Here is a 52,064-nt window from a genome sequence, read left to right on the forward strand (position 1 = left end):
CCTCGCGCCCCCCCCTCCCCCCCCCCCCCCTCCCCCCCCCCCCCCCCCCCCCCCCCCCCCCCCCCCCCCCCCCCGCCCCCGGCGCGGCCTTCCGGCCGCGTTCAGACGATTCCCTCGGCGATCTCCGCCTCCTCGCGGGCCGTTCCGTACGTCGTGGGCGTGCCGTAGGAGCGGCGGGCGACGTACCACCAGACGCTGGCCAGGACGAGGACGACGGCGAGCGCGATGACGGCGTAGTTCATCGTGTCGACGGTGACCGGGGACTTCTGGGGCAGGCAGAAGAGGACGGTGACGACGGCGACCCAGACGACGGCGGTCCATCCGACGGGCTTGCTCCAGCGGCCCAGGCTCCAGGGGCCGGGGACGAAGCGGTCGCCGGCGCGCAGGCGGAGGTAGATCGGGATGGCGTAGGCGGGCGTGATGCCGATGACGTTGATCGCGGTCACGGCGCCGTACGCGGTGGCGGAGTAGAGCGAGGGGACGGCCAGGACCGCGGCGACGGCGACGGCGAGCCACACCGCGGGGACGGGCGTCTGGGTGCGGCCGCTGACCTTGCGCCAGATCGCGGAGCCCGGCAGGGCGTTGTCGCGGCTGAAGGCGAAGACCATGCGGCTGGCGGCGGCGACCTCGGCGTTGCCGCAGAAGAGCTGGGCGACGATGACGACGAGCAGCAGGGCGGTGGCGCCGCCGGAGCCGAGGGCGTCGAGGAAGATCTGGGCGGGCGGGACGCCGGTGGCGCTGTTCTGGGTGGCGGCGTAGTCCTGGATGGCGAAGGTCAGTCCGGCGAGGAGGGCGAAGCCGGCGATCCAGGAGACCCAGATGGCCCGCACGATGCCCCTGGCGGCGGTGACGGAGGCGTTGGAGGTCTCCTCGGACAGGTGGGCCGAGGCGTCGTAGCCGGAGAAGGTGTACTGCGCGAGGAGCAGGCCGACGGCGGCGACGTAGAACGGGTTGGCCCAGCCGGTGTCGTTGACGAACTCGGTGAAGACGAAGTGTGCGGACTGGTGGTGGTCGGGGACGAGGGCGAGGGCGCCGACGATGACCGCCACGCCGGCCAGGTGCCACCAGACGCTGATCGAGTTGAGGACGCTGACGAGGCGGACGCCGTAGAGGTTGAGCACGGCGTGCAGCAGCAGGATCGCGAGGAAGATGAGGAAGGTGGAGCCGGGTGTGGGGACGAAGCCCCACTGGAGGTTGAGGAAGGCTCCGGTGAAGAGGGCGGCGCCGTAGTCGATGCCGGCGATGGCCCCGAGGAGACCGAGCAGGTTCAGCCAGCCGGTGTACCAGCCCCAGCGGCGTCCGCCGAGCCGGTCCGCCATGTAGTACAGGGCGCCGGAGGTCGGGTAGGCGCTGGTCACCTCGGCGAGGGCGAGGCCCACGCAGAGGACGAAGAGGCCGACGCCGGCCCAGCCCCAGAGCATGACGGCCGGGCCGCCGGTGCCCAGCCCGAAGCCGTAGAGGGTCATGCAGCCGGAGAGGACGGAGATGACCGAGAAGCTGATGGCGAAGTTGCCGAAGCCGCCCATGCGGCGGGCGAGGACGGGCTGGTAGCCGAGCTCTCTCAGCCGGGCCTCCTCGTCCTGGACCGGTGGTGGCTTGCGTATCGCGTCGCTGGGGGCTTCGGTGCGGGACATGGGTACCTCCGGGGGGGGGACGGGCGGGGAGCGGGGGCGTGCGGTGGGGCGAGGGCCTCAGTCGCCGAGACAGCGGGCGCGGGCCCGCAGGAAGACCTCTTCGGCGAGGGCGCGGTCGTCCGGGCGCTCGGTGCGGTAGGCCCAGGGCAGCGTGGTGTAGTACGGGCCGAGGGCCTCGAAGACCCGGGCCGCGTCGGGGAAGCGGAGGGCGCCGAAGAGGGCGTGCGCCAGGTGGTTGAGGTCGAGCAGGGACGCCTCGTCGGTGGCGCAGAAGAGGAACCAGTCGTCGAGCGCGCGTCGGGCGTCGCGGACGGCGTCCTCGGCGACCCAGTGGAGGTCGAGGGCGCGCTCGTGGCCGCGCTCGCGGCGGTAGCGCTCGACGCGCACGTAGAGCGGCAGCGCGTGGAGGGCCGAGCCGACGGGGGCGGCGGAGGCGGCCCAGTGGGAGTAGTTGACGGCCTCGGAGAGCGGGCCGGAGCGGCGGGCGTAGACGAACTGCAGCATCCGGTGGTGGGCCTCGCGGTTGTACGGGTCGCGCTTCTCGGCCTCGGCGAGCAGGCCCCAGGGGCCCGGGGGCAGCATCGGGGCCGGCGGGGTGAGGCGGTGCTCGGCCATGCGCTGGCGCTCGTCGAGGGCGGCGAGGGCGATCAGTCCCACCCAGGGCACGGGGTCGGCGGGGGACCGCTCGGAGGCGTCCCGGCAGGCGGTCCACGCCTCCTGCCAGAGCTCCCGGGTGCGGGCGTGTCCGGCGCGGTGGGCGCGGACGGCGCGTTCGACGGTGACGCGGCTGTGCATCACCGCGGCGGCGGGGCTGTCGGGCTGTTCGGTCCGCCAGGTGTGGACGACGTCGGTGCCGGCGGCGACGGCGGCGAGGACCTGGGTGCGGCGGGTCCAGCCGTCCCAGCCCGTGGTCTCGTCGAGCAGCCGGGCCATGGCCACCCAGCGGCCGGTGCGTAAGTCCTGGACGGCGTTGCGCAGGGCGTGGTCGTGGCCCGCGGGGTGGTAGACGGGCCGGAAGCCGTGTGCGGCCATCAGGGGGCGGGCCAAGGTGTGGTCGACATGGGTCCTCGGTGGGTGGAGAGGGTGGCCTGTCCCCCGGCGGGTGTCACCGGCCGTTGATCGGCGATCACTATAGAGGGCGATGGATGCGACCGGTCCACTTTCTTTTGTGACAGTAACTATCAGGCCAACGACCAAATTTGACTGTGCGTCAGTTGTGTCGGCGGACCTGACGGGATCGTCCGCCGCGGCTTGACGCGGGGCCGCGCCGACGGCACCCTGACCCCTTTCGGTGATCGGACGATCACCGTCCGGTCCAGGGACGGGAGCAGCACGATGACAGGCGGCCCGGTACTCGCCGTCGACCAGGGGACCTCGGGCACCAAGGCCCTCGTCCTCTGCCCCGAGCGCGGCGTCCTCGGCAGCGGCACGGCCCCCGTCCGGCCCCGCTACCTGCCGGGCGGCCTCGTCGAGGTCGACCCGCGTGAGCTGTACGACTCCGTCGTCGCGGCCGGACGCGCGGCGCTCGCCGAGGCCCGCACCCCGGTGGGGGCGGTGGGACTCGCCAACCAGGGCGAGACGGTGCTCGCCTGGGACCCGGAGACCGGCGAACCGCTCACCGACGCCCTCGTGTGGCAGGACCGCAGGGCCGCCGACGTCTGCGCCGGTCTCGACGCCCACGCCGAGCGGCTGCGCCGTCTGACGGGCCTCCCCGTGGACCCTTACTTCGCGGCGCCGAAGATGGCCTGGATCCGCCGCCACGCCACCGGCGCGGGCGTCGTCACCACGAGCGACTCCTGGCTCGTCCACCGGCTGACGGGCGCGTTCGTGACCGACGCATCGACCGCCGGGCGGACCGGGCTCGTCGACCCGGACACGGTCTCCTGGTCGGAGACCGCCCTCGACCTGTACGGACTCGGCGGCGAACGGCTGCCCCGGGTGGTGGACTGCGACACCCCGGTCGGCACCACCACCGCGTTCGGGCCGCCGCTGCCGCTCACCGGCCTCCTCGTCGACCAGCAGGCGGCGCTGCTGGCGCAGAGCGCCGACGACCCGGCCGCCGTCAAGTGCACCTACGGGACCGGGGCCTTCCTCCTGGCGCAGACCGGCGCCGCGCCGCGGCGGACCGGCTCCGGGCTGGTGAGCTGTGTCGCCTGGCGGCTGGACGGACGCGTGACCCACTGCCTGGACGGCCAGGTGTACACGGTCGCCTCGGCCGTCCGCTGGCTCACCGACCTCGGTGTGATCGCCGGGGCCGAGGAGCTCGACGCCGTCGGCGGGGCCGTCCCGGACAGCGGCGGGGTGACCTTCGTGCCCGCCTTCGCCGGGCTCGCCGCGCCCTGGTGGCGGGGGGACGTGCGCGGTTCGCTCACCTGCCTCGGACTCGACACCGGCCCCGGCCAGCTGGTCCGGGCCCTCTGCGAGGGGATCGCCGCCCAGGTCGTGGAACTGGCCTCGGCTGCCGCGACGGAGCGGGGCGCGCCGGCGTCCGCCCTGCGCGCCGACGGGGGCCTGACCCGGTCCGCCCTGCTGATGCAGACCCAGGCCGACCTGCTCCAGCTGCCCGTCGAGGTCTCCGCGTCCCCCGACGCCACGGCGCTCGGCGTGGGCGCCGCGGCCGCGCTCGGGCACCACCCGGGGCTCTCGGTGCGCGAGGCCGTGCCGGGGTGGAAGCCCTCGGCCGTGTACGAGCCGCGGATCTCGGGCGACGAGGCGGCCGCGCGGCTCGCACGGTTCCGCGCCGAGGTGACGGCCCTGGTCGGGCGGGCCGGCGCGGCGGACGCGGCGGGGGCCGGCGGATGAGCGTCACGCGGAGCGGCCCGCTGCCGTCCGGCGCCGGCTCCGCGTACGACGTGGTGGTCGTCGGCGCGGGGGTGGTGGGCTCCGCGATCGCCCGCGCGCTCGCCCGGCATCCGCTGCGGATCGCGCTGGTGGAGGCGGCGGACGACGTCGGCGACGGCACCTCGAAGGCCAACACCGCGATCCTGCACACCGGTTTCGACGCGACCCCCGGCACCCTGGAGGCGGGGCTCGTCCGCACCGGCCACCGGCTGCTCGGCGCGTACGCGCGGGAGGCCGGCATCCCCGTGGAGCCGCTCGGCGCGCTCCTCGTCGCCTGGGACGAGGAGCAGCGCGCCGCCCTCCCCCGGCTCGCGGAGAAGGCCGGGCGCAACGGCCACCGGACGACGCGGATCCTGACGGCCGCGGAACTGGCCTCGCGGGAGCCGCACCTGGGGCCCGGGGCGCTCGCGGCGCTCGAAGTGCCCGGCGAGTCGGTCGTCTGCCCGTGGACGACGACCCTCGCGTACGCGACACAGGCGGTGCGCTCCGGAGCCGACCTGCACCTGGGCTGCCGGGTGGTGAAGGTGCGTCCGGGCGCTCCGCACCACCGGCTCGTCACCCCGCGCGGGGTGCTCCGGGCCCGGTACGTCGTCAACGCCTGCGGCCTCCACGCCGACGGCTTCGACGCGCTGGTCGGCCGGGAGGACTTCACCGTCACCCCGCGCCGGGGGCAGCTGCTCGTCTTCGACAAGTTCGCCCGCGATCTGGTCCGCCACATCCTGCTCCCCGTCCCCGGGCCGCTCGGCAAGGGCGTACTCGTCGCGCCGACCGTGTACGGGAACGTGATGCTCGGGCCGACCGCCGAGGACCTGGACGACAAGACCGCCACCGGTACGACCGCCGAAGGGCTCGCCGGGCTGCGGGAGCAGGGCGGGCGCATCCTGCCGGCGCTGCTCGACGAGGAGGTCACGGCGGTCTACGCGGGGCTGCGGGCCGCCACCGGGCAGGAGGACTACCGGATCGCCGCCCATCCCGGGCTGCGGTACGTGACGGTGGGCGGGATCCGCTCCACCGGGCTCACCGCGTCCCTGGCCATCGCCGACCACGTGCTGGGCCTCCTCGCCGACTGCGGACTCGACCCGGGCCCCGAACGACCCCTCGTCCCGGTCCGCATGCCGAACCTCGGCGAGGCCTTCCCCCGGCCCCACCGGGACGCCCGCCTCGTCGCCGCCGATCCCGCGTACGGCGCGATCGTCTGCCACTGCGAGCGGGTGACCCGCGGCGAGGTGCGGGACGCCTTCGCCTCCACGATCCCCCCGGCGGGTCCGGACGGGCTGCGGCGCAGGACGCGGGCCCGGGCCGGACGCTGCCAGGGCACCTTCTGCGGTGCGGAGCTGCGGGCGCTGAGCGAGGCGTACGGGAGGGGGAACCGGTGATCCGTTCGGTCGACGTGCTCGTGGTGGGCGCGGGTCCCGCCGGGCTCGCCGCGGCGGCCGGCGCGGCCGCGGGCGGCGGGCGGGTGGAGGTCCTGGAACGGGAGGCGACCGCCGGCGGGGTCCCGCTGCACTGCGCCCGGCCCGGCTTCGGCGTGGACCCGCGGGGCCGGTCACTGGACGGGCCGGCGTACGCCCGGCGCGCGGTGCGGGCGGCGGTCCGGGCCGGCGCCACCGTCCGCACCGGCGTCTCGGCGACCGGCTGGGCGGGGCCGCTGACCCTGGAGGTCACCGCGCCGACCGGGCTGGAGCGGATCAGGGCCCGCGCGGTCGTCCTGGCGACCGGGGCCCGCGAGCGGCCGCGCAGCGCCCGGCTCGTCCCGGGGACCCGGCCGGCCGGGGTGCTGACCACCGGCGAACTCCAGCGGACGGTGGCCCGGTTCGGGGTGCGGCACGCGCGCCTCGGACGGCGGGCGGTGGTCGTCGGCGGCGACCCGGTGGCCCGCGCAGCCGTCCGGACGCTGCGGGAGGCGGGTGTGGCGGTGGCCGCGGTCGTCACCGAACTGCCCCGGGCGGCGACGGTGTCGGGCACCGTGCCCGTGCTCACCGGAACGGAAGTCACGGAACTCCTCGGCCGCGGACGGCTCACCGGGGTCGCGGTCCGCGGGGCGGACGGCCGCACGGGCGTGCTGCGGTGCGACACCGTGGTGTTCACCGGCGACTGGATCCCCGACCACGAGCTGGTCAGGTCCCGCGGTCTGCCGCTCGCGGCGGGCACACGGGGACCGGTGACCGACGGGGGCTTCCGGACCGCCGGGGAGGGCGTGTTCGCCGTCGGCGACCTGCTGCACGGCGGGGAGCCCGCCCTGCGGGCCGCCGCCGAGGGACGCGCGGTGGCCGGCGCGGTCCTGGCCTGGCTCGCGGGCGCGCCCTGGCCGGCCGGTGGGGTGCCGGTGGTGGCGGCGGGGTCACTGCGGTGGGTGGCACCGGGGCTCCTCGGCACGGGGGCGGTCCCCCTCCTCGTCCGCGCGGAGCACGGTCTGGTCCGGCCGCTGCTGACCGTCCGCCAGGACGGGGCGGTCCTCAGCTCCGGACGGCTGCGCGGCGCGGTGGCCCCGTGGCGCGCGGTGCGGCTCGGCTCCCGGTGGACCGAGGGGGTCGACCCGGCGGGCGGCCCGGTGGTGGTCGACGCCGGGGAGTGAACGGCCGGGGGACGGGCCGGAACGGGTGTTCGGGGCTGCGGTGCGGGGGCCGGTCGGCCAGACTGGGGCGCATGCCGGACAAACGCAGCGCGGGTCTCCTGGTCTTCCGCCGCAGGGCGGGCGAGGGCGTCGAGGTGCTCATCGGTCACATGGGCGGGCCCTTCTGGGAGTCCCGCGAGGAGGAGTCCTGGTCCATCCCCAAGGGCGAGTACACGCCGGACGAGGCGGCGGAGGACGCGGCCCGGCGGGAGTTCGAGGAGGAGCTGGGGCTGCCGGCGCCCGAGGGCGCGTGGTGGCCGCTCGGGGAGTCCCGGCAGCGGAACGGAAAGATCGTCACCGTCTGGGCCGTCGAGGGCGATCTCGACCCGGAGCGCGTGGTGCCGGGGACGTTCACCATGGAATGGCCGCCCCGGTCGGGCGTCCTGGCGGAGTTCCCGGAGATCGACCGGGTGGGCTGGTTCGCGCCCGAGGCCGCCGCTCCGCTGCTGGTGACGGGCCAGCGGGTCTTCCTCGACAGGCTCCGCGACCGGCTCGACGGGCGGGCCTGACCCCGATTGTCAGACCCGTACGAGAGGGTGGTGAGCGCCGAACTGTCGAGAGGGAGCCCGACATGACCACGTTCACCGCAAACGAGCGCGCCGCCGCCCAGGCGTACCTGCGGCTGCTGGAGTCCACCCAGGCCGTGCTGACCGACCCGCAGCTCGCCCCGTACGCGGGGGTGATGCTCACGCATCCGATGGCCGAGGCGGACGAGGCGCTCCGCGCCGCGGGCCTCTCGGGGAACGAGGCCCGGCTGCTGAGGCTCGTCTCCTCGCTGCGGACCTCCCCGGCGACCGTCTGGGGGCGCACCGGCTGAGCCGGTGCGCCCGCCGGGCCGGCCGGCCGCGGGCGTCAGACGCCGGGGCGGACCGGGAGCGCGCGGACGCTGTTGCCGACGAAGCCGGCGTGGCGGGTCAGCTCCCGCTCGGGGAGGGCGAGGTCGAGGTCGGGGAAGCGGGTGAAGAGCGACTCCAGCGCGATCTCGGCCTCCATCCGGGCGAGCGGGGCGCCGAGGCAGTAGTGGGGGCCGTGGCCGAGCGAGAGGTGCTTGGCCGTCCGCGTGCGGGTGAGGTCGAAGCGGTCGGCGTCCGGACCGTGCGCCTTGGTGTCGCGGCCGGCCGCCGAGTACCCGGCGAGGACGGGGGTGCCGCGCGGGATGAGGGTGCCGTCGACGGTGAGGTCGCGGGTGGGGTAGCGGAACGGGAAGTAGCTGACCGGGCTGTCCCAGCGGAGGGTCTCCTCGACGACGTCCGCCCAGCCGGCCCGGCCCTCCCGGACGAGGGCGAGCTGGTCCCGGTGGGTGCACAGGGCGCGGACGGCGTTGGTGACCAGGTTCAGCGTGGTCTCGTGGCCCGCGATGATCATCAGGACCAGGGTGCCGAGCAGTTCGGCCTGGCTGAGCCGGTCGCCGCCCTCGTCGCGGGCGGCGATGAGCGCGCTGATGAGGTCGTCGCCGGGGGCGGCGGCCTTGGCGGCGGCGACGGAGGCAAGCAGGTCGACGAGTTCGCGGTTGACGGCGACGGCCTGCGCGGGCGCGGTGTCGGTGGCGACGACCTGGCTGGAGAGGTGGTGCAGCCGGTCCTGGTGCGCCGGGTCGACGCCGAGGAGTTCGCAGATGACGCCGAGGGGCAGCGGCAGGGCGAAGTGACGGCGGAGGTCGGCCACGCCGTCGCCGGTGCGCGCGGCCTCGGCGAGTGCGTCGAGGAGGCCGGCGGTGACGGTCTCGACGCGCGGGCGGAGCTCCTCGACCCGGCGTGCGGTGAAGGCGGTGCTGACCAGGGTCCGCAGCCGGCGGTGGTCGGCCCCGTCGGCGGTGGTCATGCCGGGCACGGTCGCGAAGGTCAGCAGGGGCCAGCCCTCGGGTATCCGGCCGTCGGCCAGCGCGGTGAAGTGCTGCGGGGACTTGGCGACGTCGGGATGGGTGAGGAAGTCCCGCAGGGCGTCGTGGCCGAGGACCGCCATTCCCTCGATCTCGCCGGGCAGGATCACCGGGGTCACGGCGCCCTGGGCGAGCATCCGGGCGTTCGCCGCGTGCGGGCAGCCGCCCGCCGGGTCCATGCGGTGGGAGGGCCGGCCGGAGTCGGCGCTGTGCGGTGTGTTCAAGGAAGGAACTCCTGACTGCGGATGCGGACCGGTACGGCGGGCGAGCGGTCAGATCCTACGGTCAACCCAGGCCGTTCCGTACGGAGTTGTCCGCCGCGTCGGCGTCGTCCGCCGGGCTGCGCCGGGTGCCCCGGCCGAGGAGTTCGGCCAGCCCTCGGCGGGTGGCGGCCACGACGACCCGGTCGCCCGGCAGGAGGACCCGGTCCGGGTGCAGGCGCCAGCCCCCGTCGTGGTCCGCGTCGCCCTGGCCCGGGGCGGTGGCGGCGCCGTCCAGGGCGATGACCCGCCAGGCACCGGGGACGAAGGCGTCGGCGACCGTGCGGCCGTCCAGGAGCGGATGGGAGGCGACGTCCACGGCGGCGAAGAGGAGCACCCGTCGCTCGACGGGCACGGCGCCCAGGACCTCGCGGCCCATCATCGCACCGGCGAAGGCCGGCGCGGCGAGGTGGGAGACGCTGCGGCTACGGGTGAGGGCCGTGGGGTGGGCGGTGCGCAGGGTGCGGAAGACGGCGGTCGCGAAGTCGTCGTCGTACAGGCGCAGGACGACGCGCAGGCCGGGGCTGACGGTCCTGGCGGAGAGCGCCGCCTCCAGGTTGGTGATGTCGACGCTGGTCAGGGCGAGGAGGGCGTGGGCGCGGTGGATGCGGGCGGCCTCCAGGACGCCGTCCTCGGTGACGTCGCCGACGACGGTGGGGACGCGCAGCCGGCGGGCGACGGCGATACCGCGGGCCTCGGGATCGGACTCGACGCAGACGACCGGGATGCCGAGGCCGCGGAGCCTGGCGAGGACGCGGGTGCCGACCTTGCCCAGGCCGAGGAGGACCACGTGGCCGGAGAGTCCGCGCGGCGGCCGGCGCAGGGTGGTCGCCGTGCGGAAGGTGCCGAGCCCTTCGAGGAGGGCGGCGACGATCACCGGCAGCAGGAGCAGGCCGACGAAGCCGGCGAGGATCTGGAGCAGCTGACGGCTGGTGGACTCGCCGACTGCGGGGTCGCCGATGGCGAAGATGTCGAGCAGCGTCAGATAGGCGGCGTGCAGGGGGTGGTCGCCGGTGGTGACGGTGGAGGCGAGGGCCAGCGCGACGACGGCCCCCACCGCCCCGGCGAGCGACCAGCGCAGGCGTCGGGAGAAGAGCGAGGCGACGGGGAGGGCGGAGGAGGTGAGCCGGCCGGCCGGGAGGGCCGGTCCCGCCGGGGTGACGGCTTCGAGGGTGACGGCGGCGCGGCCGGTGGCCGCGGCCACCGTGCGGGCGTCGGGCAGCAGGCGGGGGCCGTCGTCACCGCTGCGTTCGGAGCCCTCGCACCCCGCCGGGTCGCCGGCCGTGGCGGAGAGCAGGGCGAGGGTGCAGAGTCCGGGGTCGGGGGCCCGGCCGGCCGCGGGCGGGCGTTCGACCGCGTGCAGCAGCAGTCCGCCGGCCTGCACGACCTTGCTGGTGTTCGTGACGGCGGCCGCGGCGAGGCCGGGCGCCGCGGTGTCGACGTCGGAGAGGACGGTGGTGGCGGCGTCGAGCTTCTCGGGGTCCAGGCCGGGTTCGGCGACGGCGGCGGCCTGGTCGAGGAGGGTCTCCAGGTGCTGCCCCAGCTTGCGGTTGTAGAGCCGGATGACCAGGCGCAGGCGGGGGTTGAGGCGGCGGGCGGTGAGCGCGGCCCGGATGTTGGTCTCGTCGTCCTCGTGGACCAGGGCCAGCGCGGCCGCGCGCTCCGCACCGGCTTCCGTCAGGGCCCGGTCGTCGGCCTCGGCGGATTCGACGACCCGCAGGGCGCCGCCGGGCGCCTCGCCGTCCGCGGGCGGGCCGGCCGGGGTGCCGGAGCCGCCGGTCCTGATGACGGCGGCGGTGACCCGGCCGAACAGCGCCAGGGCGCGGCCGGTGCGGGCGGCGGGGGCGCGGGGCGCGTCGGGCGGCGTCGGCACCAGGAGGGTCACCCGTTCGCCGTACACCTCGTGGAGCTCGCGGGCGAGGCGGTGGGCGAGGGCGTCGTCGCCGCAGACGATCATGTGCCCGGCGGGAGCGGTCCGGTGGGGGCGGTCCGTCCGGGAGGCGGGAGCACCGAGGGGCGCGCCGGGGGCCCGGGCGGGCCCGGGAAGGGGCCGTGCGGCCGGGCCGGCCGGGGGTGCTCCGACGCTCTCGGGCGGAACGGGGCTGCTCTGGTTCGGGTATGAGGGCACGTCACCAGCATGCCGTGCGCCGCCGACAGCCGGCCCGGGCGGCCGCGCACCACCCGGGCGGCGGCACGACGCGCCGCCGTCCGGCACGGTCGCTACGCCGGTCGGCGCACTTCGTCCTGCGCGTTCCGGACACCGTTCCTACGGTGACTGAATGATCGTCATGTCAGCTGTCCGTCATGTTGCCGCCGGTTCCGCGGCGCTGCTGTTCGTACTGCCGGTCCCGGCGGCCATGGCCTCCCCGGCCTCCTCGCTCGGGGAGCCCACACCGCCGGTGCGGCAGTACGTCGACCCCGCCCGGCTGGACCGGCAGGGCACGCAGGTGCAGCCGCTGCCGGGCGCGCCGGAGCTGCCCTCGGTGTCCGCGCTCTCCTGGGTGGTGGCGGACGCGTCCTCGGGCGAGGTGCTCGCCGCGCGGAACGCGCACCGGAGACTGCCCCCGGCCAGCACCCTGAAGACGCTGTTCGCCCTCACCGCCCTCCCCCACCACGAACCCGACGAGCAGCACACCGTGGCCGATTCCGAGCTGACCGGGATCGGTGCGGGCAGCAGCCTGGTCGGGGTGAAGGAGGGGTACACGTACAAGGTCTCGGACCTGTGGAACGGCGTCTTCCTCAGCTCGGGGAACGACGCGGTGCACGTGCTCGCCGCCATGAACGGCGGCTGGGACGCGATGGCCGAGAAGATGCAGGACAAGGCGCGGTCCCTCGGGGCGCGGGACACCCACGTCGTCTCCCCGGACGGCTACGACGCCCCCGGTCAGGTCTCCTCGGCCTACGACCTGGCGCTGTTCGGCCGGACCGGTCTGCAGGACCCCGCCTTCCGGCGGTACTGCTCCACGCGGTACGCGGACTTCCCGGCGGGCACCTGGTCGTACGGCATCGCCAACACCAACCGGCTCCTGACGGGCGCGGACGGGGTGTCCCGCTATCCGGGGCTGCTGGGGATCAAGAACGGCTACACGACCAACGCCGGCAACACCCTGGTCTCCGCGGCCCGGCGGGGCGACCGGACGCTGGTCGTCTCGGTGATGAACCCGCAGGGCGGCGGCGGGCTCGCCGTGTACGAGGAGGCGCGGGACCTGCTCGACTGGGGCTTCGACGCCGCCGGCGAGGTCCGTCCGGTGGGCTCGCTGCTGGCCGGACGGGCGGAGGAGACGGAGCGGGCGGAGGCGGCGGACACCCGCGCCGTCGCGGTCGCCGGACGGGGCGGCCGGCCTCCGGCGGCCGCCGCGGCCCACGGCGCCGCGCCCGTGGCGGCGCCCGGGAGGGACGGCTCCGGGGAGGACTCCTCCTCGGGTCCGTCGGCGGGTCTGCCGCTGACGCTGGTGGCCTCGGCGTGCGCGGCCGCGCTCCTGCTCTGGGGGCGACGGCTCAGGGCCGCGCGCAAGGACTGATCCCGGGCCGCCGGACGGGTGACGCCGGGCGGTCGCGCGGCCCCGCCCCCTCGGCTCCGGGGCCCGCGACGACGGCCGGGCGGGGGGCGCACGGTGCGGCTCCTGGTCCGCGGTGACGCCGACCGGGAGGCCCGGGAGACGGCGCCCCGAGCGCGAGACCGCCCGGCTGGACGCGCCCGGCCCGTACGCGTGCGGGGCGCCGTCTGCCGCTCAGGCGCCCACGTACTGCGCGAGGTGCTCGCCGGTGAGGGTGGAGCGGGCGGCGACGAGGTCGGCGGGGGTGCCCTCGAAGACGACCCGGCCGCCGTCGTGGCCGGCGCCGGGGCCGAGGTCGATGATCCAGTCGGCGTGGGCCATCACCGCGGGGTGGTGCTCGACGACGATCACCGACTTGCCGGCGTCGACGAGTCGGTCGAGGAGGCCGAGGAGCTGTTCGACGTCGGCGAGGTGGAGGCCGGTGGTGGGCTCGTCGAGCACGTAGACCCCGCCCTTCTCGGCCATGTGGGTGGCCAGCTTGAGCCGCTGGCGCTCGCCGCCGGACAACGTCGTGAGGGGCTGGCCGAGGGAGACGTAGCCGAGACCGACGTCGGAGAGCCGCTCCAGGACGCGCTGCGCCGCCGGGGTGCGTGCCTCGCCGGCGCCGAAGAACTCCCCGGCCTCGTCGACCGGCATGGCGAGGACCTCGCTGATGTCACGGCCGCCGAGTCGGTAGTCGAGCACCGACGCCTGGAACCGCTTGCCCTCGCAGTCCTCGCAGGTGCTCGCGACGCCCGCCATCATCGCCAGGTCGGTGTAGATGACGCCGGCGCCGTTGCAGGTGGGGCAGGCGCCTTCGGAGTTGGCGCTGAACAGCGCGGGCTTCACGCCGTTGGCCTTGGCGAACGCCTTGCGGATCGGGTCGAGCAGTCCGGTGTACGTGGCCGGGTTGCTGCGCCGCGAGCCGCGGATGGCGCTCTGGTCGACGGCGACCACGTCCTCGCCGGCCGGGAGGGAGCCGTGGACGAGCGAGCTCTTGCCGGACCCGGCGACCCCGGTGACCACGCACAGGACGCCGAGCGGGATGTCGACGTCGACCTTCCGCAGGTTGTGCGCCGTCGCCCCCCTGATCCCCAGCGCGCCGGTGGCCTCGCGGACGGTCTCCTTGAGCGCGGCGCGGTCGCCGAAGTGGCGGCCGGTGACCGTGTCCCCGTCCCGCAGGCCGTCCACGGTCCCCTCGAAGCAGACGGTGCCGCCCGCGGTGCCCGCGCCCGGCCCCAGGTCGACGACGTGGTCGGCGATCGCGATCGTCTGTGGCTTGTGCTCGACCACCAGGACCGTGTTGCCCTTGTCGCGCAGCCGCAGCAGCAGGTCGTTCATGCGGTTGATGTCGTGCGGGTGCAGACCGGTGGTGGGCTCGTCGAAGACGTAGGTGACGTCGGTGAGCGAGGAGCCGAGGTGGCGGATCATCTTCACGCGCTGCGCCTCGCCGCCCGAGAGCGTGCCCGACGGGCGGTCGAGCGAGAGGTAGCCCAGGCCGATCTCGACGAACGAGTCGAGGGTCTCCCGGAGCGCGGTGAGGAGCGGCGCCACGGACGGCTCGTCGAGGCCGCGCACCCACTCCGCCAGGTCGCTGATCTGCATCGCGCAGACGTCGGCGATGCTCTTGCGCCTGATCTTCGACGACCGGGCGCCCTCGGCGAGGCGGGTGCCGTCGCACTCGGGGCAGGTGGTGAAGGTGACGGCCCGCTCCACGAAGGCCCGGATGTGCGGCTGCATCCCCTCCTTGTCCTTGGCCAGGAAGGACTTCTGGATCCGCGGGACGAGGCCCTCGTACGTCATGTTGATGCCCGCGATCTTCATCCTCTCCGGTTCGTGGTGGAGGAAGTCGTGGAGCTCCCGCTTGGTGTACCGGCGGATCGGCTTGTCCGGGTCGACGAAGCCGGACTCGGCGTAGAGGCGGTGGTTCCAGCCGCCGGCCGTGTAGCCGGGGATGGTCAGGGCGCCGTCGGCGAGCGACTTGGAGGCGTCGTAGAGCTGGTCGAGGTCGATGTCGGAGACGGTGCCCCGGCCCTCGCAGCGCGGGCACATGCCGCCGGTGCGGCTGAAGGTCGCCTTGACGGCCTTCTTGGCGCCGCGCTCGACGGTGATGGCGCCGCTGGCCTTGACCGAGGGGACGTTGAAGGCGTACGCGCCGGGCGGGCCGATGTGGGGCCTGCCGAGCCGGCTGAAGAGGATGCGGAGCATCGCGTTGGCGTCGGTGGCGGTGCCGACCGTCGAGCGCGGGTCGGCGCCCAGGCGCTGCTGGTCGACGATGATGGCGGTGGTCAGGCCCTCCAGGACGTCGACCTCGGGGCGCGCCAGGGTCGGCATGAACCCCTGGACGAAGGCGCTGTACGTCTCGTTGATCAGCCGCTGGGACTCGGCGGCGATCGTGTCGAACACCAGCGAGCTCTTGCCCGAGCCGGAGACGCCGGTGAAGACGGTGAGCCGGCGCTTGGGGATCTCGATGCTGACGTCCTTGAGGTTGTTCACCCGAGCCCCGTGCACCCGGATCAGGTTCTGCCGGTCGGCGGCGTGCGGCGCGGCCGGTCCTCCGGCGGTGCCGGGGGCGGCCGTCCTGCGGGCCTTGGTCATCGCGTCTCCATCCGCCGGGCGGGGCCGAAGCGTGCGCCGGCGCGTCCCGCCGCGGCGGGCGGGAGGTGGCGCGCGACGCCACCCCGTCACGCTAACCGCGGCCCGGCGGGCGCGCTTGTCGGCGGCGGACCGTCGTCGCCACCCGGTCGGCCAGGGCGGTCGGCGCGGGCCGGGCCCCGGTGACGTACCGCTCGGCGGCGTGCACGGCCTCGTGGGCGGTGCGCACTCCCATGAGCACGCACAGGGTGTAGACGGTGTCTTCGAAGCGACGGCGCGCCGTCGGGTCGCACGGGCTGTCCAGGACGGTCCGTTCCTGGGCGCGGTAGTGCCGGAGCAACCGGTCGACCGTGTTCCGGTCGGGCAGCAGCATGGGCGTTCTCCTGTCTCCTGCGTCGCTCCATAGTCCGGTCCCGCGGCCACACCCGCGACCGGCACGGGCACCCTGCGTGACGGGGGCCGTCCGGCGGGTGCTCCGGGTGCGGCCGCGCCGCGGATGGCGGAGGGTCGGAGGCATGAACCCCAGCACGCTTCAGCGAGTGGTCGTCACCGGTGCCACCGGCAACGTGGGAACGAGTCTGGTGCGGGCGCTGGCCGCCGAGCCGAGGATCGGTTCGGTCCTCGGTCTCGCCCGCCGCCGGCCCGCCCTCGAACTGCCCGGGGTGGAGTGGGCCGAGGTGGACCTGGCGCGGGAGGGGGACGGGCCCCGGCTCGCGCAGTACGTGGCGGACGCGGACGCGGTCGTCCACCTGGCGTGGCGGTTCGGGCCGACGCACGACCCGGTGGAGACCTGGCGGACGAACGTGCTCGGCGCGGTGCGCGTCTTCGACGCCGTCGCCGCGGCGCGGGTGCCGGTGCTGGTGCACGCCTCCTCGGTGGGGGCGTACTCCCCCGGGCCGCACGGCGGCGCCCCGGTCTCCGAGGCGTGGCCCACGCACGGCTGGCCGGGGGCCGCGTACACCCGGGAGAAGGCGTACCTGGAGCGGGTCCTCGACACCTTCGAGCGGGACCACCCGCAGATCCGGGTGGTCCGGATGCGTCCGGCGTTCCTCTTCAAGGAGGAGTCGGCGAGCGGGCAGCGGCGGATCTTCGCGGGACGCTTCTTCCCGGGACAGCTGATGCGGCCCGATCTGCTGCCGCTGCTGCCGGAGTTCGACGGGCTGCGGTTCCAGGTCCTGCACACGGACGACGCGGCGGACGCGTACCGCCGGGCGCTGCTGCGGGACGTGCGCGGCGCGTTCAACCTGGCCGCCGAACCGCCGCTCGACGCGGCGACGCTGGGCCGTCTCCTGAACGCCCGTCCGGTGAAGGTGCCGGCCGGCGCGGTGCGGGGCGCGCTGTCGGCGGCCTGGCGGCTGCGGCTGGTGCCGGCCTCGCCCGGTCTGTTCGAGGCGCTGCGGCATCTGCCGCTGCTCTCCACGGAGCGGGCGCGGCGGGAGCTGGAGTGGGAGCCGGCGACGAGCGCGGAGGACGCGCTCGCCGCCTTCCTGAAGGGTGTCCGGGAAGGCACGGGCGACGAGACCGCCCCGCTGGCCGGTCACCGGATCGGCTGATCCAGGGTCCCGGGCGGTACGCGCTCCGCGAGGACGGGCCGGGACGGAGGGCCCACATCTCCGCGCGGACCGGTCGGGGGACGGTCCGGCGGTCCGGTCGGGGCGCCGTCAGCTCGGTCCCGCCGACCAGTCGACGAGGCGGATCCCGGCTCCCGCCGCCTCGCGGCCGCGACAGTGGGCGCGGTGCCGGCGCAGGACGGCGTCGATGTCGAGACGGCGGGCGAACTCGGGCCGTGCGGCGAGGCGTTGGGCGTAGGCCCAGAGGGCGGGGTGTCCGGCGACGCGCTCCATGGCGGCGGCGTCCAGGTGCCAGCGGTGGACGGTGTCGAGCTGGACGAGGGTGACCCAGACGTGGACGTCGGCGGCGGTCGGCTCGTCGCCGAGCACGTAGGGGTGGTGGGTGAGGCGCCGCTCCAGGCGGCCGAGCGCCGCGAAGAGGACGGTGAGCGGGTCGCGGTGGGCGGCCTCGCCGTCGAGGCCGAGTTCGCCCGCCCGCTGGGCGGCCCGGTTCACGCTCCGCTCGCACAGGTCGGCGATCGCGTCGATGTCGCGGCGCCGCGCGGGCGGGATCAGGTCGGGGCCGTCGCCGCGGAAGCGCAGGGCGAGGTCGCGCAGGATGTCGGGGACGTGGGTGCTGACGATGCGTCCGGTCCAGCCGTCGCTGAGGACGGGGGCGGCGGCCGGCCCGTCGTAGAGGTGGGCGCTGGCCTCGTACAGCGGGCGGAGCGCGGCGTATCCGCCGTCCGGGGTGTCGGGGGTCTCGGGCAGCACGGTGAGCGGCAGCGTGTCGTCGAGTCCGAGGAGGCCGTGGGTGACGGCGATCCTCAGACAGCCCGGGCCGGAGGGTGCCACGTGGAGGCGGTAGCGGTGGGGGACGGCGTAGTGGCCGCTGGCCGCGTCGCGGCCGATGCGGCCCCGGAACGCGGGGCGGGCGGAGGCGGGCAGGAGCGAGGACGGGACGACGGACATGCTTCTCCCTCGGGGGTGCTCGGAGCCGGGTCCGGGCGGCGTCCGACGGCACCGGTCGCGCGGGCGCGACGAGCGGCGGCGGAGCGGGGCCCGGAGGCGGCGGAGGTACGGAAGGGACGGGCGGGGCCTCGGCGTGTCGCCGTTCCGGGCGGCGCGGCCCCGGGCCGGTCCGCCGGAGTGCCGGGCGGTTCAGCGGGTGGGACGCGCGCCCGGGCCTGCCGGGCGACTCGCGGCGCTGCAGACCCGGAGCAGGTCGATGTGGCGGCGCGAGGTGAGGGGCAGGGAGCGCGGGAGGGACGCGGCGTGTGACGTGTCCCGCCGGCCGTTGCGTCCCATCGATTCCCTACCTGTTCGCTCGGATTTCCCGCCCCTTGAGTGTCGGACCGCCCGGAGGCGGCGTCAAGAGTGCGGTGCGGGTCACCCGCCGGGCGCGCGGCTCCGGCCTCCGCCGTACGGAATAATGCGCGCATGCGCATTTCAGCCAGGGCCGACTACGCGGTGCGGGCAGCCCTCCAGCTCGCCGCCTCCCAGGACACGGGGCCGCTGAAGGCCGAGGCGATCGCCGAGGGCCAGGGGATCTCGCACAAGTTCCTGGAGGGGATCCTCGGAGACATGCGCAAGGGCGGCCTGGTCCAGAGCCAGCGCGGCGGGAACGGCGGGTACTGGCTGGCCAGGTCCGCGGAGACGATCTCGGTCGCGGACGTGATCCGCTGCGTCGACGGCCCGCTGGTGTCCGTCCGCGGAGAGCGGCCGCCGGACCTCTCCTACACGGGGCCGGCCGAGTCGCTGCTCACCCTGTGGATCGCCCTGCGGGCCGGCGTCCGCGACGTGCTCGGCGTCTCGCTCGCCGAGGTGGCGGCGGCCAGGCTGCCGGCCGGGGTGGTCGCGCTCGCGGACGATCCCGAGGCCTGGACCAACCCCTGACCCGCAGGCCCGACCGAAACGGCAGGGCGGACGAACCCCCGCCGACCTGCGCGGACTTGACCTGATCTCACGGACCAAGACCCCCTTGTCCAGCCTGCGGACGCCCCTTGGGTCCGGCCGGACGCCTCTGTCACTATCCCTAGTGTTCCAGTGGGGATACAGGAGACCGGGTGGGGTGACGTGAGTACGCCGAGGAAACCGACGCGCAGACCGGCGATACGCACCGCCTCCGCACCCGGGGCGGCGCGCCCCGACCAGGCGGTCGACCGGCCCGCGGACGACGAGATCTGGCCCCGCGTCACCCGGGAGGTCGCCGACGACCTGGCCGTCGACGCCCTGGCCCGGGACCGGGCCGGGAAGGCCCCGTTCGACGAGGTCGCCCGCCTCCAGGAGGCGGGCCTGCCCGCCCTGCTGACGGCTCCCGGTCCCGACCGGCGGGGCGCCGACTGGCGGGCCGCGTGTGCGGTCGTCCGTGAGATCTCCGCCGCCGACAGCTCCGTCGGCGAACTCCTCGCCCACCACTACGCGCTCTCCTGGAGCAGCCGCTTCCTCGGCCCCGCCGCGGAGGTGGACGCCGCACCCGGGACCGGGCCCCTCGCGCTCGACGCCCGCACGGCGCGGGAGCGCTGGCTGCTGGCCGGCGGCATCGAACCGCCGCGCGCCGCCGCCCACGGCCCCGACCTCGCCCTCACCCCGGCCGGGGGCAGCGGCGGCGGCTGGGTCCTGGACGGCCGCCGCTCCTTCGCCTCCGGCGTCACGGTGGCCGACCGGCTCGTCGTGGGGGCCCGCCCCGGCGGCACCGGCGACCTGCTGGTCGTCCTGGTGGACCCGGCCCACCCCGGGGTGTTCACGGACGCCGGGACGGACCGGGTCGGCCAGCGCCTCGCCGGCGCCGGGACCGTGACCTTCGACCACGTGCCGGTGGCACCCGGGGACGTCCTCGGCGCGCTCCCCCACGACGAGCACGCGGTCGCCCCGTTCACCACGCTCGCGCCGCTCGCCCTGCGGCTGCTGCTCGTCCAGGTCGGCCTCGGCATCGCCGAGGGCGCGCTGGCCGAGGCCCGGGACATCAGCCGGGCCGGGCAGGCCGGCCCCGCCCCCGCGGACCGGCCGGGCGGCCCGGTCCCCGCGCACCCCGCCGGAGCGGTCGGCGCGGGCGACGACCCGTACCTGCTGCTCGCCTACGGGGAACTGGCGACGGCCGCGCACGCCGCCGCCGCCGTGGTGGAGCGGGCCACCGACGCCCTGGCACGCGGGCTGCTCGCCGGCTGGTCGCTCGGACCGGAGGAACGGGCCGACATCGCCGTCCTGGTGGCGGCGGCCGAGACGGTCACGGGCCGGGCGGCCCTCCACATCACGACCCGCATCCTGGAACTCGTCGACGGCACGGCGGGCGCCGACGCCCGGGGCGGCGGACCGGGGTTCGACCGCTTCTGGCGCAACGCCCGCGCCCTGACCGCCCCCACCCAGGCCGCCCACCGGCTCCGCGACATCGGGGACCACTACCTCAACGGCACCCACGCGCGGCTGACCCTGCCGGCCTGAGCGCACCCCGGCGACCGGACGGGGGACGGACGGTCCGGCATGTCGGGACCTACGGCCCTCTCGCCGGAGGGCCGATGGGCCCAAGCTGGAGGCGACAGGGCCCGGCCGTCCGGCGGGGCCCGACACCGCACCGACGGAGGCAGCCTGATGAGTCGTGAGATCGTCGCCGGAGTGGACGGCTCCCCGGAGAGCCTGGCCGCGGCCGACTGGGCCGCCCGCGAGGCGCTCCACCGGGGCGTCCCGCTCCGGCTCGCCCACGCCTGGCGCTGGGAACCCCTCGATCTCCCCCTGGTCCAGGAGCGCGCGACGCAGGAGGGCGCCGCGGAGGCCCTGCTGCGCGAGGCCGAGGCCACGATCGCCGGACGCCACCCGGGGGTCGAGCTCTCCGCCGAGGTGCTCGCCGACACCCCCGTCGCCGCGCTGCTCGCCGCCCAGGAGCGGGCGGAGATGCTCGTGATCGGCTCCCGCGGCCACGGGCCGGTGGCGGGCTTCCTGCTCGGCTCGTACGGGCAGCAGGTCATCGCCGCCGCCACCCGTCCGGTGGTGGCCGTCCGCTCGCGCGACGGGGAGCCGGCCGAACCGCCGACGGGGCCCGTCCTGGTCGGCCAGCACGGCGACGCGGAGGACAGCGCCGCGGCCCTGGGCTTCGCCTTCGAGACGGCCGCGGCGCGGGGCGCGTCCGTGCGGGCCGTGCGCGCCTGGAGCCTGCCGTCCCTGTACGCGTACAGCCCGGCCTCGATGCGGCTCGCGGACGAGGCCGGCGGGCTCGTCCCGTACGAGGAGAAGGCACTGCGCGAGGCGCTGGCGCCCTGGCGGGAGCGTTACCCGGGCGTGCCGGTGTCGGAGCACGTCGAACTGGGCAGCGCGGGCCAGGTCCTGCTCTCCTCCTCGGGGGCCGCCCAGCTCCTGGTGGTCGGTCGGCGGGCCCGGCGCGGCGCGATCGGGCCGCGGATCGGGTCCGTGGCGCACGCGGCGCTCCACCTCGCCCCGTGCCCGGTGGCGGTCGTCCCGCAGGGCTGAAAGGCTCGGACACGGGTTGACGCGCGGGGTTGACGCGCCGGGTTGACGGAGAGTGTCGGGGCGGCCGGGGCCGGACAGTGTTACCGCCGTCGCCCCGGTGTCTCCCCCGCACCGGCCCCTCCGGCGACCTCGGCGAAAGAGCGGAGCTCCATGCGGCACCACGACCTTCCCGGCCACCACGACCGACCGGGTGGCCCCGGCCGCCCCGGAGGTCGCACCGACGACGACGGCCGCCCCGAGGAGGACGCCGGCACCGGACTGCCCCTGGAAGCCGCTCCCTTCGGGCGGCTCCGGCCGGGACCCGTGCGGGGCGGAGGCCGGCCCGCGGCGCGCCCGGCCGGCCGGCACCGGGGGCGCCGCCGGGGCCGGCGCCGCCCCTCCTTCCGCACCGGCGTCACCCTGGTCGGGGCGGCGGCGGCCGCGCTCACCGTCGCGCTGGGGATGTACGTGGCGGCCCCGGCCCCGGCGGCCGCGCCCGACTCCGGACGGCCGGCGGCCGGGGCGGCGTCCGGCGGGAAGGTCGGGCGGTTCGCGCAGGAGGTCGTCGCGCTCGCCAACGCCGAGCGGGCGAAAGCCGGTTGCGGGCCGCTCCACGCCGAGCGGCGGCTGCGGGCCGCGGCGCAGGGGCACGCCGACGACATGGCGGCCCGCGACTACTACGAGCACCGCACTCCCGAGGGCCGGGACGCGGGCGACCGGATCACGGGAGCCGGGTACGTCTGGACGACGTGGGGGGAGAACATCCACCGCGGGCCCCGCACCCCGGCCCGGGCGATGGACGACTGGATGGGCAGCCCCGGCCACCGGGCGAACATCCTCAACTGCGCCTTCAAGGACGTCGGCGTCGGGGTGACCCTCACCGCCAACGGCCCCTGGTGGGTGCAGGACTTCGGCGCCCGGCGGTGAGCCGCCGGCGGCGGGCCGTGCGTCCGCCGCCGGGCCGTCAGGAGGCGGGGGCGGCCAGCTTCTGCACCCAGATCGTGCCCTCGGGGCCGCGCGCCGAGGCCACGCCGGTGTCCCGGTAGCGGCAGTCGAGCATGTTCTGCTCGTGCATCGCGCCGTCCCGCCAGTCCTCGACGACGGTCTCCGGGTCCGTGGCCCCCTGGGCGAGGTTCTCGGCCCAGGCGCTCCATTCGTACCCGGCGGCGGTGATCCGCTTGTCCGCGAAGTCGCCCTCGGGGCTGCTGTGCCCGTAGTACCCGCGCGCGACCATGTCCTTGGCGTAGGCCCGGGCCGCCGAGACCAGGCGCCGGTCGATGTGCAGCGGGGCGCAACCCGCCGCCGCGCGCAGCCGGTTGACCCGCGCGGTCACCCGCTCCTCGACGGTGGGACGGGGCGCCGGCGGCGGCGTGGTCCCGGCGGGCTTCGGCGGCCGGGTCGTCGGCGCCGGCGCGGCGACGGTCGCCACGGGAGTGGTCGGTGACGGGGTCGCCGGGGGCGCGGCGGCCGGCCGGGCGGGCGTCAGCCGGGCGTCGTGCTGCCGTGGCACGAGGAGGGCGACGGCCCCGAGGACGGCGACGGCGGCGGCGCCCGCGACGCAGGCCCGGCGGACCGGCGTCCAGCGGGTGGGCACGGCGGGGGCGAGGGGGTCGGCGGCGGGGGCGACGGGGTCCGCGGCGGGGGCGAGGGGGTCGGCGGCGGGGGCGACGGGGTCCGAGGCGAAGGCGACGGGGTCCGCGGCGAAGGACTCGCTGCCCCGGGCCGCGGCGCCGACGGCCAGCGGGGGGACGAGGCCGATCCCGACGAGGAGGCTCTCGACGGGGGCGAGCCCGCGGCGTCCGGCCACCCGGCCGGCGCAGCCGTCGCAGGTCCGCAGGTGCCGGGCGACGCGCTTGCGCCAGAGCGGAGAGGGCCGGCCGTCCCAGGCGGCGACGATCTCCGCGAGGTCCGGGCAGGGCGGCACGGCGTCCAGGGCGCGCACCACGGCGCGGCCGGTCTCCAGGCGCTCCTTCATGCGCTGGATGCGGACGGCGGCGTGCTGCGCGGAGATGCCGCCGAGGCCCTCGGCGACCTCGGCGCGGGTCAGCTCCCCGGCGGCCTCCAGCCACCACAGGGCGAGGAGTTCGCGGTCCTCCTCGTCGAGCCAGCGGGTGGCGCGGGCCACGTCCCGGCGCTGCCCCGAGAGGCCGAGCCGGAGGATGGTGAGGTCGGTGAAGTCGCCGGAGGGATCGGCGAGCTCCTCGGCCCGGTCGAGACCGGGGACGGGGGCCTGCTGGCGCTCCCGCCAGCGGCGCCGTACGCCGTTCATGGCGATGGCGACGAGCCAGGAGCGGAAGCGGGCCGGGTCACGCAGGCCGGAGAGGCCGTCGAGGGCGCGGACCATCGTCTCCTGCACGATGTCGTCGGTGTCCGCGTGGCCGTCGAGGGCTCGGCCGACGATGGTGTGGACGAGGGGCAGGTACGCGCGTACCAGCGTGTCCCTGGCGCGCGCGTCACCGGCCCTGGCCGCCTCCACCAGTGCGGTGGTGCGGCCCTCGTCGCTGTGCATGGATCTGCTCCCTCATCCCTGGTGCGAGTCCCCCGTCATCGGGAGACCCGTGGGCGCGGGAGGGATAACACTTTTCTTCCGGCGGCACGTCTTCCGGCACCCGGCGCCGGACCCTACACCGGTGGTGCGGCGGGCAGGGTCGGGACCGTGGCCCCGTTCCCTTCCCGGACGGCCGTCACGACGGCGTCGTGCAGGTCGCGGCTCTCCTCCTCGGTCGCGCACGGGACGGGACTGCCCGACATGGTGAACCAGTCGGATGCGCCGCTGTACTGCACGGCCACGCGTGCCTCGCGCTCGGCCCAGGTCGTGTGGACGGTCACATCGCCCGTGACGACTCCGGCCTCGTCGGTCAGCACCCCACCACGCCCGGTGTAGACACCGGCGGTCGTCCAAGATGCCCAGCTCATCCATCCAGGTTCACACCCGGACGGCGGATGCGCCACCGACGGGACCGCCCCGGCCGGAGGAGTTTCCGGCCGGGGCGGTCCGTGTCGCGCGCCGGTCAGGCGAGGGAGGCGACGGCCTCGTTGAACGTGGCGGACGGACGCATCACGGCCGCGGCCTTGGCCGGGTCGGGCTGGTAGTAGCCGCCGATCTCGGCCGGGGAGCCCTGGACGGCGTTCAGCTCGTCGACGATCTTCTGCTCGTTGGCCGACAGGGTCTCGGCCAGCGGCGCGAAGGCCTTGGCGAGCTCCGCGTCCTCGGTCTGGGCGGCCAGCTCCTGGGCCCAGTACAGGGCCAGGTAGAAGTGGCTGCCGCGGTTGTCGATACCACCGAGGCGACGGGTCGGCGACTTGTCCTCGTTGAGGAAGGTGCCGGTGGCGCGGTCGAGGGTGTCGGCGAGGACCTGGGCGCGGGCGTTGCCCGTGGTGGTCGCGAGGTGCTCGAAGCTGGCGGCCAGGGCGAAGAACTCGCCGAGGCTGTCCCAGCGGAGGTAGTTCTCCTTCACGAGCTGCTGGACGTGCTTCGGGGCGGAGCCGCCGGCGCCGGTCTCGAAGAGTCCGCCGCCCGCCATGAGCGGGACGACCGACAGCATCTTGGCGCTGGTGCCCAGCTCCAGGATCGGGAAGAGGTCGGTCAGGTAGTCGCGCAGGACGTTGCCGGTGACGGAGATGGTGTCCTCGCCGCGGCGGATGCGCTCCAGGGAGAACTTCGTCGCCTCGACGGGGGACAGGATCTTGATCTCCAGGCCCTCCGTGTCGTGCTGCGGGAGGTACTCGTGGACCTTGGCGATCAGACGGGCGTCGTGGGCGCGGTTCTCGTCCAGCCAGAACACGGCCGGGGCGCCGGTGGCGCGGGCGCGGGTGACGGCCAGCTTGACCCAGTCCTGGATGGGCAGGTCCTTGGTCTGGCAGGCGCGGAAGATGTCGCCCTCGGCGACCTCCTGCTCCAGCAGGACGGTGCCGGAGGAGTCGACGATGCGGACGGTGCCCGCGGCGGCGATCTCGAAGGTCTTGTCGTGGGAGCCGTACTCCTCGGCCTTCTGCGCCATGAGGCCGACGTTCGGGACGGAGCCCATCGTCGACGGGTCGAAGGCGCCGTGGGCGCGGCAGTCCTCGATGACGGCCTGGTAGACGCCCGAGTAGCTGTGGTCCGGGAGGACCGCGAGGGTGTCGGCCTCCTGGCCGTCCGGGCCCCACATGTGGCCGGAGGTGCGGATCATGGCCGGCATCGAGGCGTCGACGATGACGTCGGACGGCACGTGCAGGTTGGTGATGCCCTTGTCGGAGTCGACCATGGCGAGGGCCGGGCCCGAGGCCAGCTCGGCCTCGAAGGACGCCTTGATCTCCTCGCCGAGGTCCGGCACGGAGCCCAGGCCGTTGAGGAGGGAGCCGAGGCCGTCGTTGGGGGACAGGCCGGCGGCGGCCAGGACCTCGCCGTACTTGGCGAAGGTGGCCGGGAAGAAGGCGCGGACCACGTGGCCGAAGACGATGGGGTCGGAGACCTTCATCATCGTGGCCTTGAGGTGCACGGAGAAGAGCACGTCCTCGGCCTTGGCGCGGGCGACCTGCTCGCCGAGGAAGGTGCGCAGCGCGGCGGCGCGCATGACGGCGGCGTCGACGACCTCGCCGGCGATGACCTTCAGCGGCTCGCGGAGCTCGCCGACGGTGCCGTCGGCGGCGGTGAACTCGAAGCGCAGGGTGTCGTCCTGGCCGATGACGACGGACTTCTCCGTGGAGGCGAAGTCGTTCTCGCTCATCGTGGCGACGTTGGTCTTGGACTCGGGGGTCCAGGCGCCCATGCGGTGCGGGTGGTTCTTGGCGTAGTTCTTGACCGAGCCGGGCGCGCGGCGGTCGGAGTTGCCCTCGCGCAGGACCGGGTTGACGGCCGAGCCCTTGATCTTGTCGTAACGGGCGCGGACGTCCTTGTCCTGGTCCGTCTTCGGGTCGTCCGGGTAGTCCGGGAGCGCGTAGCCCTGGGCCTGGAGCTCGGCGACGGCGGCCTTGAGCTGCGGGATGGACGCCGAGACGTTCGGCAGCTTGATGATGTTGGCGCCGGGCGTCTTGGCCAGGTCACCGAGCTCGGAGAGGGCGTCGGCGATGCGCTGGCCCTCCTCCAGGAACTCCGGGAAGACGGCGATGATGCGGCCCGCGAGCGAGATGTCCCGCGTCTCGACCGTGACGCCGGCCTGCGAGGCATACGCCTGGATCACGGGCAGGAACGAGTACGTCGCCAGGGCAGGCGCCTCGTCAGTGTGGGTGTAGATGATGGTCGAGTCAGTCACCAGGGTGCTCCGCTCCACGTCTGCGTATGCGAGATTGCTCGACATCAAGATATCTCGTGATCGAGGTCGTCCGTAAAGGGCCCCACGGGCTCTCCCTCCCGGGGCACCCCCGCGGCCTCCACGAACGGGCCGCCGAGCCGGTACGGGGCAGGGGGGCCGTCCACGTCGACGCGGCGGAGCAGGCCGAGCAGGACCAGTCCCGTGGCGGCGGTCACACCCGCGGCGAGGGCCTGGCCGCAGCGGTGGGCGAGCCGGAGCTCGGCGGGGTCGTACGGCGCGGTGGCGGGCAGGGCGAGGGTGTCGCCGAGCAGCCAGAGGCCGGCGCCGAGCCCGGCGACGGCGAGCAGGGCGAGCGGGACCGTCACCGGGAGGCCCGGCACCAGGGGCCCGCGCCGGGGGCCGGGGCGGACCTTTCCCTTGCGGGCGAGGAGGGCGAGGAGCCCGCACTCCACGGCGAGGGCGAGGAGGGCGGCGGCGATGACGTCGCCGGGCCGGTGCCGGCCGGAGGCGAGGGTGTACGCGCCGACGGCGGCGGCCCAGAGGGTCCCGGCGCCGACGGCGAGGCCCCGCAGCCGGTAGGGGACGACGAGGACCAGCCCGAGGGCGAGGCCGACGGCGAGCGTGGTCTGGGCGCTGGGGAAGCCGCTGGGGAGGAGGGCGCCGCCGGTGTCCAGGAGGCGCGGGCGGGGCGCGTACCGCTGGAGGAGGCCGGTGAGCGCGAGGGAGGTGACGATCGCGCCGGCGGCGGCCCCGGTGAGGGCGAAGCGCCTGCGTATCAGGCCGGCGGCGAGGAGCAGCACGCATCCGGCCACCAGGGAGAAGGTGGTGAGGCCGGCGAGGGAGGGGTGGTCGCGCAGCACGGTGACGGCCTGGGCGTCCGCGCGGCGGCCGGTCAGCGCGGCGTCGCCCCAGCGGCGGCCGGTGGCCGTGAGGACGAGGCCCGCGTAGGCGACCGTGAGGAGGAGGACGGCCCCGAGGCAGGCGCGTCGGGTCCGGGTGCGGACCCGGGTGCTGAAGGAGCCGGCGGCCTCGCCGGCCACGGCCGCGTACCACCAGGTGTCACCGGTCTCCAGCGGCCTCGGGGAACCACCCGCGCGGAGCCTGTCGTAGGGAGCCATGCCCCGATTCGAACCCAGGCGCGGCCGGGCCGCCCGCTGGACTCACCCGAACGACACGCCGGGGACGGGAACGGCCGGGGCGGCGGCGGACGCCGCGCCCCGGCACGAGGTCCGGCGGGCCGGTCCGGCGCTCCGGACTCAGCCGTCCTGGCGGGGACGGCTGGGCCACGACGAGCAGGACGAGCCCGAAGAGGATTCCCAGGAGGCCGACGGTGGCGAAGACCTGGCTCACCGCCCGGTCGTCGAAGAACGCGGCGGACGCCTGGACGGTGAAGGCGGCCGCCATGACCAGCTGGGCCGAGCCGAAGAGCTCGGTGCGGTGGACGTGCCGACGCTGCCAGGGCAGCATCCAGCCGGTACGGAGCGCCGCGACGCCGCTGACGACGAGCAGCACGGCGAGCACGAGGCTCGGCAGTGCGAGGTACCAGGACACGATCCACCCCCTGTGGCTCCGGCGCCCTGCCGGAGGTCGGCGCGATCATGCCACAGCGAGATGTCCGGAAAGGGCGCGGTCGTGGCGGCGGGTTCCGTACAGCGTGAACGCCGTGTTCACCAGGGCCACATGGCTGAGCGCCTGCGGCATGTTGCCGAGCTGGCGGCCGGCCACGGGGTCCCACTCCTCGGCGAGCAGCCCGACGTCGTTGCGGACGGCGAGGACGCGCTCGAAGACGGCGCGGGCCTCGTCGGCCCGACCGGTCATGGCGAGCGCGTCGGCGTACCAGAACGTGCAGGCCACGAAGGTGCCCTCGGTGCCGCCGAGGTCGTCGAGACCGTGGGTGCCGCCGTCCCCGACGTCGCCGTAGCGGCGCAGGAACCCGTGGTCGTCGAGGCGTTCCATCGCCCGCACGGTGCCGAGCACCCGGGGGTCGCGGGCGGGGAGGAAGCCGAGCCGGGGGATCAGCAGGGCGGTGGCGTCGACCTGCCGGCTTCCGTAGGACTGGGTGAACGACCCCTGCTCGGCGCTCCACCCGCGGGCGCAGATCTCCGCGTGCAGCTCCTGGCGCAGGGCCTGCCAGCGGTGCACGGAGCCGCGCAGTCCGGCGACGCGGGCGAGGCGGACCGCGCGGTCGGCGGCGACCCACGCCATGACCTTGGAGTGGACGAAGTGGCGGCGCGGGCCCCGGACCTCCCAGATCCCCTCGTCGGGCTCCTGCCAGCGCTCGCCGAGGTACTCCAGGAGCGCGGCGACCAGCGCCCAGGCAGGCGGGTCGAGGGTGACGCCGGCGCGGACGGCGGAGTAGACGGTGTTGAGCACCTCGCCGTAGATGTCGAGCTGGAACTGGTCGACGGCGGCGTTGCCGAACCTGACGGGCTGTGAGCCCTCGTAGCCGGGGAGCCAGTCGGCGAGCGTCTCGGGCAGCCGGCGCTGCCCCTCGACCCCGTACAGCGGCTGGAGGTCGGCCGGGTCGCCCGCGACCGCGCGCAGCAGCCACTCCGTCCAGGCGAGCGCCTCCCGGCGGTAGCCGCCGCGCAGCAGGCAGGACAGCGTGAAGGTGGAGTCCCGCAGCCAGCAGAAGCGGTAGTCCCAGTTCCGTTGCCCGCCGAGGGACTCGGGCAGCGAGGCGGTGGCCGCGGCGACCACGCCGCCGGTGGGGGCGTACGTGAGGGCCTTGAGGGTGAGCAGCGAGCGGATGACGGCCTCCCGCGCCGGGCCCTCGTAACGGAGCGCGGCGGCCCAGTCGTTCCAGAAGCCGAGGGTTCCGGAGAGGGCGGCGTCGATCCGGGCGGGCGACTCTGCGGGGGGCGGGGCGGCGTGCGAGGGGCGCCAGCCGAGGGTGAAGGCGACGCGCCGTCCGGCGGGGACGGTGAAGGCGAAGGTGGTGCGGTCCCGGCCGACGACGGGGTCGACGCCGGGTCCGCAGGAGAGGTACGCGGCGTCGGGTCCGGCGATGGAGACGACCGTGCGGCGGTCGAGGGAGCGGGTCCAGGGCACGATGCTGCCGTGGTGGAAGCGGACCCTCAACTCGCCCCGCATCGCGACCCGTCCGGAGAGCCCCTCGACGACGCGGACGATCGTGGGGGTGCTCTCGTCGAGGGAGCGGACCGGCATGAAGTCGGTGACCCGGACCGCGCCGGAGAGGGACTCCCAGACGGTGTCCAGGACGAGGGTGTCGCCGCGGTAGCCCCGGCGCGTGCAGCGTGCCCCGCCGACGGGGGCGAGGAGCCACCGCCCGTGCCCCGGGTCTCCGAGGAGGCCCGCGAGACAGGCGGGGGAGTCGAAGCGCGGCGCGCACCACCAGTCGACGGACCCGTCGGTCCCGACGAGCGCGGCGGTCTCCAGGTCACCGACGAGGGCGTAGTCCTCAATTCGCCCTGCCATGACCGGATTCTATGCCGAGTGGCGGCCGATCGCAGAAAAGGGCCGGGAATTCCATGGCGGAGGACGGGTTTTCCCCGCAGTCTCCCGCGTCATCGCTTCGCGTCCGGCGGCATATCCATCCGCATTTCTTGACGACCTCGCGTCCGCCGCAGGATTCTTGAGGAATCGGGCCCGCCGCGCGGAAGGCCGTGCCGATGATCGATGAGCCGTACCGATGAGCCGGGACGCGCACCCCCGGCGCCGCTCGACCGACCGGGCGCCCGGCCCCGGCACGCGGACCGTGAGCCTCGTCCTCACGCTCCGGCCCGGCGGCTCGGACCCGCGGCCCGCCCTCGACCTGCTCCTCGACCGGGTGCCGACCAGTGTGGGCGAGGTGGTGCTGGTGGGCGGCCCCGCCGGCGAGGTCCGCGCGCGGCCCGGTCTGACGGTGCGGGGCCTCGGCACCTGGGACTGCGAGCGCGGCGACATCCCGCACGCGGGACTGCTCGCCGCGACCGGTGACCTCGTCGTGCTGATGAACGCCGACGGCAGCATGTCGCCGCACGAGATCCCGCATTTCCTGCACTATCTGGAAAGCGGATACGACTTCGTCAAGGGATCGCGTTTCATCGCGGGCGGCGAAGTGGCGGCCTACGGGCTGCCGCGGCGCGTGGGACACCGGGCGCTGCTGCGGGTCGCGCGCCGGCTCTACGGCCAGCACCTCACCGATCTCTGGTACGGGTTCTGCGCGTTCCGGCGCTCGTTCGTCGACCTCCTCGACCTGCGTGAGGACGGCGTCGAACTCGGGGCGGAGCTCGTCACGCACGCCCTTCACTACGGCCTGCGCGTGGCGGAGGTCCCGAGCCGTGAACTCCCGTGCCCGCAGCGCCCCTCGCACCCCCGGACCGTCCGCGACGGGGTCCGCATCCTCGGCACCCTCCTCGACGAGCGGCCGCACAACGCGCTCTCGCGGCTGACCCACGGACACGCCCGCCACCGGAGCTCCCCCGGTTGACGAATGCCCCCGGGGAAGCCCACGCTGGAAACAGCATCATTCGGGACAGGACGTACCGGCCGGATGCCCGGGCGGACGTCTCAGCACAGGACCAGGCCCCCGGTCGGGCCGGTTGCCGGAAGAGGCGCGTCGTGACCTCACTCCAGACCAGCCGAACGCCGGCGGCACCCGCTCCGCACCCCCTGCGACGGGTGACCGACTGGCCCTTCGCCGTGTCCGGCCGCCGTCCGGCCCGCACCTCCCCGCACTCCCCGCGGCGTCACCCCGCGCGCCGGGTCTCCGACCGCGTCGCCGCCGCCGCGCCGCGCCTGCGCCGGGCGTGCCGGCCCCGCCCCGCGGCCCGTCGACGGCGTGCCCGCACGGTGCGCGCGCACGCCGCCCGCCGGCGCGATTCCGGCGGCTCCGGCGATCCCGACGGCCCATACGCGCCACCGCCGCCCCGTCGGTGCCCCGCGCCGCCGCGGAGTCTCCTCAGCGCGGCCCCGGCGCCGTGCCTCCTGACCACGGCCCCGGTCCCGGACGCGCGGAACGCCCCCTCCCCCGCCCCGGTCCCGGACGCGCGGAACGCCCCCTCGCCCGCCCCGAGCCCGCCGCGCCCCCACGGTCGCGGGCCGCTGGCGCCTGCCCTCGTCCCCCCGCCGCCGTCCGGCGCCGCCGGGCGTCGCGCGTCCGCGTCGCGCGCCCTCGCGCGCGTCCCCCTCGTCCCGCCGCGGAGCCCCGGATCACGCGCCCGGGCGTCCCGCGACGGGACCCGGAGGCGGCGGCCGTGAGCGCCCCGCGCGGTCCCCTCCGCATCGCCGTGTCCGGCCCCGACGGCCCGGGCGGGTCCTCGCTGACGCGGCGGCTCGTGCCGCTGCTCCGCCGGCGCGGCTACACCGTCGTCACCACGGACGGTCACGGCTGTCCGCTCTGCCGCAGGCTCCCGGTTCCGCCACGGGTGAGGGATACGGGGGAACCGGGTGGGGACGGGTGGGCACGGCGCGCCACGGATCCCGAGCGCCGGGGATCCCCGCTGCGCCGTGCCCACGCGTTCCTGGACGCGGCCGCGCCGGCCCTGCGCCTCGCGGCGGCCTGCCTGGTGGCGCGCCGCCGGGCGCGCGGCGGACCGGCGGTCGTCCTGACCAACGGCGGCCCGCTCGACGGACTGGCCCGGCGGGACCCGCCCACCGGCTCCCGGGCGGCGCGCCTGCTCCTCGGCACCGCCGCGCGATACGACCTGACGCTCCTCGTGGAGAACGGTCCCGAGCCCCCTCGGGGCCGCGGTCCCGGCACCCCCGCCGCTCCCCGGGCCGCCGTGCGGGCCCGCTACCGGTGCTGGTCGCGACGGCTGCCCGGCATCGCGCGGCTGGACGGCACGCGGCCCCCGTCGCTGGTCGCGGACGCCGCGCTGGAACGGGTCCTCGCCGCGGGCCGCGAACGCGACGAGGCCGTGGTGCGGGCGCGGCAGCGGACCGCCGCACGCGCGCGGGAGCGGGCGCGGGCGGCGAGCGCCGCCGAGACGCGGAACACGCGCCGGGGCCCGGCCGGCCGGCGCAGGCACGTCGTCGTGTCGGTGTACGAGGACGTGGAGAATCCCGGTCACCGGGGTGGCGGAGCCCTGGTGGCCGGGAAGGTGGCGCGCCGGCTCGCCGACGACTTCCGGGTGACGGTCGTGACGGCGGGCCTGCGCGGCGGGGCGGTGGAGCGGGACGGCATCCGGTACGTGCGGCTGCCGGTGCGCCGGGCCGGGCCGCGCGCCGGCCGGCTGCTGTTCCTGGCGCTGCTCCCGCTCGTCTCCCGCCGCATCCGGCACGACCTGTGGCTGGAGAGCTTCACTCCCCCGCTGTCGACGAGCTTCCTGCCCCTGACGACGGGCGCTCCCGTCGTCGGCATCGACCACGGCCACGGCGCCGGGGCCCCGGGCCGGCTCCGCCTCGTGCCCTTCGCCGTGGTGGAGCGGCTGGGGCTGCGCTGCTACCGGCACATCGTGGTGATGAACGCGGCGGACGGTCCGGTGGTCCGGCGGCTCAGTCCGCGGGCCGACGTGCAGGTGTTCGCCGACGGGGTCGAGCAGCGCGGCATCGACGAGGCCCGGCTCGGCTCGGGGCAGTTCATCCTGTACCTGGGCCGGATCGACACCTGGGGCAAAGGGCTCGACCTGCTGCTCGACGCCTACGACCGCGCCCGGCCGCCCCTCGACCTGCTGCTCGCGGGCACCGGGGCCCCGGCCGAGGAACGCAGGCTCGCGGCCCTCGTCGCCGCCCGCACGGGAGGGCCGGAACCCCGGATCCACTGGGTCGGGTACGCCGACGAGGACCGCAGGCGGCAGCTCCTGCGCGACAGCGCGTTCCTGGTGATGCCCTCGCGCCACGAGGCCTTCGGCCGGGTCGCCCTGGAGGCGATGTCCCACGGCAAGCCCGTCCTCCACTTCGACCTGCCCGCGCTGCGCTGGATGCGCGACGGCGGGGACGTGGCCGTGGCGCCCTTCGACGTGGCCGCCCTCGGGGACCGGATGGCCGAGCTGTCCGGTGACGCGGCGCTGCGGCGCCGCCTCGGGCGGCGGTCCGCGCTGGCGGCCCAGCACTACACGTGGGACGAGACGACGGGCCGGTACCTGGCCCTGGCCCACCGGCTCCTCGACGCGCCCTCCTCCCCGAGGCGGCCGGCGAAGAGGGGTGCGTCATGGCGGACGACCCTCTGACCGGGCCCGGCGGCGAGGTCCCCGGCGGCCCCGCGCGGGAGGTGCGGCATGCCCCGCGCTGAGCGGCGGCCCCGTGTCCTGCTCCTGACCGGCGGTCCGCTGGACGGGACGGAGGGGACGGACGTGCGCCTCGCCGCCGACGTCCTTCAGTCCCTGCCGGACGTGGAGTTCGTCTGGTTCTCGCACCGGCCGGGCCGCCGGCGGGACCCGCCGGTGCGCGGGCGGCCCGTGCGGATCGTCTCCCCGACCGGCGCGCCGAACCTGCCGGCACGGGTGCAGTCCGTGCTGACCGGGGCGGTGCTCGCACGCCGGGTGGACCTGGTGCACGCCTTCCTGACGGTCGGCCGTGCCTTCCCCGCGTTCTCCTGGCTGCGCCCGTCGCTGCTCGGCCGGCGGCCGGTCGTCCACACGGTGCCGGGGGTGGTGGACACCCGGTACCTGACGCGCGGCAGGCCGCTGGGGACGACGGTGGCCCTGTCCGAGTCGATGGCGCGCCGGCTGAGGGCCGCCGACTTCGGGGACGTACGGGTGATCCCGCCCATGATCGCCCTGGACCAGTGGCCGTATCTGCCGCGCCCGGAGGGGTTCCCGGCGGTCCTGTTCTCCGGGCACCACGATCCGCACGGCGGGGCGGAGGAGTCGATCGACGCGGCCGCGGAGGCGCGGCGGGCCGGGAGCGACTTCCGGCTGGTGCTCGCGATGCGGGGCCGTCCGGGGCAGGACACCGAGGCCCTGAACGAGGCGCTGCGGGAGCGGGCCGGCGCGGCGGGCCTCCTCGACGTCGAGGTCCGCGGCTACGTCGAGGACATGCGCGGGCTCCTCGCCTCCGTGCAGGTGCTGCTGTTCCCGCCGGTCCACCTCGGCGGGAAGGCGGACGTCCCCCTCACCGTGCTCCAGGCCCTCGCCACGGGCAGGCCGGCGATCCTCAGCGACCTCCCCCAGTTCGCCGACTTCGGACCCGCGGTGCTGCGGGCCCCGGCCGGGGACGCGCGCCGGACCGGCCAGCAGCTGGCGTGGCTGCTCGAACGGCCGCGCTCCTGGGACGTGCTCGCCGCGCGGGGGCGGGCCCTGGCCGAGGACCACTTCGGACCCGAGCGGTTCGCCGCCCGGTACGCGGCCCTCTACCGGGAGCTGCTGGCCTGACGTCGCCCGCGGGCCGGGGGCGGTCCGCCGGGCCGCTCGGCCGTCAGGAGCAGGATGCCGGTGTCCCCGTACTCGGGCAGGGTGAGGTCCTTGGCCAGCCGGACGATCCGCAGTCCCGTGGTGCGGGGCGCGAACACCTCGCGCAGGACGGTCCCGTCGACGGGGCAGGCGGGCCAGACGGGGCCGGTTCCGATGCGGTAGCTGGGCATGCGCTCCATGAAGGAGGCGAGGAGACGGCCGCCGGGGCGCACCGCGTCGACGAAGGTCGCGCACAGGGCGGTGAACTCGTCGAAGTCCTCGGTGACGCTCTCGGCGACGAAGTTCATCGAGGCGAGGTCGTAGCCGCCGGGGGCGAGCGCGTCGGCGCCGCCGTGCACGACCCGGACCCGGGAGAGCGCCTCGGCGCAGCTCGCCGGGAGCGCCGGGTCGAGCGAACGGCAGAGGGCGTAGAACGGCCGCCAGCTGGCGTCGGCGCCGCGGGCGAGCTGGCGGCGGAGGTAGCGGACGCTGGCGGCGCTCGGTTCCAGGGCGTCGACGCGGCGGGCGGCGGCACCCGCCAGCATGAGCGGGTAGAGGTTGGGGCCGGCGCCGAGCTCCAGGGTGCGGGCGAGGGCGCCGGGGGCGTAGCGGCGGTAGACGGCCGAGTGGTGGTGGATGACGCCGGCGTCGCACGGGTGGAGCCGGCGGTAGTTCTCGGCGAGGTAGTCGGCGACGGGCCAGGCGTTCCAGTCGGCGTCCCGGTTGCGCCGGGTGCGGGGCTCCCCCGTCGGGGTGCGCCGCCCGGTGCGGTCCATCACCGCTCCGCCGGGCGGCCGGCGGTGACGGATCCCGCGTCGGTGGTCTGGAGGCGGAAGCGTCCCGCGAGCTCGGTCAGGGCCGTGCACAGTTCGCCGATCTCCTCGTCGGTGTTGGCGGCGGTGACCTGGACGCGGAAGCCGACCCGGTCGCGCGGGACGAGCGGGTAGGAGGCGAGCGTCACGTAGATGCCGCGGTCCCAGAGGAAGGAGGCGACGGCGTCGAGGTCGCCGGAGTCGGCGAGGGGGATCTCGACGATCGGCAGCCCGTCGGTGTTGGGGGTGGCGATCCCGAGGCCGCGCACGTGATCGAGGACGCGGGCCGTCATGCGGTGGAGGTCGGCCCGGATCGCGTCACCGCGCGCCTCGTTGACGTCGAGTCCGGCGAGGGCGGTGGCCAGGGAGGCGGTCGGCGAGGGGCCCGAGTAGAGGTACGGGGCCGCCGCCACCTTGAGGTGGTCCTTGAGCCACTTCGGCACGGCGAGGAAGGCGAGCAGCGAGGAGTACGCCTTGGAGAAGCCGCCGACCAGGACCATGTCGTCGTAGCTCTCACCGAGGTGGCGGACGATGCTGTTGCCGCGCGCGCCGTACGGGCTGGTCTCGTCGGGCCGCCGCTCCCCGATGACCCCGAAGCCGTGGGCGTCGTCGACGTACAGCAGGGCGCCGTGCTCCCGGCAGACCCGGGCCAGGGCGGGCAGGTCGGGGAAGTTCCCGGTCATGCTGTTGACGCCGTCCATGCAGACCAGCCGGCCGCCGTCGGCGGGCGCGCCGCGCAGCAGGGTGGCCAGCTCGTCGGGGCGTTCGGCGCTGAAGCGGTGGATCTCGGCGCCCTGTCCGCGGGCGACGACACAGCCGTCGTACACCGTGCGGTGGGCGGTGGCCTCGACGAAGACCTGTCCGGTGCCGGCGAGCAGCGGGATGACGGACTGGTGGATGAGGGTGATGGTGGGGAGCAGGAGGGTGTCGGAGGCGCCGAGCAGTTCGGTGAGGCGCTCCTCGATCCGGGGGTAGAGCCGGGGGCTGCCGATGAGCCGCGACCAGCTGGGATGCGTCCCCCACTGCCGGACCTGCGGTTCGATCGCGTCGATGACGGTGGGGTCGAGGTCGAGGCCGAGGTAGTTGCACGAGGCGAAGTCGATCAGCCAGTCGTCGCCGACCCGGATGCGCCGGCCGTCGATCTCGTCGATGACGGCGTCGCACATGAGGCTGGTCCGCTTGAGGTGCTCCAGGTCCCGCCAGCGCGACGGCCGCGGGGGGCGGCCGGTGCGGGCCGCCGTGCCGCCGGGGGCGTGGCCGGTGATGCGGGCGGCGGGGCCGGCGACCGGGGCGGCGGGCCCGGGCGCGGGGGGCTGGGCGAGCCGGACGGACGCGCGACGCTCGCCGGAGCCGGGGGCGCGGTGCAGATAGGACTCGGCCTGGTGGGCGGTCATCGGGCGGGCGAAGAGGTAGCCCTGTCCGAAGCGGCAGCCCATGTCGGCGAGCAGGGCCCGCTGCTCCTCGTGCTCGATGCCCTCGGCGACGACCTGGAGGCCGAGGACGTCGGCGATGCGCACGATGCCCTCGACGAGCGCGACCTGCTGCGGGTCGGTGGCGAGGTCGTCGATGAACGACTTGTCGACCTTGAGGATGTCGATGGGGAACTCGCGCAGGTAGCTGAGCGAGGAGAACCCGGTGCCGAAGTCGTCGATGGCGATGGAGACGCCCATGTCCTTGAGGGCGGCCATGGTGGTGCGGATCTGCGCGTCCTGCCGCATGAGGACGGTCTCGGTGAGTTCCAGGACCAGGGAGCCGGGGGCGAGCCCGGAGGAGTGGAGGGTGCGCCGGACCTCTTCGAGGAGACCGGGGTCGCGGAACTGGCGGGCGGAGACGTTGATGTTGGCGTACAGCGGGACCTTGCGGGTGTGGGCGCGCTGCCAGCGGGCGATGTCGAGGGCCGCGTGTTCGAGGACCCAGGCGCCCAGCGGCATGATGTGGCCGCTCTCCTCGGCGAGGGTGATGAACTGGTCGGGCGGGACCATGCCCCGCCGGGCGTGCGGCCAGCGGATGAGCGCTTCGAGTCCGGCGGGTGCGCCGCTGTCGACCTCGACGATGGGCTGGTAGCGGAGGGCGAAGGCGTGGTCGGCGATGGCCGTGTCCATGCCCGCCTGGAGTTCGTGCCGGGCGACGAGCCGGGAGTGCAGTTCGGGGTGGAAGAGGCGCCAGCGCTTCTTGCCGGCGGCCTTGGCCGCGTAGAGGGCGAGGTCGGCGTGGCCGAGGAGTTCCTCGGCGTGGGCGCTGTCGAGGACGGTCGCGATGCCGACGCTGGTGGAGACCGAGACGGCCCCGTCGGTGAGGTGGAAGGGCTGGCTGAGGGTGTGCACGATCTCGGCGGCCAGCGCCTCGGCGTCGCGGGGTTCGCGGGCTCCTTCGATGAGGACGGCGAACTCGTCCCCGCCGAGCCGGGCCGCGGTGTCGGTGAGCCGCAGGACGGCGGTGAGGCGGCGGGCGACGGCGACCAGGAGCTCGTCCCCGACGGAGTGGCCCATGGTGTCGTTGACGACCTTGAAGTCGTCGAGGTCGACGAAGAGCATGCAGGTGAGGGTGGACTCGCGGCGGCCGCGGAGCAGGGCGCGCTCGATGCGTTCGAGCAGCAGGACGCGGTTGGGCAGGCCGGTGAGGGAGTCGTGGAAGGCCCGGTGGGTCAGCTCGCGCTCCAGCTTCCGCTGCTCGGTGACGTCCCGGAGGGTGAGGACGAGCCCGTGGACGGTGCGTTCCTTGCGCAGGTTGCTGCAGCGGACCTCGACCTCCAGGTCGGCGGAGTCGCCGTGGAGGAGCTTCCAGTCGTCGCGGGCGTCGACGGAGTCGCGGGTGCGCGCGGCGGCGAGGACGCGCAGGGCGCCGGCGGCGTCGGCGGGGGCGAGCAGGTCGGTGAGCGGGGTGCCCGGGAGGAGGGTGTGGCCGAACATGCTCTCCGCGGAGGGGCTGGCGTACCGGACGGTGTCGTCGTCGTCGACGATGAGGATGACGTCGGAGGTGTTGTGCACCAGGGTGCGGAAGTACGCCTCGCTGGTCCGCCGGTTGACCTCCTCGCTGAGCCCGAAGCGCTCCAGGGCCAGGGCCGCCTGGGAGGCGAGGGACTGGGCGGAGGCGGCGATCTCGGCGAGCTTCTTCTCCGGTCCGGCGAAGAGCAGCACGCCCAGCAGGGGTTCGCGTTCGGCGGGGGTCTCCAGCTCCAGCGGGCAGAGCAGGGCGTGGGTCTCGGGGGCGATCTCGGCGGCGACGGCGGGGTCGAGCCGGGTGACGGGGAGGAGCCGGGCGCCGTCGGCGACCACCCCGGGCCAGCCGTCGGCGGGCTGAAGGGTGAGCGATTCGGTGCGGCAGCTCCAGGGGTGGCGGCTGGTGGCCACGGCGTCGAGGCCGTCGCGCCGGTCGCGGGTGAAGAGCAGGACACGGTGGTCGGTGTCCTCGCCGAAGAGCGTGGCGGAGGCCGTCTCCACGGCGCCGGCGACCTCGCGGGGGCTGAGGGCGGCGACGAGGGAGGCGGCGGCGGTCCTGAGGCTGCGCTCGCGCGCCTCGGCCCGGTCGTGCTCGTTCATCATGCCCCAGAGCCGGGTGAGGACGAGCAGGAACATGATCGCCGAGAAGATCGCGATGACGGCGATGTCCTGGTCCTGGTCGTGGCGGAGGGACTGGAAGAGGAGGAGGGCGGGGGCGACGAGGGAGGCGCCGGCCAGCAGGGCCAGCCGCCGCTCGGCGATCCGGGTGGGCGGTTCGGGGACCCGCTCGGTGAGGCCGGTCATCGAGGGGTGGAGGGCGGCGAGGCCCCAGGCGGTGAAGAAGACGACCCAGCCGAGGTCCCAGGGCGTGCCGACCTGCCAGGTGCCCTTGAGCTGGAGGGTGCCGTAGATGACGTCGGAGGCGAGGATGCCGCAGGTGCCCACGGTGAGGAGCTGCACGGACCGGGAGCGGAGCCCGCCGGGGACGAGGAGCCGGGCGAGCATGGCGAGCATCAGCACGTCGCCGAGGGGATAGGCGATGGAGATGGCCTTCTCGGTCCAGCTCATGTCCTCGCTGCGGGCCAGCGGGGTGATGAGGTTGACCCAGGAGAGCAGCGCGAGGCCGGAGGTGAGGATCAGCGCGTCGAGGACGACGCCGAGGTCGCGGCCGACGGCCCGGTAGCGGATGAACCCGAAGAGGCCGACGGCGAAGAGGGGGTACGTCACCAGGTACAGCGGGTCGGCCAGCGACGGGAAGGGCCGCGTCTGCCCGAAGAACGCCTCCAGGGCGTTGTACGTGGTGTCCCCGGCCGTGAACGCGAGGTTCGCGGCGGCCAGGACCAGCCAGGGCCAGCGCCGCGAGGGGCGGTGGATGTGGACGCCGACGAGCATGGCGACGACACCGCTGAGTCCGATGAGCGCCCACAGCGTGGTGTGCCGTTCGGGGAACTTCAGGTACGCGACGGTCAGGAGCGTCACGGCCAGCAGGTACAGCAGCGTCCAGAAGCGGAGTTTCCCGGTCGCGGTGGGCGGCCGGTCGGGCTGGCCCAGCGGCATCGTCGACCGCCCCCTTGTCGGGTCGGACGCCGAGGGAGCGCCCTGGTCGCGGGTACGGACCCCGTACGGTGTCCATTCTCCGGGGCCCTCGTGGCGGGTGCATCTCGGCGCCCCGGGGGCCGCGCCGCGGGCGTCAGGAGGAGGCGCGCACCACGAGTTCGGTGGGCAGCATCCGGCGCGGCTGCTCGTCGGGGCCGCTGGGGTCGGCGATCTCCTGGAGGAGGACGCGGGCCATCGTGCGGCCCATCTCCTCGATGGGCTGGCGGACGCTGGTCAGCGGGGGGTCCATGTGCCGGGCGACGGCCGAGTCGTCGACGCCGACGAGGGCGACGTCCTCGGGGACGCGGCGGCCCGCCTCGCGCAGGACGCCGCGGGCGCCGGCGGCCATGACGTCGGAGGCGGCGAAGACGGCGTCCAGGTCGGGTCGCCGGTCCAGGAGTTCGCGCATGGCGCGGCGGCCGCCCTCCTCGGTGAAGTCGCCGCCGGCGACGAGGCCCGGATCGTCGTCGAGCCCGGCCTCGGCGAGTCCCTCGCGGTAGCCGTCGAGGCGGCAGCGGGCCACGTACATGTCGGGCGGGCCGGTGATGGTGGCGATGGAGCGGCGGCCGCGGGCGGCCAGGTGGGCGACGGCGGTCCGGCCGGCGCCGGTGTTGTCGGAGTCGACGAAGGCGACGCGCTCGTCCTCGGTGCGGCGGCCGTTGAGGACGGCGGGCAGGCCGAGGGCCCTGACCTGGTCGGGCAGCGGGTCGGCGCCGTGCACGGAGACGAGGAGGACGCCGTCGACGCGCTGGGCGGCGAGGTACTGCTCGAACCGCTGGCGCTCCTGGTCGCTGCGGATCAGGGTGAGCAGCAACTGCTTGTCCGCGTCGGCGAGTTCGCTGCTGACACCGCGGATGATGTCGAGGAAGTACGGCTCGGCGAAGAGACGGGCCTCGGTCTCGGGGATGACCAGGGCGACGGCGTCGGTGCGGCTGCCGGCGAGGGCGCGGGCGGCCCGGTTGGGGACGTAGCCCAGCTCCGCGACGGCCCGCTCGACGGCGGCCTTGGCCTGTTCGCTCACCTTGGGGGAGCCGTTGATGACCCGGGAGACCGTGCCGCGGCCGACTCCGGCCCGGGCGGCGACCTCCTCGAGCGTGGGTCTGCCGGTCTGCCGTCCGCTCCCCGCCATGTGCCGCTTCTCCCCTCGGGCCCGCCGCCCCGCCTCCGTGTGGACGCGAACCTATCAGGCGGGACGGCGGGTGCCGGGACGGCCGGGGGACGGGTCAGGCGCCGGTGGGGGCGAGCTCGGCCATGGCGCCCCAGCCCTGCTGCGGGACCTCGACGTTGATGATCTCGGGCGTGGTCGCGATGGCTCCGGCCATGGCGGCGAGACCCGCGGTGAAGTGCGGCGAGGCCACGTGGGCGGCCCCCGCCTCGGCGTCGGCGAAGGCCTCCAGGAGGACGAAGACCCGGGGGTCGTCGACGCTGCGGGACCAGTCGAAGAAGAGGTTGCCCGGCTCCTCGCGGGTGGCACGGGTGAAGTCGGCGACCGTGTCGAGCCAGCGGTCGGCGTGGTCGGGGCGGACGGTGAAGCGCACGGCGATGAAGATCATGTGTTCACTCTGCGGCGGCGCCCGGGGCGCCGCCAGCCGGACGGGTCAGGATTCCGGCAGGGCCGGAAAGCCGGGGACCGCCCGGGCCAGCGCCGCCCTGAGCTCCCCCTGCCGCCGCCCGAAGTCGGCGGTGGGCAGCGAGACGGAGAGGGCGTGGACGATCCCGTCGCCGCGTTCCGGCAGCGCCACGGCGAGACAGGTGTACGCGAGGTCCGCCTCGCCGACCGACACGGCGAAGCCCCGGCCGCGCACCCGGGCGGCCTCGGCCTCGAACCGTTCGGCGTCGGTGATCGTGCGCTCGGTGAAGCGGGCCATGCCGTGCTCCGCCAGGTAGCGGCGCCGCAGCGGGCGCGGCAGGGCGGCGAGCAGTGCCTTGCCGTGGGCGGTGGCGTGCGCGCGGTCCTCGGGCCCCGGGGTGAAGGGGTGGGAGACGTCGGTGACGGGCGCGGTGGTGTCGACGACGGTGATCCGGCCGTCCCGGTAGGCCGTGTGGTACGCCTCCGCTCCGGTGGCGCGCCGCAGCCGGCCGAGGAGTTCGCCGGTGCCGGCGTCGAGCCCGTGGTGGCGCTGGTGGGAGCGGTGCAGGGCGGGGACGCGGGGTCCCGGGGCGTATCCCTCGGCGGTGCGGACGAGGTAGCCGCGGGCGAGGAGGGGGCCGGTGAGGTGGTAGACGGTGGAGAGGGCGCAGCCGAGACCGCGGGCCAGTGCCTTCGCGCCGACGGGCCGGTCCGCGTCGGCGACCGCGTCGAGGACGGCGAGGGCCCTGTCGACGGACTGCGGCCCGGGGGTGGGGCTCGGGGTGGCAGGCATCGCCCCAGCTTAGGGGGGTGCGGAGGGGAGCGGTGGGTCGGCGGGGGCTCCGGACACCCACAGTGCCCGTTTCGCCCCGTTCGGTATCTCCGCAGGTCAAAGGGGTCTTATGTGCATAAGACACTCTTTCGGCGTACCGTCGTGGGGATTCCCCCTTTCCTCGACGCCACGGGAGAGCGTGTGCCCCGCTCCAGGACCGACCATGTCCCGACGCCCCGCCAGGGGCTCAGCCCTCGCCTCCGCACCGCGGCGATCGCGACGGGCGTGGTCGCCGTCGCCGCGGGGGGTCTCTACGCCGCGGGACTGCTGACCGCCGGGGACGACATATCCGCCGGCACGCGCGTGGGGGGCGTGGACATCGGAGGGATGAGCCGCGCCGAGGCGCGGGCGAAGCTGGCGGCCGAGGCCCCGGCCTCGTGGACCGCGCCCATCCCCGTCCAGGTCGGCGACCGCGCCTCCACCGTCGCCCCCGCCGCCGCGGGGCTCACCGTGGACGTGGCGAAGACCGCGGACCTGGCCGCCGACCCGGCGCGCGACCCGGTCACCGTCGTGAAGCGGCTGTTCTCCTCGGGCGAGCGGGACGTCGCGCCGGTCCTGGCCTACGACGAGGGCAAGGCCAAGGCCGCCGTCGCGGGACTGGCGGAGCGCAACGACCGGGCCGTCCGCGAGGGCGCCGTCGCCTTCCGCGAGGGCAAGGCCGTCGCCACCCGGCCGGTCACGGGACAGAAGCTGGACACCACCCGGGCCGTCGAGACGCTCCGCGCGGCCTACCCCGCCGCGGCGGGCGCCTCCGCGGTGAACCTGCCGGTGGCCGTCACCTCGCCGAAACTGTCCGCGGACGAGGTGTCCCGTTTCCTCGACACCTACGCGAAGCCCGCCGTCTCGGGTCCCGTCACGCTCACCACCGGCGGCGAGCGGCTGCGGATCTCGGCCGCCACGCTCGGCGACCACCTCACCGTGAGGAACGACGGCGGCCGCCTCACCGCCGACCTCGACCCCGCCGCGCTGCTGCGCGACCCCGACGTGGCGCGGCCGCTCGCCTCGCTGACGGGCGCCCCCGTCGAGGCGGGGCTCGCGGTGCGGAACGGCAAGGTCGTCGTGGAGTCGGAGGGCCGGGCCGGCCACGAGGTGACCGCGAAGGCCCTCGGCGACGCCGTACGCCCGCTGCTCACCCGGTCCGGCGACGCGGCCCGTACCGCCCCGGTGGCCACCAAGGTCACCCAGCCCCGGCTGACCGCCGACTCGCTGGCCCGGCTCGGCATCACCGAACAGATGTCGACCTTCACCGTGAACTTCCCCACGGCCCCGTACCGGACGACCAACATCGGGCGCGCGGCCGAGCTGATCAACGGCTCCCTCGTGCAGCCCGGCGAGGTGTGGAGCTTCAACAAGACCGTCGGCGAGCGCACCCCGGACAACGGCTTCGTGGACGGCACCATGATCCTCGACGGCCAGTACCGCGAGGCCCCGGGCGGTGGTGTGTCGGCCATGGCCACCACCGTCTTCAACGCGATGTTCTTCGCCGGCGTCGAGCCCGTCGAGCACGGCGCCCACTCCTTCTACATCGAGCGCTACCCCGCGGGCCGCGAGGCCACCGTCGCCTGGGGCACCCTCGACCTGAAGTTCCGCAACGACACCGGCAAGCCCCTCTACATCAAGGCGAGCGCCACCGACTCCTCGGTCACCGTCAGCTTCCTCGGCACGAAGAAGTACGACTCCGTGGAGGCCGTCGCCGGTCCCCGCACCCACCTCACCGAGCCCGGCAAGCGCGAGGGCACGGGCAAGGAGTGCGTCGTGCAGCCGCCGCTGGAGGGCTTCGACATCTCGGTGGACCGGGTGTTCAAGAAGGACGGCGCCGAGGTCAAGCGCGAGACCTTCAAGACCCACTACACCCCGCGCGACGAGGTGACCTGCACGTGACCTGCCGCTGACCGCCGGGGGACGCGGACCGGACGCCCGGACGACGTCCCCGCCGGCGGCGCCGGGCGGGCCGGACCCACGGTCCCGGAAGGGTGTCTTCCCGTTCGGCCGGGGCATCACTTCGGAGCGCGGCCCGTCAGCCCCGTCCGACGGTGCCCGCCCCGCCCGACCCGTCGGAGGCAGGCCTTGGCACAGCGCAGCGACCCCTTCGAGCGGCTCCTCGACGACGCCGTCCGCGCAGGTGTCATCCCCGGCGCGGCCTGGGCCGTGGGCGACGCCCGCACCACCCTGGCGCAGGGGGCCGCCGGCCTGCTGGACCCGAAACACCCCGACGAGCCCGTGCGCGACGACACGCTCTTCGACGTCGCGAGTCTGACCAAGATCCTCGCGGTCTGGGCGGTGACCGGCACCCTCGTCGACGCCGGGAAGCTGGACCCGGCCGCGCCCCTGGGCGCGTACTGGCCCGAGGCCGTGGGCCGGCCCACGGCCCCGCTCACCGCGCACGACCTCCTCACCCACACCGCGGGACTGCCGCTGCGCGCCAACCTCCGGGCGCTGTACGGCTCCGACCCGCAGGACGTCCGGGACGGCGTCCTCGCCGAACCGCTCCGGCACCGCCCCGGCGAGGCCGTCGCCTATACCGACCGGGCCGCGCTCATCCTCGGCTACCTCGCCGAACACCTCACCCGCACCCCGCTCCCCCGGCTCGCCGAGGAGCGGATCTGGACGCCGCTCGCCATGACGGAGACCCGGTACGGGCCGCTGCCCGACGCGGCCCGCGCGCGGTGCGCGCCGACGGAGTACGACGAGGAGAGCGGCACCCGGCTGAAGGGCACCGTCCACGACTTCTCGACCCGGCTCCTCGGCGGCGCCTGCGGCATCGCGGGGGTCTTCACCACCGCCGCGGACACCGGTCTGTTCCTGCGCCACGTGCTGGACCCGGCGCCGGGGGTCTTCTCGGCCGCGTGGACGGCCGCCTCGCTGCGCGTCCGCACGGGCGCGCTCGTCCCGCCGCGCGGCCTCTTCTGGCACCCGGCGCCCGGCACCGGTCCTTCGGACGACGTCTGGGCGCACTTCGGCTTCACCGGCACGGCGCTGTGGGTCTCCCCGGCGCGGGGCCGCTGGGCGGTCCTGCTCACCAACCGGCTGTACCTCACCCGCGACCCCGGTCCGCTGACCCGGGTGAGGGACGTCTTCCGGACGCTCGCGCTCTCCTGAGGTCCCGTCGTCGCGCGCCGACGGCCGGCGCGGGGCCTGCGCGCGGTCGCCGGCCGGAAACGAGGTGCTGCCGCGGGCCGGGCTCTGCGAGGCTGCACCGGCTGGACGATCTTTGACGGGTTCGACACGTACGGGGTGCTGATCGATGGGTTTCACACTGGAAGGGCCGCTCCTGGAGGGCGCGTTCGTGCGTCTGGAGCCACTGGGGCACCACCACGCCGCCGGACTCGCGGACGCGGCGGAGGAGGAGCGGGACTCGTACGACTTCACGTGGGTGCCGCGCCGGGCCGAGGTCGGGGAGTACATCGACACCCAGCTCGGCCGGGCCGCCGACGGCAGGCTCGCCCCCTACGTCCAGGTCGACGCGGAGACCGGCCGGGTGGTCGGCGCCACCTCCTTCTGGGAGCCGCGGCCCTGGCCCGACGGCGAACGGCTCTGCGCGATCGAGGTCGGCTTCACCTGGCTCGCGGCCTCCGCCCAGGGCACCGGCATCAACACCGAGGCCAAGTACCTCCTCTTCCGGCACGCCTTCGAGACCTGGGGCGTGGCCCGGCTCGACCTCAGGACGGACGCCCGCAACGCCCGCTCCCGCGCCGCGATCGCGAGCGTCGGCGCGAGCTTCGAGGGCGTCCTGCGCCGTGCGTCGCGGTCCTGGGCGCCCGGCGAGGACGGCCGTCTGCGCGACTCCGCCGTCTTCTCGGTCATCGCCGAGGAGTGGCCCGACCGGCGAGCCGCCCTGGAGCTGCGGCTCGCCGCCGTCCGTGAGCGCCGGGCGGCGGCCCTCCCCGGCCGGCCCTGACCTCCCGGGACGCGGCCGGGACGCCCCCGGCGCGGCCCGCCGGACGCGGGCGCACGGGCCGTCCCGCGGGGTCCCGCCCGCTCCGGGACGCCTGCGGCGTCGCGTGCCGCGCCTCCCTGTCGCCGGTACGTTGCGCAGGGGCGCCGACGGGCAGCGGCACCGGCGGGGGACGGCCGTTGGGCGGCTGTTGGCGATCCGTTGGAGCCCGGCGCGAGAATTCCCGGCGACGAGGACGACTCGTGACGGGGAGGAAGAGGCATGGCGACGGAACGCGGCACGCGGTGTGCGGTGGCGGGGCAGGACCCGTGGGACCTGCTGGCCCGGGAGATGCGGCAGATCAAGGAGACCTCCGAGCTCAGTTTCGCGGGCCTGGCCCGGCGCACCCACTACAGCCGTTCCTCGTGGGAACGGTTCCTCAACGGGAAGCAGCCCCCGACCCGGCTCGTGATCGAGCAGTTCGCCCACGCCGCCGGACGGGACCCCCGGCCGTTGCTCGACCAGCTGGAGCGGTGCCTGCGCCACTCCGGGCCCGGCCGTTCCTGTGCGTCGGCCGCCGCGCACGGGCCGGACGCCCCGACCGGGCCGCCCGCCCGGCTCGCCCCCGCCGACGTCCGCACCCTGGCCCTGGTCTCCGCGGCCGGGATGATCGTGGGCGGCGTCCTGACCGCGGCGGTTGCCCGGGCCGGGGGACGGCGACGGGCCGCCTAGGGGGTGTCCTGGCGAGCCCGGCATGATCGGCAGGACACCGCCCAGAGCGTGCGTCGCGGCCCCGGCGGAACCGTTCCGCCACGCCCGGCGGGGGACGTACCGATCGCACCGGGGCAGCGCGCCCGGCGGCCGGCCACGGCGCTCACCGGCCTCGGTCCGGCCGGGTCCCGGAGGCGCAGGGCGTGACGGGGACGGCGGGGCGGGGGCCCGGCGCCGCGTGCGCCATCGCCGGCAGGTCGGCGAGGCCCTGGAGGCACTCCTCGATCCGCTTCTCCAGCCGGTGCTTGCGGGCGAGCTCCAGACACGTCTCCCAGACGGCGCGCGCCTCGGCCCACTCCCCGAAGTGGTGGTGGGCCCGGGCGGTGACGACGAGGCAGTCGGCCGTGCCGCCGTGGTCGTCCATGCGGTGACGGATGGCGAGCGCCTCGGCGAGGGCGGCGAACGCCTCGTCGCGGCGCCCGAGGGCGCGCAGGACGTCCGCGCGGTTGGTCAGGGCGGTGGCCAGGAACACCCCGTGCCCGGTGCCCTCCAGCAGCTCGATGACCCTGCGGTAGTCGGCGGCCGCCTGGTCGAGTTCGCCGCGGAGCTTGCGGATGTCGGCGATCCGGCTGAGCAGCAGGGCCTCTCCGCGGGTGTTCCCGGACCGCTGGTAGAGGTCCCGGGAGAGCACGGCGTGCGCGAGCGCCCGCTCGGCGTCCTCGATCTGGATGTAGAGCGCGGAGATGTTGCCGAGGATGGACGCCTGGGCCACGACGTCGCCGCGGGCGGTGAAGAGGTCGAGGGCGATCCGCAGGTGTTCCAGGCAGGCGTCGTTGCGGAAGGCCATGCCGTGGGCGACGGCCATGCGCCGGTGCAGCCAGGCCTGTCCGAGCGTGTCGTCGTGCGCGCGGGCGACCTCCATCGCCTGGGCGAGGCAGGCGTCCCACTCCCCCGTCCACCAGTGCGTGCCGGCGTAGCCGAAGAGCCCGACGGCCAGCCGCCACGCCATGTCCGAGCGGCCGAGCTCCGCGGCCTGTCCGAGGGCGTCCCGGACGGCGGGGAGCTCCCGGACGGCCCAGCGGATCGCCTCGTGGTCGTCGGCGAAGACGGGCAGCGACAGCGGGGTGGCCGGCCGGCCGTCCAGCGGCGGCGGCGACTGCGTCTCGCGGGTGGCGGTGCGGGTCGACGCGGCGACGGCCGCGGCGTACCAGGTGATCATCCGCAGGACGGCCTCCGTCCGCTCCTCCTCGGGGTCCTCCTCGTCGCCGCGCTGCGCCGCGTACTCGCCGAGCAGGTCGTGGAGCACGTACCGGTCGGGTTCGGGATTGAGGACCAGGTGGGCGTCGGCCAGGACGTCGAGGACGGCGGCGGCCCGGGCCTCGGTGAGGTCGAAGAGCGCGGCGGCGGACTGCGGGGTGACGGGGTGCGCCGACCAGACCCGCCCGAGGGTCCGGAAGGCGCGGGCGGCCTCGCGCTCCAGCGGGCGGTCGCTGTCGCGCATGGCGACGTAGCTCATGTCGAAGGTGCGCTGCACGTCGAAGGTCCCCATGGAGAGGGTCTCCAGCCGGCCCTGGTGCGGGGTCAGCCGGCGGGCGAGCAGCGCGAGGGGCCAGTGCGGGCGGGAGGCGAGCCGGCCGCCGACGATGTGCAGGGCGAGCGGCAGCCCTCCGCAGGCGGCCATGATGTCGGCGAGCGCCTCCGGCTCGCTGCGCACCCGGTCGGCGCCGGCGAGCCGGGCGAGCAGCGCGTGCTGGTCGGCCGGCGGCAGCGGGGCGAGCGGCACGCTGACCGCGCCCGGCAGGTCGGCGAGGAGCTGCCGGCTGGTGATGAGCACGGCGCTCGGCCCGCCGGCCGGCAGGAGGGGCGCGACGTGGGCGGCGTCGCGGGCGTTGTCGAGGACCAGGAGGACCCGGCGGTCCGCCAGGGCCGCCCGGAGGAGGAGGGCCCGGTCGTCGATGTCCTCCGGCAGTGCCTCGTGCCGGACGCCCAGGTCGGACAGGAAGCGGGCGAGCAGCTCGTGGGCCGTGCGGGCCCCGTGGCCGCAGTAGCCCCGCAGGTCGGCGTAGAGGGCGCCGTCGGGGAACGCCTCGCGGACGCGGTAGGCGACGTGGACGGCGAGCGCCGTCTTGCCCACGCCGCCCATGCCGGAGATGACCACGGGCCTGACGTAGGCGGGGGCGCCGTCGGTGCCGGGACGGCGCTGGGCCGGGACCACCGGGGTCGCGCCGGCGGCGTGGGCACCGGTGCGGGTCATCCCCTCGTCCTCCGGGCCGACGCCGAGGAGGGCGGCCACGGCCGCCGCCTCGGTCGCGCGGCCGGTGAACGCGCCGCCGTCGCAGGGCAGCTGGAAGGGCGGGCGACGGGCCGGCGCGGCGGCGGGCGGGGCGGGGCGGGGATCCGGGTGGGTGCCGGGCTCGCCGGCGAGGAGTTCCCGGTGGGCCTGGGCGACGGCGGCGCCCGGTTCGGTGCCGAGCTCCTCGACGAGGCTCCGGCGCAGCCGCCGGAAGGCGGAGAACGCCTCGGCCTGGCGGCCCGACCGGTGCAGCGCCTGCATGAGCAGCCCGTGGAACTCCTCGCGCAGCGGGTGCTCGGCCGCCAGGGTGGTCAGCGGGCCGACGGCCTCGTGGTGCCGGCCGAGGCGGAGTTCGGCGTCGAAGGTCCACTCCAGGGCCTGGAGGCGGGCCTCGGCGAGCTGGTGGACGCGCAGGGCGGGCGCCTCGGTGTCGGAGAAGGGGGCCAGGTCCGCCAGCGGGGTGCCGCGCCAGAGCGGCAGGGCGAGCGCGGTCTGGCGCCGGACCTCCTCCCAGTCCTCCCGGCGGTGCGCGTCGCGGACCGCCCGGACGCGCTCCTCGAAGACGTCGCAGTCCAGCTCGCCGTCGTGGACGAGGAGCCGGTAACCGGGGGCCTCGGTGCGGAGGCGGTCCTCGGCTCCGCCGTCCGCGGCGGCGAGGACCCTGCGGAGCCGGGTGAGGTGGTTGGCGAGGGCGGCGTCGGCGCTGGCGGGCACGGAGGAGCCCCAGAGGGCCTCCTTGAGTGTGTCCCTCGCCACCGTGCGGTTGGCCCGGAGGAGCAGCGCGGCGAGGAGGACGCGGACCTTGGGGCCGGTCACCGGCCGCGGCCCGGTGCCGTCGTGGACGACCAGCGGTCCGAGCAGACCGAACTTCACCACCGTGCCCCCGCATCAGGTAGGCGGGCCGCCAGCCTGCGGCGGGTCCCGACGGGCCCCATCGTACGGTTCGGGACCCCTTGATTGATCAAACCGGCCCCGGGTTACCATATGAGCGCCGCCTAGCTCGAAAGATAATCTTGTGACTGTCAATGACGACTCGTTCACCAGTTGGAAGAACCGCGAGGAGATCGCGGAGTCGATGATCCCGATCATCGGGAAGCTGCACCGGGAGCAGGACGTCACCGTCCTGGTCCACAGCCGCTCCCTGGTGAACAAGTCGGTGGTCAGCATCCTGAAGACCCACCGCTTCGCCCGGCAGATCGACGGCGAGGAGCTCTCGGTCCTCGAGACGCTCCCCTTCCTCCAGACGCTCACGACCCTCGACCTGGGCCCGTGCCAGATCGACATCGGCGTGCTGGCCGCGGACTACAAGACCGACGACCGCGGTCTCACCGTGGCCGAGTTCACCGCCGAGGCCGTCGCCGGCGCCACCGGGGAGAACAAGATCGAGCGCCGTGACGGACGCGACGTCGTCCTCTACGGCTTCGGCCGCATCGGCCGCCTCGTCGCCCGCCTCCTCATCGAGAAGGCCGGCTCCGGCAACGGTCTGCGCCTGCGCGCGATCGTCGTCCGCGGCGGCGGCGAGCGGGCCGCCGAGGACATCGTGAAGCGCGCCTCGCTGCTGCGCCGGGACTCCATCCACGGCCAGTTCCAGGGCACGATCACCGTCGACGAGGCGAACAGCACCATCGTCGCCAACGGCAACACCATCAAGGTGATCTACGCCAACGACCCCTCCGAGGTCGACTACACGGCGTACGGCATCCAGAACGCCATCCTGATCGACAACACCGGCAAGTGGCGGGACCGCGAGGGCCTCTCCAAGCACCTGCGCCCCGGCATCGACAAGGTGGTCCTCACCGCGCCCGGCAAGGGCGACGTGCCGAACATCGTGCACGGCGTGAACCACGACACGGTCAAGCCGGACGAGCAGATCCTGTCCTGCGCCTCCTGCACCACGAACGCGATCGTCCCGCCGCTGAAGGCGATGGACGACGAGTACGGCGTGCTGCGCGGCCACGTGGAGACGGTCCACTCGTTCACGAACGACCAGAACCTCCTGGACAACTACCACAAGGCCGACCGCCGCGGCCGCTCCGCGCCGCTCAACATGGTCATCACCGAGACCGGTGCCGCCTCGGCCGTCGCCAAGGCGCTGCCGGACCTCAAGGCGCCGATCACCGGCAGCTCGATCCGCGTCCCCGTCCCGGACGTCTCGATCGCGATCCTGAGCCTGCGCCTGGGCCGCGAGACCACCCGCGAGGAGGTCCTCGAGTACCTCCGCGACGTCTCGCTGCACTCGCCGCTGAAGCGCCAGATCGACTTCACCACGGCTCCCGACGCCGTCTCGATGGACTTCGTCGGCTCGCGCCACGCGTCCATCGTCGACGCCGGCGCGACCAAGGTCGACGGCGACAACGCGATCCTCTACCTCTGGTACGACAACGAGTTCGGCTACTCGTGCCAGGTCATCCGGGTCGTCCAGCACGTCTCGGGCGTCGAGTACCCGACCTTCCCGGTCCCGGCGGTCTGATCCCCGCACGGCACCGCGCGCGGGGGGGGGGGGGGGGGCCCCGGGAGGGGGGGGGGGGGGGGTTGTGCTCCCCATTGGAGAAAACAAAGAGAAAACACGCAGCCCACACCC

General features: G+C 75.5%; 38 protein-coding genes. 19 read left to right on the top strand and 19 right to left on the bottom strand.

The genetic code is table 11. From position 1 onward, the window contains the following. Nucleotides 1-101 precede the first annotated feature (101 nt). Both ACZ60W_RS30385 and ACZ60W_RS30390 read right to left on the bottom strand, forming a co-directional pair. Nucleotides 102-1,634 carry an amino acid permease gene (locus tag ACZ60W_RS30385; RefSeq protein WP_469758603.1) on the bottom strand — a complete coding sequence of 511 codons (1,533 nt, stop codon included), beginning with the start codon at nucleotides 1,632-1,634 and terminating at the stop codon, nucleotides 102-104. A 57-nt stretch (nucleotides 1,635-1,691) separates the two neighbouring features. Then, nucleotides 1,692-2,666 (bottom strand): hypothetical protein, encoded by a 975-nt coding sequence (locus ACZ60W_RS30390; protein WP_469758639.1) that lies wholly within the window; start codon nucleotides 2,664-2,666, stop codon nucleotides 1,692-1,694. Between the two features lie 303 nt (nucleotides 2,667-2,969). Between ACZ60W_RS30390 and ACZ60W_RS30395 the strand changes: the two genes are divergently transcribed. The 5 genes from ACZ60W_RS30395 (at nucleotide 2,970) to ACZ60W_RS30415 (ending at nucleotide 7,906) form a co-directional block, all read left to right on the top strand. Then, nucleotides 2,970-4,436 carry an FGGY family carbohydrate kinase gene (locus tag ACZ60W_RS30395; RefSeq protein ID WP_469758604.1) on the top strand — a complete coding sequence of 489 codons (1,467 nt, stop codon included), beginning with the start codon at nucleotides 2,970-2,972 and terminating at the stop codon, nucleotides 4,434-4,436. Further along, nucleotides 4,433-5,851 carry an FAD-dependent oxidoreductase gene (locus ACZ60W_RS30400; protein WP_469758605.1) on the top strand — a complete coding sequence of 473 codons (1,419 nt, stop codon included), beginning with the start codon at nucleotides 4,433-4,435 and terminating at the stop codon, nucleotides 5,849-5,851. Before ACZ60W_RS30395 ends, ACZ60W_RS30400 begins: the two co-directional genes overlap by 4 nt. After that, on the top strand, nucleotides 5,848-7,050 hold the full coding sequence (locus ACZ60W_RS30405) for an FAD-dependent oxidoreductase (protein WP_469758606.1): 1,203 nt from the start codon (nucleotides 5,848-5,850) through the stop codon (nucleotides 7,048-7,050). The genes ACZ60W_RS30400 and ACZ60W_RS30405 overlap by 4 nt, the downstream gene beginning before the upstream one ends. A gap of 71 nt (nucleotides 7,051-7,121) precedes the next feature. Continuing rightward, a complete protein-coding gene (locus ACZ60W_RS30410) occupies nucleotides 7,122-7,598 on the top strand; it encodes an NUDIX hydrolase (RefSeq protein WP_469758607.1) in 477 nt (158 codons plus the stop codon). Nucleotides 7,599-7,660: 62 nt separating this feature from the next. Further along, nucleotides 7,661-7,906, top strand: coding sequence for a hypothetical protein (locus ACZ60W_RS30415; RefSeq protein ID WP_469758608.1), 246 nt, complete (start codon nucleotides 7,661-7,663; stop codon nucleotides 7,904-7,906). 35 nt (nucleotides 7,907-7,941) lie between these two features. On the opposite strand, the gene ACZ60W_RS30420 is transcribed toward ACZ60W_RS30415, so the two are convergent. Continuing rightward, nucleotides 7,942-9,147 carry a cytochrome P450 family protein gene (locus ACZ60W_RS30420; RefSeq protein ID WP_469758640.1) on the bottom strand — a complete coding sequence of 402 codons (1,206 nt, stop codon included), beginning with the start codon at nucleotides 9,145-9,147 and terminating at the stop codon, nucleotides 7,942-7,944. Nucleotides 9,148-9,253: 106 nt separating this feature from the next. Continuing rightward, nucleotides 9,254-11,185, bottom strand: a complete 1,932-nt coding sequence (locus tag ACZ60W_RS30425; protein WP_469758609.1) for a potassium channel family protein — start codon at nucleotides 11,183-11,185, stop codon at nucleotides 9,254-9,256. 322 nt (nucleotides 11,186-11,507) lie between these two features. Between ACZ60W_RS30425 and ACZ60W_RS30430 the strand changes: the two genes are divergently transcribed. Further along, on the top strand, nucleotides 11,508-12,749 hold the full coding sequence (locus ACZ60W_RS30430; RefSeq protein ID WP_469758610.1) for a D-alanyl-D-alanine carboxypeptidase family protein: 1,242 nt from the start codon (nucleotides 11,508-11,510) through the stop codon (nucleotides 12,747-12,749). A gap of 210 nt (nucleotides 12,750-12,959) precedes the next feature. Here ACZ60W_RS30430 and ACZ60W_RS30435 read toward each other — a convergent pair whose 3' ends face one another. Beyond that, nucleotides 12,960-15,362: an ATP-binding cassette domain-containing protein gene (locus ACZ60W_RS30435; RefSeq protein ID WP_469758611.1), complete on the bottom strand. Its 2,403-nt coding sequence runs from the start codon at nucleotides 15,360-15,362 to the stop codon at nucleotides 12,960-12,962. Nucleotides 15,363-15,453: 91 nt separating this feature from the next. After that, nucleotides 15,454-15,732 (bottom strand): DUF5133 domain-containing protein, encoded by a 279-nt coding sequence (locus ACZ60W_RS30440; RefSeq protein ID WP_469758612.1) that lies wholly within the window; start codon nucleotides 15,730-15,732, stop codon nucleotides 15,454-15,456. 142 nt (nucleotides 15,733-15,874) lie between these two features. Here ACZ60W_RS30440 and ACZ60W_RS30445 point away from each other — a divergent pair, with 142 nt between their 5' ends. Next, nucleotides 15,875-16,912 (top strand): NAD-dependent epimerase/dehydratase family protein, encoded by a 1,038-nt coding sequence (locus tag ACZ60W_RS30445; protein WP_469758613.1) that lies wholly within the window; start codon nucleotides 15,875-15,877, stop codon nucleotides 16,910-16,912. A 108-nt stretch (nucleotides 16,913-17,020) separates the two neighbouring features. Here the strand turns inward: ACZ60W_RS30445 and ACZ60W_RS30450 are convergent, their stop codons facing one another. Then, the gene (locus ACZ60W_RS30450; protein ID WP_469758614.1) at nucleotides 17,021-17,881 is read right to left on the bottom strand and encodes a glutathione S-transferase C-terminal domain-containing protein; all 861 of its coding nucleotides are present in this window, start codon (nucleotides 17,879-17,881) and stop codon (nucleotides 17,021-17,023) included. 468 nt (nucleotides 17,882-18,349) lie between these two features. Here ACZ60W_RS30450 and ACZ60W_RS30455 point away from each other — a divergent pair, with 468 nt between their 5' ends. The 4 genes from ACZ60W_RS30455 to ACZ60W_RS30470 all read left to right on the top strand — a co-directional run bounded on the left by ACZ60W_RS30455 (nucleotide 18,350) and on the right by ACZ60W_RS30470 (nucleotide 22,276). After that, nucleotides 18,350-18,805 carry an RrF2 family transcriptional regulator gene (locus ACZ60W_RS30455; RefSeq protein WP_469758615.1) on the top strand — a complete coding sequence of 152 codons (456 nt, stop codon included), beginning with the start codon at nucleotides 18,350-18,352 and terminating at the stop codon, nucleotides 18,803-18,805. A gap of 180 nt (nucleotides 18,806-18,985) precedes the next feature. Further along, nucleotides 18,986-20,350, top strand: a complete 1,365-nt coding sequence (locus ACZ60W_RS30460; protein ID WP_469758616.1) for an acyl-CoA dehydrogenase family protein — start codon at nucleotides 18,986-18,988, stop codon at nucleotides 20,348-20,350. Between the two features lie 147 nt (nucleotides 20,351-20,497). Continuing rightward, nucleotides 20,498-21,370 (top strand): universal stress protein, encoded by an 873-nt coding sequence (locus ACZ60W_RS30465; RefSeq protein ID WP_469758617.1) that lies wholly within the window; start codon nucleotides 20,498-20,500, stop codon nucleotides 21,368-21,370. Between the two features lie 150 nt (nucleotides 21,371-21,520). Further along, nucleotides 21,521-22,276: a CAP domain-containing protein gene (locus ACZ60W_RS30470; RefSeq protein ID WP_469758618.1), complete on the top strand. Its 756-nt coding sequence runs from the start codon at nucleotides 21,521-21,523 to the stop codon at nucleotides 22,274-22,276. A 37-nt stretch (nucleotides 22,277-22,313) separates the two neighbouring features. Here the strand turns inward: ACZ60W_RS30470 and ACZ60W_RS30475 are convergent, their stop codons facing one another. The 6 genes from ACZ60W_RS30475 to ACZ60W_RS30500 form a co-directional block, all read right to left on the bottom strand. Continuing rightward, nucleotides 22,314-23,858 carry a sigma-70 family RNA polymerase sigma factor gene (locus tag ACZ60W_RS30475; RefSeq protein ID WP_469758619.1) on the bottom strand — a complete coding sequence of 515 codons (1,545 nt, stop codon included), beginning with the start codon at nucleotides 23,856-23,858 and terminating at the stop codon, nucleotides 22,314-22,316. A 113-nt stretch (nucleotides 23,859-23,971) separates the two neighbouring features. Next, nucleotides 23,972-24,265 (bottom strand): hypothetical protein, encoded by a 294-nt coding sequence (locus tag ACZ60W_RS30480; protein WP_469758620.1) that lies wholly within the window; start codon nucleotides 24,263-24,265, stop codon nucleotides 23,972-23,974. A gap of 95 nt (nucleotides 24,266-24,360) precedes the next feature. Then, nucleotides 24,361-26,583: an NADP-dependent isocitrate dehydrogenase gene (locus ACZ60W_RS30485; RefSeq protein ID WP_469758621.1), complete on the bottom strand. Its 2,223-nt coding sequence runs from the start codon at nucleotides 26,581-26,583 to the stop codon at nucleotides 24,361-24,363. 44 nt (nucleotides 26,584-26,627) lie between these two features. After that, nucleotides 26,628-27,701: a phosphatase PAP2 family protein gene (locus tag ACZ60W_RS30490; RefSeq protein WP_469758622.1), complete on the bottom strand. Its 1,074-nt coding sequence runs from the start codon at nucleotides 27,699-27,701 to the stop codon at nucleotides 26,628-26,630. Then, entirely contained in the window at nucleotides 27,643-28,134 is a 492-nt protein-coding gene (locus ACZ60W_RS30495; protein ID WP_469758623.1) for a hypothetical protein, read from the bottom strand. Before ACZ60W_RS30495 ends, ACZ60W_RS30490 begins: the two co-directional genes overlap by 59 nt. A 45-nt stretch (nucleotides 28,135-28,179) precedes the next feature. Continuing rightward, the gene (locus ACZ60W_RS30500) at nucleotides 28,180-30,021 is read right to left on the bottom strand and encodes a glycoside hydrolase family 15 protein (RefSeq protein ID WP_469758624.1); all 1,842 of its coding nucleotides are present in this window, start codon (nucleotides 30,019-30,021) and stop codon (nucleotides 28,180-28,182) included. A 214-nt stretch (nucleotides 30,022-30,235) separates the two neighbouring features. Between ACZ60W_RS30500 and ACZ60W_RS30505 the strand changes: the two genes are divergently transcribed. From ACZ60W_RS30505 to ACZ60W_RS30515, 3 genes are all read left to right on the top strand, one after another. Further along, a complete protein-coding gene (locus ACZ60W_RS30505; RefSeq protein WP_469758625.1) occupies nucleotides 30,236-31,015 on the top strand; it encodes a glycosyltransferase family 2 protein in 780 nt (259 codons plus the stop codon). A 766-nt stretch (nucleotides 31,016-31,781) separates the two neighbouring features. Then, a complete protein-coding gene (locus ACZ60W_RS30510) occupies nucleotides 31,782-33,695 on the top strand; it encodes a glycosyltransferase family 4 protein (RefSeq protein WP_469758626.1) in 1,914 nt (637 codons plus the stop codon). Nucleotides 33,696-33,743: 48 nt separating this feature from the next. Continuing rightward, the gene (locus tag ACZ60W_RS30515) at nucleotides 33,744-34,838 is read left to right on the top strand and encodes a glycosyltransferase family 4 protein (RefSeq protein ID WP_469758627.1); all 1,095 of its coding nucleotides are present in this window, start codon (nucleotides 33,744-33,746) and stop codon (nucleotides 34,836-34,838) included. On the opposite strand, the gene ACZ60W_RS30520 is transcribed toward ACZ60W_RS30515, so the two are convergent. From ACZ60W_RS30520 to ACZ60W_RS30540, 5 genes are all read right to left on the bottom strand, one after another. After that, the gene (locus tag ACZ60W_RS30520; RefSeq protein WP_469758628.1) at nucleotides 34,817-35,632 is read right to left on the bottom strand and encodes a methyltransferase domain-containing protein; all 816 of its coding nucleotides are present in this window, start codon (nucleotides 35,630-35,632) and stop codon (nucleotides 34,817-34,819) included. The genes ACZ60W_RS30515 and ACZ60W_RS30520 overlap by 22 nt on opposite strands. Next, nucleotides 35,632-40,164, bottom strand: a complete 4,533-nt coding sequence (locus ACZ60W_RS30525) for an aminotransferase class I/II-fold pyridoxal phosphate-dependent enzyme (RefSeq protein ID WP_469758629.1) — start codon at nucleotides 40,162-40,164, stop codon at nucleotides 35,632-35,634. Before ACZ60W_RS30525 ends, ACZ60W_RS30520 begins: the two co-directional genes overlap by 1 nt. A gap of 133 nt (nucleotides 40,165-40,297) precedes the next feature. Then, on the bottom strand, nucleotides 40,298-41,332 hold the full coding sequence (locus ACZ60W_RS30530; protein WP_469758630.1) for a LacI family DNA-binding transcriptional regulator: 1,035 nt from the start codon (nucleotides 41,330-41,332) through the stop codon (nucleotides 40,298-40,300). Nucleotides 41,333-41,426: 94 nt separating this feature from the next. Next, entirely contained in the window at nucleotides 41,427-41,756 is a 330-nt protein-coding gene (locus ACZ60W_RS30535; RefSeq protein WP_469758631.1) for a putative quinol monooxygenase, read from the bottom strand. Nucleotides 41,757-41,801: 45 nt separating this feature from the next. Further along, a complete protein-coding gene (locus ACZ60W_RS30540; RefSeq protein WP_469758632.1) occupies nucleotides 41,802-42,566 on the bottom strand; it encodes an IclR family transcriptional regulator in 765 nt (254 codons plus the stop codon). Nucleotides 42,567-42,746: 180 nt separating this feature from the next. Between ACZ60W_RS30540 and ACZ60W_RS30545 the strand changes: the two genes are divergently transcribed. The 4 genes from ACZ60W_RS30545 (at nucleotide 42,747) to ACZ60W_RS30560 (ending at nucleotide 47,211) form a co-directional block, all read left to right on the top strand. After that, nucleotides 42,747-44,486 carry a VanW family protein gene (locus tag ACZ60W_RS30545; RefSeq protein ID WP_469758633.1) on the top strand — a complete coding sequence of 580 codons (1,740 nt, stop codon included), beginning with the start codon at nucleotides 42,747-42,749 and terminating at the stop codon, nucleotides 44,484-44,486. Nucleotides 44,487-44,672: 186 nt separating this feature from the next. Further along, nucleotides 44,673-45,704 carry a serine hydrolase domain-containing protein gene (locus ACZ60W_RS30550; RefSeq protein WP_469758634.1) on the top strand — a complete coding sequence of 344 codons (1,032 nt, stop codon included), beginning with the start codon at nucleotides 44,673-44,675 and terminating at the stop codon, nucleotides 45,702-45,704. 145 nt (nucleotides 45,705-45,849) lie between these two features. Further along, nucleotides 45,850-46,503: a GNAT family N-acetyltransferase gene (locus tag ACZ60W_RS30555; RefSeq protein WP_469758635.1), complete on the top strand. Its 654-nt coding sequence runs from the start codon at nucleotides 45,850-45,852 to the stop codon at nucleotides 46,501-46,503. A 258-nt stretch (nucleotides 46,504-46,761) separates the two neighbouring features. Further along, on the top strand, nucleotides 46,762-47,211 hold the full coding sequence (locus ACZ60W_RS30560) for a helix-turn-helix domain-containing protein (RefSeq protein WP_469758636.1): 450 nt from the start codon (nucleotides 46,762-46,764) through the stop codon (nucleotides 47,209-47,211). Between the two features lie 142 nt (nucleotides 47,212-47,353). On the opposite strand, the gene ACZ60W_RS30565 is transcribed toward ACZ60W_RS30560, so the two are convergent. Continuing rightward, nucleotides 47,354-50,359: an AfsR/SARP family transcriptional regulator gene (locus ACZ60W_RS30565; RefSeq protein WP_469758637.1), complete on the bottom strand. Its 3,006-nt coding sequence runs from the start codon at nucleotides 50,357-50,359 to the stop codon at nucleotides 47,354-47,356. Between the two features lie 139 nt (nucleotides 50,360-50,498). Here ACZ60W_RS30565 and ACZ60W_RS30570 point away from each other — a divergent pair, with 139 nt between their 5' ends. After that, nucleotides 50,499-51,953, top strand: a complete 1,455-nt coding sequence (locus ACZ60W_RS30570; protein ID WP_469758638.1) for a glyceraldehyde-3-phosphate dehydrogenase — start codon at nucleotides 50,499-50,501, stop codon at nucleotides 51,951-51,953. Nucleotides 51,954-52,064 lie beyond the last annotated feature (111 nt).

The sequence above is a fragment of the Streptomyces sp. NPDC104202 genome (genome assembly GCF_055584185.1).

What these genes read in the sequence shown, in the direction of transcription:
- ACZ60W_RS30525 (WP_469758629.1), bottom strand. Translation starts at nt 40,164, where the DNA reads ATGCCGCTGGGCCAGCCCGACCGGCCGCCCACCGCGACCGGGAAACTC.
- ACZ60W_RS30540 (WP_469758632.1), bottom strand. Translation starts at nt 42,566, where the DNA reads ATGCCTGCCACCCCGAGCCCCACCCCCGGGCCGCAGTCCGTCGACAGG.
- ACZ60W_RS30385 (WP_469758603.1), bottom strand. Translation starts at nt 1,634, where the DNA reads ATGTCCCGCACCGAAGCCCCCAGCGACGCGATACGCAAGCCACCACCG.
- ACZ60W_RS30445 (WP_469758613.1), top strand. Translation starts at nt 15,875, where the DNA reads ATGAACCCCAGCACGCTTCAGCGAGTGGTCGTCACCGGTGCCACCGGC.
- ACZ60W_RS30410 (WP_469758607.1), top strand. Translation starts at nt 7,122, where the DNA reads ATGCCGGACAAACGCAGCGCGGGTCTCCTGGTCTTCCGCCGCAGGGCG.
- ACZ60W_RS30420 (WP_469758640.1), bottom strand. Translation starts at nt 9,147, where the DNA reads ATGGACCCGGCGGGCGGCTGCCCGCACGCGGCGAACGCCCGGATGCTC.
- ACZ60W_RS30490 (WP_469758622.1), bottom strand. Translation starts at nt 27,701, where the DNA reads ATGGCTCCCTACGACAGGCTCCGCGCGGGTGGTTCCCCGAGGCCGCTG.
- ACZ60W_RS30505 (WP_469758625.1), top strand. Translation starts at nt 30,236, where the DNA reads ATGAGCCGGGACGCGCACCCCCGGCGCCGCTCGACCGACCGGGCGCCC.
- ACZ60W_RS30530 (WP_469758630.1), bottom strand. Translation starts at nt 41,332, where the DNA reads ATGGCGGGGAGCGGACGGCAGACCGGCAGACCCACGCTCGAGGAGGTC.
- ACZ60W_RS30465 (WP_469758617.1), top strand. Translation starts at nt 20,498, where the DNA reads ATGAGTCGTGAGATCGTCGCCGGAGTGGACGGCTCCCCGGAGAGCCTG.
- ACZ60W_RS30450 (WP_469758614.1), bottom strand. Translation starts at nt 17,881, where the DNA reads ATGTCCGTCGTCCCGTCCTCGCTCCTGCCCGCCTCCGCCCGCCCCGCG.
- ACZ60W_RS30515 (WP_469758627.1), top strand. Translation starts at nt 33,744, where the DNA reads ATGCCCCGCGCTGAGCGGCGGCCCCGTGTCCTGCTCCTGACCGGCGGT.
- ACZ60W_RS30435 (WP_469758611.1), bottom strand. Translation starts at nt 15,362, where the DNA reads ATGACCAAGGCCCGCAGGACGGCCGCCCCCGGCACCGCCGGAGGACCG.
- ACZ60W_RS30520 (WP_469758628.1), bottom strand. Translation starts at nt 35,632, where the DNA reads ATGGACCGCACCGGGCGGCGCACCCCGACGGGGGAGCCCCGCACCCGG.
- ACZ60W_RS30415 (WP_469758608.1), top strand. Translation starts at nt 7,661, where the DNA reads ATGACCACGTTCACCGCAAACGAGCGCGCCGCCGCCCAGGCGTACCTG.
- ACZ60W_RS30555 (WP_469758635.1), top strand. Translation starts at nt 45,850, where the DNA reads ATGGGTTTCACACTGGAAGGGCCGCTCCTGGAGGGCGCGTTCGTGCGT.
- ACZ60W_RS30535 (WP_469758631.1), bottom strand. Translation starts at nt 41,756, where the DNA reads ATGATCTTCATCGCCGTGCGCTTCACCGTCCGCCCCGACCACGCCGAC.
- ACZ60W_RS30430 (WP_469758610.1), top strand. Translation starts at nt 11,508, where the DNA reads ATGATCGTCATGTCAGCTGTCCGTCATGTTGCCGCCGGTTCCGCGGCG.
- ACZ60W_RS30425 (WP_469758609.1), bottom strand. Translation starts at nt 11,185, where the DNA reads ATGATCGTCTGCGGCGACGACGCCCTCGCCCACCGCCTCGCCCGCGAG.
- ACZ60W_RS30440 (WP_469758612.1), bottom strand. Translation starts at nt 15,732, where the DNA reads ATGCTGCTGCCCGACCGGAACACGGTCGACCGGTTGCTCCGGCACTAC.
- ACZ60W_RS30500 (WP_469758624.1), bottom strand. Translation starts at nt 30,021, where the DNA reads ATGGCAGGGCGAATTGAGGACTACGCCCTCGTCGGTGACCTGGAGACC.
- ACZ60W_RS30480 (WP_469758620.1), bottom strand. Translation starts at nt 24,265, where the DNA reads ATGAGCTGGGCATCTTGGACGACCGCCGGTGTCTACACCGGGCGTGGT.
- ACZ60W_RS30475 (WP_469758619.1), bottom strand. Translation starts at nt 23,858, where the DNA reads ATGCACAGCGACGAGGGCCGCACCACCGCACTGGTGGAGGCGGCCAGG.
- ACZ60W_RS30470 (WP_469758618.1), top strand. Translation starts at nt 21,521, where the DNA reads ATGCGGCACCACGACCTTCCCGGCCACCACGACCGACCGGGTGGCCCC.
- ACZ60W_RS30390 (WP_469758639.1), bottom strand. Translation starts at nt 2,666, where the DNA reads ATGGCCGCACACGGCTTCCGGCCCGTCTACCACCCCGCGGGCCACGAC.
- ACZ60W_RS30395 (WP_469758604.1), top strand. Translation starts at nt 2,970, where the DNA reads ATGACAGGCGGCCCGGTACTCGCCGTCGACCAGGGGACCTCGGGCACC.
- ACZ60W_RS30455 (WP_469758615.1), top strand. Translation starts at nt 18,350, where the DNA reads ATGCGCATTTCAGCCAGGGCCGACTACGCGGTGCGGGCAGCCCTCCAG.
- ACZ60W_RS30560 (WP_469758636.1), top strand. Translation starts at nt 46,762, where the DNA reads ATGGCGACGGAACGCGGCACGCGGTGTGCGGTGGCGGGGCAGGACCCG.
- ACZ60W_RS30400 (WP_469758605.1), top strand. Translation starts at nt 4,433, where the DNA reads ATGAGCGTCACGCGGAGCGGCCCGCTGCCGTCCGGCGCCGGCTCCGCG.